Origin of the sequence: Ulvibacter litoralis, assembly GCF_900102055.1 — a bacterium.
Lineage (GTDB): Bacteria > Bacteroidota > Bacteroidia > Flavobacteriales > Flavobacteriaceae > Ulvibacter > Ulvibacter litoralis.
Genome location: NZ_FNBA01000005.1, coordinates 57,672 through 115,342, shown reverse-complemented (window position 1 = coordinate 115,342; position 57,671 = coordinate 57,672). Strand labels below are relative to the sequence as shown.

The 57,671-nt window shown below is 37.2% G+C and carries 47 protein-coding genes (2 of these 47 cut by a window edge); 20 read left to right on the top strand and 27 right to left on the bottom strand.

The features are described from left to right. Together bshB1 and BLQ00_RS14240 are read right to left on the bottom strand one after the other, a co-directional pair. On the bottom strand, positions 1-44 hold the beginning of the coding sequence (bshB1, locus tag BLQ00_RS14245; RefSeq protein WP_093144987.1) for a bacillithiol biosynthesis deacetylase BshB1. It extends 673 nt beyond the left edge of the window; 44 of the gene's 717 nt are visible here — the first part of the coding sequence; the start codon lies at positions 42-44; its stop codon lies beyond the left edge, outside the window. Between the two features lie 32 nt (positions 45-76). After that, complete coding sequence (locus BLQ00_RS14240; RefSeq protein WP_093144986.1) at positions 77-1,243, bottom strand: trans-sulfuration enzyme family protein; 1,167 nt, start codon at positions 1,241-1,243, stop codon at positions 77-79. Between the two features lie 62 nt (positions 1,244-1,305). Here BLQ00_RS14240 and hutI point away from each other — a divergent pair, with 62 nt between their 5' ends. The 5 genes from hutI (at position 1,306) to BLQ00_RS14215 (ending at position 7,295) form a co-directional block, all read left to right on the top strand. Further along, positions 1,306-2,541 (top strand): imidazolonepropionase, encoded by a 1,236-nt coding sequence (hutI, locus tag BLQ00_RS14235; RefSeq protein ID WP_093144985.1) that lies wholly within the window; start codon positions 1,306-1,308, stop codon positions 2,539-2,541. Beyond that, positions 2,538-3,542, top strand: coding sequence for a formimidoylglutamase (locus tag BLQ00_RS14230; protein ID WP_093144984.1), 1,005 nt, complete (start codon positions 2,538-2,540; stop codon positions 3,540-3,542). The genes hutI and BLQ00_RS14230 overlap by 4 nt, the downstream gene beginning before the upstream one ends. Before the next feature lie 241 nt (positions 3,543-3,783). Then, positions 3,784-5,511: a LytTR family transcriptional regulator DNA-binding domain-containing protein gene (locus tag BLQ00_RS14225; RefSeq protein ID WP_093144983.1), complete on the top strand. Its 1,728-nt coding sequence runs from the start codon at positions 3,784-3,786 to the stop codon at positions 5,509-5,511. Positions 5,512-5,664: 153 nt separating this feature from the next. Next, positions 5,665-6,084 carry a helix-turn-helix transcriptional regulator gene (locus tag BLQ00_RS14220; protein ID WP_093144982.1) on the top strand — a complete coding sequence of 140 codons (420 nt, stop codon included), beginning with the start codon at positions 5,665-5,667 and terminating at the stop codon, positions 6,082-6,084. A gap of 125 nt (positions 6,085-6,209) precedes the next feature. Next, positions 6,210-7,295 carry a hypothetical protein gene (locus BLQ00_RS14215; RefSeq protein ID WP_093144981.1) on the top strand — a complete coding sequence of 362 codons (1,086 nt, stop codon included), beginning with the start codon at positions 6,210-6,212 and terminating at the stop codon, positions 7,293-7,295. Between the two features lie 11 nt (positions 7,296-7,306). Here BLQ00_RS14215 and BLQ00_RS14210 read toward each other — a convergent pair whose 3' ends face one another. Continuing rightward, the gene (locus BLQ00_RS14210) at positions 7,307-9,337 is read right to left on the bottom strand and encodes a S9 family peptidase (protein WP_093144980.1); all 2,031 of its coding nucleotides are present in this window, start codon (positions 9,335-9,337) and stop codon (positions 7,307-7,309) included. An 89-nt stretch (positions 9,338-9,426) separates the two neighbouring features. On the opposite strand from BLQ00_RS14210, the gene BLQ00_RS14205 reads away from it, so the two are divergent. Beyond that, on the top strand, positions 9,427-11,973 hold the full coding sequence (locus BLQ00_RS14205) for a T9SS type A sorting domain-containing protein (protein WP_093144979.1): 2,547 nt from the start codon (positions 9,427-9,429) through the stop codon (positions 11,971-11,973). A 178-nt stretch (positions 11,974-12,151) separates the two neighbouring features. On the opposite strand, the gene BLQ00_RS14200 is transcribed toward BLQ00_RS14205, so the two are convergent. The 7 genes from BLQ00_RS14200 to BLQ00_RS14170 all read right to left on the bottom strand — a co-directional run bounded on the left by BLQ00_RS14200 (position 12,152) and on the right by BLQ00_RS14170 (position 16,977). Then, positions 12,152-12,619 (bottom strand): hypothetical protein, encoded by a 468-nt coding sequence (locus BLQ00_RS14200; RefSeq protein ID WP_093144978.1) that lies wholly within the window; start codon positions 12,617-12,619, stop codon positions 12,152-12,154. Positions 12,620-12,624: 5 nt separating this feature from the next. Further along, complete coding sequence (gene ettA / locus BLQ00_RS14195) at positions 12,625-14,316, bottom strand: energy-dependent translational throttle protein EttA (protein WP_093144977.1); 1,692 nt, start codon at positions 14,314-14,316, stop codon at positions 12,625-12,627. Between the two features lie 25 nt (positions 14,317-14,341). Beyond that, positions 14,342-14,524, bottom strand: coding sequence for a CAL67264 family membrane protein (locus BLQ00_RS14190; protein WP_093144976.1), 183 nt, complete (start codon positions 14,522-14,524; stop codon positions 14,342-14,344). A gap of 215 nt (positions 14,525-14,739) precedes the next feature. Beyond that, entirely contained in the window at positions 14,740-15,609 is an 870-nt protein-coding gene (locus BLQ00_RS14185) for a pirin family protein (protein ID WP_093144975.1), read from the bottom strand. Positions 15,610-15,633: 24 nt separating this feature from the next. Next, positions 15,634-16,071: a MarR family winged helix-turn-helix transcriptional regulator gene (locus tag BLQ00_RS14180; protein ID WP_093144974.1), complete on the bottom strand. Its 438-nt coding sequence runs from the start codon at positions 16,069-16,071 to the stop codon at positions 15,634-15,636. Positions 16,072-16,074: 3 nt separating this feature from the next. Then, the gene (locus tag BLQ00_RS14175; RefSeq protein ID WP_093144973.1) at positions 16,075-16,620 is read right to left on the bottom strand and encodes an NADPH-dependent FMN reductase; all 546 of its coding nucleotides are present in this window, start codon (positions 16,618-16,620) and stop codon (positions 16,075-16,077) included. Positions 16,621-16,623: 3 nt separating this feature from the next. Then, a complete protein-coding gene (locus BLQ00_RS14170) occupies positions 16,624-16,977 on the bottom strand; it encodes a DoxX family protein (RefSeq protein ID WP_093144972.1) in 354 nt (117 codons plus the stop codon). A 146-nt stretch (positions 16,978-17,123) separates the two neighbouring features. Between BLQ00_RS14170 and BLQ00_RS14165 the strand changes: the two genes are divergently transcribed. Beyond that, complete coding sequence (locus BLQ00_RS14165) at positions 17,124-18,752, top strand: acyl-CoA carboxylase subunit beta (RefSeq protein ID WP_093144971.1); 1,629 nt, start codon at positions 17,124-17,126, stop codon at positions 18,750-18,752. Between the two features lie 160 nt (positions 18,753-18,912). Here the strand turns inward: BLQ00_RS14165 and BLQ00_RS14160 are convergent, their stop codons facing one another. From BLQ00_RS14160 to BLQ00_RS14120, 9 genes are all read right to left on the bottom strand, one after another. Next, positions 18,913-19,800: a hypothetical protein gene (locus tag BLQ00_RS14160; RefSeq protein WP_093144970.1), complete on the bottom strand. Its 888-nt coding sequence runs from the start codon at positions 19,798-19,800 to the stop codon at positions 18,913-18,915. Positions 19,801-20,231: 431 nt separating this feature from the next. Beyond that, entirely contained in the window at positions 20,232-21,116 is an 885-nt protein-coding gene (locus BLQ00_RS14155; RefSeq protein WP_093144969.1) for a hypothetical protein, read from the bottom strand. A 418-nt stretch (positions 21,117-21,534) separates the two neighbouring features. Beyond that, positions 21,535-23,373: a vWA domain-containing protein gene (locus tag BLQ00_RS14150; RefSeq protein WP_093144968.1), complete on the bottom strand. Its 1,839-nt coding sequence runs from the start codon at positions 23,371-23,373 to the stop codon at positions 21,535-21,537. 123 nt (positions 23,374-23,496) lie between these two features. Next, positions 23,497-24,576 (bottom strand): AMP-binding protein, encoded by a 1,080-nt coding sequence (locus tag BLQ00_RS14145; RefSeq protein WP_093144967.1) that lies wholly within the window; start codon positions 24,574-24,576, stop codon positions 23,497-23,499. 12 nt (positions 24,577-24,588) lie between these two features. After that, positions 24,589-25,539 (bottom strand): CPBP family intramembrane glutamic endopeptidase, encoded by a 951-nt coding sequence (locus tag BLQ00_RS14140; RefSeq protein ID WP_093144966.1) that lies wholly within the window; start codon positions 25,537-25,539, stop codon positions 24,589-24,591. Positions 25,540-25,560: 21 nt separating this feature from the next. Then, a complete protein-coding gene (locus BLQ00_RS14135; protein WP_093144965.1) occupies positions 25,561-26,604 on the bottom strand; it encodes an o-succinylbenzoate synthase in 1,044 nt (347 codons plus the stop codon). Between the two features lie 198 nt (positions 26,605-26,802). Beyond that, entirely contained in the window at positions 26,803-27,483 is a 681-nt protein-coding gene (locus BLQ00_RS14130; protein ID WP_093144964.1) for a metal-dependent hydrolase, read from the bottom strand. A 30-nt stretch (positions 27,484-27,513) separates the two neighbouring features. Continuing rightward, positions 27,514-28,416: a 1,4-dihydroxy-2-naphthoate octaprenyltransferase gene (gene menA / locus BLQ00_RS14125; protein WP_093144963.1), complete on the bottom strand. Its 903-nt coding sequence runs from the start codon at positions 28,414-28,416 to the stop codon at positions 27,514-27,516. Positions 28,417-28,517: 101 nt separating this feature from the next. Further along, positions 28,518-32,969 carry a choice-of-anchor I family protein gene (locus BLQ00_RS14120; protein ID WP_093144962.1) on the bottom strand — a complete coding sequence of 1,484 codons (4,452 nt, stop codon included), beginning with the start codon at positions 32,967-32,969 and terminating at the stop codon, positions 28,518-28,520. Between the two features lie 208 nt (positions 32,970-33,177). Here BLQ00_RS14120 and BLQ00_RS14115 point away from each other — a divergent pair, with 208 nt between their 5' ends. Beyond that, entirely contained in the window at positions 33,178-33,549 is a 372-nt protein-coding gene (locus BLQ00_RS14115) for a DoxX family protein (protein WP_093144961.1), read from the top strand. A gap of 86 nt (positions 33,550-33,635) precedes the next feature. Here the strand turns inward: BLQ00_RS14115 and holA are convergent, their stop codons facing one another. Next, a complete protein-coding gene (gene holA, locus BLQ00_RS14110; RefSeq protein WP_093144960.1) occupies positions 33,636-34,640 on the bottom strand; it encodes a DNA polymerase III subunit delta in 1,005 nt (334 codons plus the stop codon). A 126-nt stretch (positions 34,641-34,766) separates the two neighbouring features. On the opposite strand from holA, the gene BLQ00_RS14105 reads away from it, so the two are divergent. From BLQ00_RS14105 to BLQ00_RS14090, 4 genes are all read left to right on the top strand, one after another. Continuing rightward, complete coding sequence (locus tag BLQ00_RS14105; protein ID WP_093144959.1) at positions 34,767-35,216, top strand: type I restriction enzyme HsdR N-terminal domain-containing protein; 450 nt, start codon at positions 34,767-34,769, stop codon at positions 35,214-35,216. Between the two features lie 19 nt (positions 35,217-35,235). After that, complete coding sequence (locus BLQ00_RS14100; RefSeq protein WP_093144958.1) at positions 35,236-36,228, top strand: glycosyltransferase family 2 protein; 993 nt, start codon at positions 35,236-35,238, stop codon at positions 36,226-36,228. Positions 36,229-36,313: 85 nt separating this feature from the next. Beyond that, positions 36,314-37,174, top strand: coding sequence for an OmpA/MotB family protein (locus BLQ00_RS14095; RefSeq protein WP_093144957.1), 861 nt, complete (start codon positions 36,314-36,316; stop codon positions 37,172-37,174). Positions 37,175-37,346: 172 nt separating this feature from the next. Continuing rightward, complete coding sequence (locus BLQ00_RS14090; RefSeq protein ID WP_093144956.1) at positions 37,347-37,952, top strand: DinB family protein; 606 nt, start codon at positions 37,347-37,349, stop codon at positions 37,950-37,952. Positions 37,953-38,084: 132 nt separating this feature from the next. Here the strand turns inward: BLQ00_RS14090 and BLQ00_RS14085 are convergent, their stop codons facing one another. Continuing rightward, entirely contained in the window at positions 38,085-38,702 is a 618-nt protein-coding gene (locus tag BLQ00_RS14085) for an L-threonylcarbamoyladenylate synthase (RefSeq protein ID WP_093144955.1), read from the bottom strand. A gap of 306 nt (positions 38,703-39,008) precedes the next feature. Between BLQ00_RS14085 and BLQ00_RS14080 the strand changes: the two genes are divergently transcribed. Beyond that, on the top strand, positions 39,009-39,929 hold the full coding sequence (locus BLQ00_RS14080) for an alpha/beta hydrolase family protein (protein WP_093144954.1): 921 nt from the start codon (positions 39,009-39,011) through the stop codon (positions 39,927-39,929). A 134-nt stretch (positions 39,930-40,063) separates the two neighbouring features. Here BLQ00_RS14080 and BLQ00_RS14075 read toward each other — a convergent pair whose 3' ends face one another. Continuing rightward, positions 40,064-42,382 (bottom strand): ATP-dependent helicase, encoded by a 2,319-nt coding sequence (locus BLQ00_RS14075; protein WP_093144953.1) that lies wholly within the window; start codon positions 42,380-42,382, stop codon positions 40,064-40,066. Positions 42,383-42,596: 214 nt separating this feature from the next. Here BLQ00_RS14075 and BLQ00_RS14070 point away from each other — a divergent pair, with 214 nt between their 5' ends. The 3 genes from BLQ00_RS14070 (at position 42,597) to BLQ00_RS14060 (ending at position 46,131) form a co-directional block, all read left to right on the top strand. Further along, a complete protein-coding gene (locus BLQ00_RS14070) occupies positions 42,597-43,880 on the top strand; it encodes an amidohydrolase (RefSeq protein ID WP_093144952.1) in 1,284 nt (427 codons plus the stop codon). A gap of 89 nt (positions 43,881-43,969) precedes the next feature. Next, on the top strand, positions 43,970-45,514 hold the full coding sequence (locus tag BLQ00_RS14065; protein WP_093144951.1) for an FMN-binding glutamate synthase family protein: 1,545 nt from the start codon (positions 43,970-43,972) through the stop codon (positions 45,512-45,514). Positions 45,515-45,606: 92 nt separating this feature from the next. Then, entirely contained in the window at positions 45,607-46,131 is a 525-nt protein-coding gene (locus BLQ00_RS14060; RefSeq protein ID WP_093144950.1) for a DUF7935 family protein, read from the top strand. On the opposite strand, the gene BLQ00_RS14055 is transcribed toward BLQ00_RS14060, so the two are convergent. The 3 genes from BLQ00_RS14055 to BLQ00_RS14045 all read right to left on the bottom strand — a co-directional run bounded on the left by BLQ00_RS14055 (position 46,128) and on the right by BLQ00_RS14045 (position 50,784). Next, entirely contained in the window at positions 46,128-47,042 is a 915-nt protein-coding gene (locus BLQ00_RS14055) for a patatin-like phospholipase family protein (RefSeq protein WP_093144949.1), read from the bottom strand. The genes BLQ00_RS14060 and BLQ00_RS14055 overlap by 4 nt on opposite strands. Beyond that, entirely contained in the window at positions 47,042-49,141 is a 2,100-nt protein-coding gene (locus BLQ00_RS14050) for a M1 family metallopeptidase (protein WP_093144948.1), read from the bottom strand. Before BLQ00_RS14050 ends, BLQ00_RS14055 begins: the two co-directional genes overlap by 1 nt. A 62-nt stretch (positions 49,142-49,203) precedes the next feature. Continuing rightward, entirely contained in the window at positions 49,204-50,784 is a 1,581-nt protein-coding gene (locus BLQ00_RS14045; RefSeq protein WP_093144947.1) for a T9SS type A sorting domain-containing protein, read from the bottom strand. 97 nt (positions 50,785-50,881) lie between these two features. Here BLQ00_RS14045 and recG point away from each other — a divergent pair, with 97 nt between their 5' ends. The 4 genes from recG to BLQ00_RS14025 all read left to right on the top strand — a co-directional run bounded on the left by recG (position 50,882) and on the right by BLQ00_RS14025 (position 56,229). Beyond that, positions 50,882-52,999 carry an ATP-dependent DNA helicase RecG gene (gene recG / locus BLQ00_RS14040; RefSeq protein ID WP_093144946.1) on the top strand — a complete coding sequence of 706 codons (2,118 nt, stop codon included), beginning with the start codon at positions 50,882-50,884 and terminating at the stop codon, positions 52,997-52,999. Positions 53,000-53,064: 65 nt separating this feature from the next. Continuing rightward, positions 53,065-54,228 (top strand): M28 family peptidase, encoded by a 1,164-nt coding sequence (locus BLQ00_RS14035; RefSeq protein ID WP_093144945.1) that lies wholly within the window; start codon positions 53,065-53,067, stop codon positions 54,226-54,228. 208 nt (positions 54,229-54,436) lie between these two features. Next, positions 54,437-55,801, top strand: a complete 1,365-nt coding sequence (locus tag BLQ00_RS14030) for an aldehyde dehydrogenase (RefSeq protein WP_093144944.1) — start codon at positions 54,437-54,439, stop codon at positions 55,799-55,801. Positions 55,802-55,869: 68 nt separating this feature from the next. Next, a complete protein-coding gene (locus tag BLQ00_RS14025; RefSeq protein ID WP_093144943.1) occupies positions 55,870-56,229 on the top strand; it encodes a hypothetical protein in 360 nt (119 codons plus the stop codon). Between the two features lie 13 nt (positions 56,230-56,242). Here the strand turns inward: BLQ00_RS14025 and BLQ00_RS14020 are convergent, their stop codons facing one another. Beyond that, the gene (locus BLQ00_RS14020) at positions 56,243-57,454 is read right to left on the bottom strand and encodes a peroxiredoxin family protein (RefSeq protein ID WP_093145087.1); all 1,212 of its coding nucleotides are present in this window, start codon (positions 57,452-57,454) and stop codon (positions 56,243-56,245) included. Positions 57,455-57,548: 94 nt separating this feature from the next. Further along, a protein-coding gene (locus BLQ00_RS14015) for a hypothetical protein (protein ID WP_093144942.1) crosses the window boundary here: on the bottom strand, positions 57,549-57,671 show its 3' portion. It continues 579 nt past the right edge of the window; 123 of the gene's 702 nt are visible here — the last part of the coding sequence; its start codon lies beyond the right edge, outside the window; its stop codon occupies positions 57,549-57,551.

Below are 57,671 nucleotides of genomic sequence, written 5' to 3'. Positions count from 1 at the left end.
ACATCGTCTGGGTGTGCGCCAATGGCAAGAATATCTAATTTCATATGTTTTTAATTCACTTCAGCGTTTGCTTCAATTATACTACTTGTTTTTTTACGGCAGCTTCAAAAGCTTGTTCAAAATCGGCTATTAAGTCGTTTTTTTCTTCAATCCCTACAGAAAACCGCAACAATCCATCTGCAATTCCTTGGTGCGCTCTTTCTTCAGCAGACAATAAAGCGTGCGATGTTTTGGTGGGTGATAATATGGTAGATTCCACCCCAGCAAGGCTCATGGATTGCTTTACTAGTTGTAATGATTTCATAAATACGTCTGGATCGATATCAGGAAGCAATTCAAAAGACAACATTCCTGAAAATCGTTTCATTTGCTTTTTAGCCAATTCATAATCTGGATGCGATTTCAATCCTGGATAATACACTTTTGCTACTAATGGATGCTTTTCCAACCATTTTGCCATGCGTTTGGCATTTTTACTTTGTGCATTTACGCGCAAGGCCATTGTTTTCATACTACGCTCTAACAGCCAAACGGTGTAATCGCTTAAGCTTCCTCCTAAATTTTTTCCAACATTCCAAATACGCATAATATGTACTTCGGAAGCTGCAACAGCACCTGCACAAATATCACTATGGCCACCCATATATTTGGTCGCGCTATGAATCATGATATCAATACCAAAATCGGCAGGCGTCTGATTAATAGGCGAAGCAAACGTATTATCAATCATCGAAACGAGATTGTGCTTTTTTGCCAAGTTTGCAATCATTTCCAAATCGGTAATCAACATCAACGGATTGGAAGGTGTTTCAAGGTAAATAACTTTGGTGTTTTCTTTTATTTCTGAGGCAAAATCGGCTTCTGAAAATCCGTCGGTAAACGAAAATTCGATACCGTACTTCGGAAACTCTTCTACAATAAAGTTATAAGTACCTCCGTAAATCGTTTTTTGAACTACTACGTGATCGCCTTTCTGTAAAAAAGCCAAAAGTGAGGTGCTTACTGCCGCCATCCCACTTCCGAAGATCATTCCAGCTTCAGAATGCTCTAACATTGCAATCTTTTTACCAAGCGCTTCTTGGTTTGGTGTATTAAAATATCGTGGATATCGTTTTACCGCTACATCTTCATAGGCGTATGAACTAGACATAAATAAAGGAGAAATGGCTCCTTTAAATTGTTCGTCTTTAACTTCGCCTACATGTGCGCAAACGGTATTTATCCCCAGTTTTGAAGTCTTCATTTTATGATAATTTTTGGAGCCCTAAGTTATAAATTCATTTTAAGGTTTGCTATCTTTAGCGTATGAAATTACTCCTTACAAATATTAAAGAATTACTTCAAGTTCGCGATACGGCACCTTCAATGCTTCGTGGTTCAGAAATGAAAGAACTTCCAACCCTTAAAGATGCTTGGTTGTTGGTAGAAGATGACTTGATTGTTGACTTCGGAAAGATGACAGACCTCAACACTACTTCTGTAGACAAGACCATAGATTGTACCGGTAAGATTGTACTTCCCTCTTGGTGCGATTCGCACACACATCTTGTATATGCTGGAAATAGAGAACAAGAGTTTGTAGATAGAATTAACGGATTATCGTATCAAGAAATAGCCGAAAAAGGGGGCGGAATTGTAAATAGTGCTAAGAAACTACAAGAATCCTCTGAAGAAACCTTGTACCAACAATCTGCAAAACGCCTTGAAGAAGTGATGCTTTTAGGGACCGGAGCTATTGAAATAAAAAGTGGGTACGGACTTACCACTGAAGCCGAAATGAAGATGCTTCGTGTGGCAAAAAAACTAGGAGAAAATTATCCTATTCAGATAAAAACGACCTTTTTAGGAGCGCACGCCTTTCCTACAGATTATAAAAACAATAAGGAAGGCTATATGGATTTACTTTGCAACGAAATGCTTCCGAAGATTGCCAAAAATAAACTTGCCGATTATGTAGATATTTTCTGTGAAGAAGGTTATTTTTCGGTAGCCGATACCCATCGATTACTTTCCGAAGCAAAACAGTACAACTTGATTCCGAAAATACATGTGAATCAATTTACGGCATTGGGCGGAATTGCAGCGGGAGTCGAACACAATGCTTTGAGTGTAGATCATCTAGAAGTACTAACCGATGACGATATTGAAGCCTTAAAAGGATCAAATACAATGCCAGTGGCGCTTCCCTCCTGCTCGTACTTTCTAAGTATTCCGTACACACCAGGACGTAAAATTATAGACGCCGGACTTCCATTAGCGTTGGCAACCGACTATAATCCAGGATCTACCCCGAGTGGAAATATGAATTTTGTAGTTGCAACGGCTTGTATTAAAATGCGTCTTACCCCAGAAGAAGCGATTAACGCAGCAACCATTAATGGTGCGTATGCGATGGGATTGAGCGACACGCATGGAAGCATTACCAAAGGAAAAAAAGCAAATGTGATTATTACGAAGGAGATTCCGTCGTATGGGTATTTACCTTATGCCTTTGGAAGTAATTTAATTGACTCAGTACTATTAAACGGACAAGAATTATGAAATTAGTTAGCTTTTATTCCGAAGAAAATATTGAAAACATCCTAAACAAACGTGCTGGAGAGATAAAGTTTGGTGAAGGTATAGAAATTGCCCGTAATTGGGAATCTCTTGAGAACAGCAAGGCTAAATACGTCTTATTAGGTATTCCTGAAGACATTGGCGTACGTGCAAACCACGGAAGAGATGGTTCTAAGACAGCTTGGAAAGAAGCTTTAGCAACCCTATGTAATGTTCAGAAAAACCAATTTACAAAGCCTGAAAACGTACTTATTTTAGGTGAAATAAATTGCGAAGATGAAATGTCGCATGCAGAAATTATTCCGAAGGAAAACCCGAACTACGCTGAAAAATTAGGCAGCTTAGTTTCAGAAATAGATAAAAAGGTTTCAGAAACCATTCAGAAAATTATTGCCTTAGGTAAGTTTCCCATCGTTATTGGTGGCGGACATAACAATAGCTACGGAAACATTAAAGGTGCATCTCAAGCGCTGAAAACACCTATAAACTGTATCAATTTTGATGCTCACACCGATTTTAGAACTTTAGAACATAGACATAGCGGCAATGGATTTTCATATGCGTTTGAAGAAAATGTATTAGACCATTATTTTATCTTCGGATTGCACCGAAACTATACTTCACAAGCAGTATTCGATAGAATGGAAGAACTGAAAGATCGCGTGAAATTTAATTTATTTGAAGCGATTGAAGTACAAGGAACACTTTCGTTTAAAGAAGCCATGCAACAAGCTGAAACTTTTTGCTGTGACACGCATTTTGGATTAGAACTTGACATGGACGCGATTGAAGGCATGGGAAGTAGCGCTATGACGCCGAGCGGATTTACGATGACGCAAGCGAGACAGTTTACGCACCATTTCGCTAAAAACAGCAATTGCGCATATGTTCATATTTGTGAAGGTAATTCGACTTACCAACCTTTTGCACCACAAGTAGCGAAAGCAATTGCATACCTCATTACAGATGTTATTTCTGAATAAGTAGGCGCCTATCTAAATTAGAAGTCCAAAATTTCTACCCAAAAGAAGTATGTTTTTTAACATTCTAGGTTTTCTATTGCCTTTTTTTAAAATTTTAGAGTCTCCTTTAAAATCTAAAAGCACTGGTAACAATATAAACATCAGCACATTAAGTGCTTTACTTAAAGAATTGTTAATTTCTCATAAATTTATATCTTTAAAACACTAAACAACGCAACCATTTTCGCTCCAAATCCCCGATATGATTTTAAAAAAAATCCTTTCTGTAGTTTCTTTGTTTCTTTTTTTATTTTCTACCACTTTAAGCGCTCAATCTAACATAGATACTGAGATTGAATCCCTCATTACGGAAGCCCATAAATACCCTCAATCTCCAGATAGTATTACCAATTTTGGAGATCGTATTTTACTAAAATCAAAACCTACAAGCCATTTACGAGGGATGATTAAAGGGTATCTATTAAAAGGAATGTCAAATTATATGCGAGGCGATATGGAGAAAAGCATCGTCTATAATGATTCTGCGTTACTTTTTAAGGACGAAGGTCTTATTCATGAATACGACAATACCATACAAGTTTATATTAACAAAGCGACTGCCTATGGCCGAAAAGGAACTGGTGATAGCGCTAAGGTTTACTTCGGAATTGTACGCGATTTGGCACTAAAAAACAAGGATTATGTAAATGTTGCCGTTGCCTACAATAGCTTAGGAATTGGAGCAAAAAATAATGCTAACTATTCTGAAGCGATTACCCTTTATGAAAAAGCATTACACATTTGGGATAGTTTACAACAAGAAGACAAAAAACCGAGTGTTCTAATGAATATTGGGATCGCACAATCTAATTTAGAAGATCACACACAAGCAAATAAAAGTTTTCACGAAGCACTCCGAATTGCGAAAGAAACAAAAAACGTCCGTGACGAATACAGAACTTACAACAATCTTTCGGTAAACTTAAATCACTTAAAACAATACGATTCGGCGCGGTTCTATCTCAAAAAGATTATCCCTTACTACAAAGAAAAAAAACATTTAAGAGGCGAATACCTTGCTTATCAAAATATTGGACGTTCTTTTTTAAATGAAAAAAAATCGGATAGCGCCTCCTTATATTTTACCAAAGCGCTACGAGGTTTTAAAAAATTAAAAAATGAAGTCGGAAAATGCGAGGCCTATATGCTATTGGGACAAAATAAAATTAACCAAGGAGCGTATCAAGAGGCAATTACCTATGTGGACAGTAGTATTGTTATAGCTAAGAAGCTAAAACTCGACAATAAATTAAAAGGCAATTACGAAGTTTTAGCAAAAGCTTACGAAAAATTAGAAGATTACAAGTCGTCTAACACCTATTTAAAGTACGCTGAAGAGCTTGAAGATAAAGCCTATAAAACCGAAAATGCTAAAAACCTGAATGACCTATTAACCAAGCATCAAGTAGACCGAAAAGACGATGTCATTGACGACCTTAGTGAAGATAAAACTTTCTATAAGTCTACTTTCTTCATTGTTACTGCAATCACCTTAGGGCTGTGTGTGTTATTGTTTTTCTTCATTAAGAGTAATAACGCTTCAAAAAAGGAACTAACGTTACTTCGAGAGGAACTTGAAGAATATAATAAAGAAGTTCCTGCAGCTCCTTCAACATTACTTCACTTAAAAAGTAAAGCAGTATTAAAAACCGAAGCTTTACTATATATCAAATCAGATGGTCATTATTTGGAATTTTTCAGCAAGGATACAAACAAACCTGAAATAGATCGAGACACTTTAAAAAATTGCATCGAACAATTACAATCGCAAGGATTTGCTCAAATACACAAATCGTATGTTGTAAATCTGCAATACATCCGAATCATTAATTCAACCAAAATCATGCTTGAAAATGGAACTTGGCTGCCACTCTCTAGAACCTACAAACCAAAATTAAAAGAAACCCTCTTATCTAAACCTCCATTATAGGCTGCTAGTGATGATGTCACCAAATACACCCCTATGTTATTCATGACAGGTTATGTGTTACTAGTGACAAACATCCCCTTTATTAGGTAGTTACATAATTGTTTGTGTTAGTTTTATTCAAGTTTCAACAACTAAACTAATATCAACCTAATTATGAAATCTCAACTAATTCGCCCTTATTTGACCGAAGATTTGAATGGATTAACGCCCTTACATTTACATCAAAGAGAAATTATTAATTGTTTAAATCTCTTTTCTGAAAAAAAAGTACGTTACCTTCAAGAGGACACACGAATTACTTCAAAACTTGAAAAAGTAAATAAAACCTTCGTTAAGTTAATAAACGATTTGTCAAACAAAGGAATCACACTAGATGTTTTAGAATCGTTTACTTCACAAGAAAAAAAAGTAATAAAACGCATTGCTGAAGGGTTACAAACCAAAGAAATTGCAACTGATCTTTTTATATCCGATCATACGGTACAAACGCACCGCAAAAACATTTACAAAAAAATGAATTGTAACAATGTGTCTGACGTCGTGAAGATTTCTTTACTCTTAGAGGTTTTATAAATACCGTAAAAGTCTCACTCAAGAACAGACCACCCTGTATTGTGCTGATTTTAAACATTGTAAAGCACATTTATTTTTTTTATCTTGTAATAAACATACTATTCACATTTTTTAAACAAAAAAATATGAAAAAAATTATTACATATCTCTGTATTGTAAGCATATTCTTTTCGTGCGCAAGTAACGACGATTCAATTATCGAACCCTTAGAACAAAACGACCCCATTAATCCACCAGCTCCTATAAGTATTGTTGGTAAATACAAGAATTTATCGTCAAACTACGACCATGATATCAATGCTGAAATTGATGAGGAGAATATCAGTTTATTTGGTACCGTAGGAGATTATGCAACCCGTTCAAGAGGTGATATCCCATATACAAAATTAAACGATAGCACTCTTTTAATTATAAATAAGGAATTTCCTTTTTCTTGGGAAAATGACATTCTTACCATTTATTATGAAGGAATACCTGAATATGTATTTAAAATAGACACCTCAATTCCAGATGCAAATGATTGGGTAACTCTTGTAGTTCCTGAATTTATGGTGCTGCAAGATAGTTTTTCTACGGAAACCATTAAAGATTTAACCTTTTACGAAGGACATGTGTATACAAATGCTCATGAAAATTTAAATGGCGACACTGTAATTACTAAAATTAACGTTGAAAACGGTAGTATTGAGCAACTCCCTATTTCCACTTCTGTTTCAACTATTTTAAGAAGCAAAAATATTACTTACAATAGTAACGATAGATTTTTAGTCTCTCACTCCATCTCTCATAGAAACATCGCTTTGTTCGAATTTGACCCTACATTTAGTACGCCAACAAGCACAACACCAATAGGGAATGGAAATGTAAATACAAATCATATTGGATCTGACGGTATCAATTTGTGGGTTAATCATTACAATAATATTAGTAAATATGACCCTGCAAATCATGAATGGGGAGAAATTATCGATTTAGGAATACGCCCTATTAAAGGAATTGATGTGGATAACAACTACCTGTATCTCGGTATAAGTAATACAATTCAAAGATACACGCAAGATCCACTAAATGCTATAGCTGCCTACGATATATTTGGAGATAATGTGTACGCTCTTTATGGCTTTACTTTTATAAGTGAAAATGAAGTGATTGCATCGGTTTACAACATATCAATTTTTAAATATGAAATCGTAAAAATAAGGTTTCCCTAAACAACATTTTGTTATTTAAACTTCTCAAACCATGCCAAGGTATGTGCTACTTTGGAGATTAAATTACTAGGTCGCGCTGCAATGCCGTGTGACGCACTCGGGATTTCAACCAACACCGTTTCAATTTTCCGAAGTTTTAATGCGTGGTATAATTGTTTTGCTTCACTTGGAGGCGTTCGCAAATCGTCCATTCCAACCATCACCATCGTTGGGGTTTCTACATTTCCAACAAGTGAAATTGGTGAAAATTTCCAGTAGTTTTCAAAGTTCTCCCATGGCTGTCCAGGATAACGAGAGTCTGCATAGCCGTAATAATTATCGGCCGTCAATGTCTTGCTAATCCAATTCATAACGGGTTTTGCTACTACAGCCGCCTTAAAACGATTGTTCTTCCCAATAATCCAAGCCGTCATAATACCTCCAGCACTTCCGCCAGTAACATACAACCTTTTTTCATCGGCTACCCCCAATTTAATCAAATGGTCCACACCGTCCATTACATCGTTATAATCTTCCCCTGGGTAATTGTTAAACAACAAATTCCCGAATTCTTCTCCGTAGCTTGTGCTTCCGCGTGGATTCGGATAAAAAACCGCGTACCCTTCCGCAGCATACAACTGTATTTCAGAAGAAAAATGAGGTCCATAATTTAAAATCGGTCCGCCGTGATTTTCAACCAACAACGGTACTTTTGCTCCTTTTTGATATCCTGGAGGATACACAACCCATCCTTGAACATCCCTTCCATCGACAGACGACTTGTACCAAATCTCCTCAACAGCCCCTAAGGTTTTATAATCCAATAGATCTTTATTCAATGCGGTAAGTGTTGTAGCTTTTTTACTGTTATTTACTATTATAGCTACTTCAGCAGGTCTGTCTGGTTTAGAAACCGTATATACAACATCCCCATTTATGGCTACGGAAAAATTTCCACTTGCATAGGGTCTTCCCAAAGTGGTTCCTCCTACGTTTGAAACGATATCCGTCACCTTTCCGTTTAAATCCATATATCCGATTTTAGTAACTCCTAAATCGTTGTACATAAAATACAATCCTTTACTATCGCTTGCCCAAACAATATTCTCCACATCCCGATCTAAGGATGTAGAAATCGTTTTTTTGCTAGAACCGTCAACATCCATGAGTTGTAACGTCTGTACCTGATAGGCTTGTACTTTATCTTTATAACCTGTATACGCTATATATTTTCCATTTGGCGAAACCATAGGCGAACTATCGGGGCCGTCTTGGTCTGTTAATGAAATAATAGATCTTGTAGTAACATTTACAACGTACACTTCACTATTTCGAAAGTCATATTCCCAATTTGGTTTTCTATTCGCTGAAAAATAAATACGTTCTCCGTTTGGCGCCCAAGAAAGACTCCCACCGTGGTTAAAGTCACCACTAGTAAGCTGACGTGGCGTGCCTCCTTCCGAAGGAATTGTAAAAACATGCGTAAACCCTGGTTTTATATACCCTGAACCATCAGATTCGTGTTTCAATCGATCTGTAATTCTAGCAGCTTCTGCCCACTTTGCATCTTTTGGTTTGGCTGGCATTTTAACAAGTACCGGTGCTTTTGCATTCACCTTCATCGTAAAAGCAATCGATTCTCCATCGGGTGACCAAGTAAGTGACGACGGACTGTTTTCCAATTGCGTCAACTTTGCCATGGCGCCAGAAACCAACCAATACACAAAAATTTCATTTCCATTTTCGCCTTTACTTACAAAAGCGATTCGATCTCCTGAAGGGGACCATCTCCCCTGACTCTCATTTCCTTCTCTCCCCGTTAATTTTTCGTGGGTTTTTCCATCACTACTCAATAGCCATAAATCTCCTTTGGAAGCATCTTTCATAATATCAAATCCTGTTCTTCGGTAGATGATTGAATTCCCATCAGGAGAAATCTGCGGATCGTTCGCGTATTCTAACTGAAAAACATCTAAAGCTTCAAATTTAGACATCACCTGAGCTGAAAGCTGACTAAAGAAAAAAAACATGAAAAAAGGAAGTAATCGGAAAATACGCTGCATATGTAAGATTTTTGAAGCTAAAGATACTCCTTTTAAGAGCTATTTCAAATTAGGATTTGTTATGCTATCTTTGGTAAAAACCTCCTACCATGAAAAAAACCATACGCATACTAGTACCTATCGCACTACTAGTTGGTGTTTTCTTGTTTTATTCCAAGAACAAAACAGAATCTACTCCTGAAGACCAAGCTAGTCTTATTAAAGAATATCCAAGTGAATGGATGTACAATCAGCGCGCTTACCCTGATAACTTTATAAACCGCGACGCCATGCAAAAGGCCGTTGCTACTTCAAAGGCAATTTTAGAGAATAGACCTTCACGGTCTGCTTTGGATTGGGAACTTGTCGGTCCTTTAAATACGGGTGGACGAATCACCGACGTAGCCATTTCACCAGATAACGACAATCATTTATATGTTGCCGCAGCGACAGGTGGAATTTTTAAAACAACAGATAAAGGAGTCAATTGGACGCCTGTTTTTGACGATTTCGCAAAACCATCTATTGGTGATATTGCTATTGCTCCTTCAAACGCACAACGTATCTATGCAGGTACTGGTGAAGCAAATGGAAGTGCTACCGATGGTGCATATTTTGGTGACGGAATCTATCGAAGTGACGATGCTGGAAACTCTTGGACAAACGTCGGACTTCCAGAAAGCTATCATATTGGACGAATTGTGGTAGACCCAACTGATCCTGACAGAGTTTTTACAGCAGTAGCTGGTAAATTATACGGTAAAAACAATGAACGGGGTATCTACAGAACTACCGATGCAGGTGCCAATTGGGAACAAGTACTGTTTGTTACCGATTCTACATCGGCAATCGATGTGGCGATGAACCCTGTAAACACCAATATAATTTATGCTGCCATGTGGGAGCGTACCCGTAAGCCTTGGCAAAGAGATTATGGCGGACTTAGTTCTGTGATTCATCGTTCTACAGATGGAGGAACAACATGGACCGAATTAGGCGCTGCAAATGGATTACCTGTAGCAAACGAGCAAACGGGACGTATTGGGCTTGCGGTTTCAGAATCGAACCCTTCTACAGTCTATGCCCGTTTTACTACCAATGAAATTACTAATGAATTCAACGGTCTTTACAGATCTGACGACAATGGAGATAATTGGAGTCTAGTTACCTTAGGAGATCTTTCGGGTATCGATTCTTCGTTTGGTTGGTACTTCGGAAACCTCCGCGTACATCCTACCAATCCCGATGAAGTTTATGTTCTTGGACAAGGAATAGCAAAAACCACCAACGGAGGTACTTCGTGGCAGGATGTAAACGGAATGCACGTAGATCATCACGCATTGGAGTACTCTCGAAACAATACCGATTTTATATTGGAAGGAAACGATGGAGGTGCTTATATTTCTGAAAATGGAGGCGTTTCTTGGACCAAGTTCACAAACCTTCCTATCACACAATTTTATAATATTGAAGTCGATAATATACAACCAGAACGCTTATATGGTGGGACACAAGACAACAACACCATTCGTACCTTAACAGGTGGCACGAGCGATTGGAATGCGATTATCGGGGGTGATGGATTTCACGTCATCGTAGATCCTAACGACAACAACTACGTGTATGGAGAATCGCAATATGGAAACTTAAGAAGATCTACCGATGGTGGTTTTAATTTTTCAAATGGAACCAACGGAATTAGTAGTTCAGACCGTGTAAACTGGAATACTCCCGTAATTATCTCTCCTTTCAATTCTGAAATAATGTACTACGGAAGTAATCGATTGTACACTTCTAATAGAGCGGTATCTTGGACAGCGATTAGCCCAGACCTTACCGATGGCCAACATCCTAGCGGTGCATTAGCGTACGGTACGATAACTGCCATTGCAGCTTCTTACAACGACACTAATACAATTTACACAGGAAGTGATGATGGAAATGTAAATGTTACGTTCGACGGAGGTACTTCTTGGACCAACGTTAGTGGTAATTTGCCAGACAGATACGTAACGTCACTAGCTACCGTTCCTGGAGATGACAATACAGCTTATGTAACTTTTTCTGGATATGGTTTATTAGACTACGATGCACACGTTTTTAAAACCATCGATGGAGGTCAAAATTGGACTGATATTTCTTCCAATTTACCGAGCATTCCTGTGAATGATATTATTGTTTCAAATGCTAACAGCATCCTTTTTGTAGCCACCGACCTTAATGTTTGGTATTCTATAAATGACGGCGGCAGTTGGGATATCGTTGGAAACGACCTTCCTTTAAACATTATTCGAGATCTTAAAATTCACGAGCCTACCAACACACTTTATGCTGGAACATTTGGTAGATCGATGCACAGTTACGATATGTCGAATATAATTTTGAGTGTAAATTCGAATGATCTTGCTTCGGAAAGTATTAAAATATATCCAATTCCTGCGCAAAACGAAATTACCATCGCGCACGAGTTTACTTCAGAAGGAACGATTACATTGTATGATTTTACTGGAAAAGAACTCAAAACACTCTTTAACGGAAACTTTGGAGCTTCAAAAACGATTTCAGTTTCAACAGAAGGATTTGCAAATGGCATGTACCTACTAAAATTTACAAACGAAGGAAAAACACTTAGTAAGAAAATAACTATTTCAAACTAAAAACAGTTCAGAAAAAATAGAAAAACGCCATAACAAGAATGCTATGGCGCTTTTTTTATATCAAGTTGATTGAAATCGGAAATTTTAAGTCTCTAACTCTTAAGTAGGATTCGACGGCGCTCAACCCTACAAAACCAAGTAAGTATTACTTTTTAAACACTTTTATATACTATAAAAACTACTGTCTTTTTTCACATGAAACACCCCAAATTGAAATAACTTTTTTGGCAGTATTAATTGCTACAGATTGGGTGTCGACTACTTTAAAATCGTCTCCTGTACTGTAATTACTATCAAATAAAGAAGCCACAGAAAAAGAAGGATTCTGAAACGTAATTGTTTTCCAAGATCCTGCTGACGTATAAAATCCCTTTTCTGAAATCTGTACAGGCTTGTCACCACTTTCAGGTTGTGGAATACTTACAAACTCAAACTTAAAGGTATTGTTGTCATAAAACTGAATCGCAATAGAAGCCACTCCATTTCCAAGACTTTTATACCCTACCGTTTCTTTTCCCAACGTAACCTTTTTAGTTGTTTTAGAAACTTTACTAGTCGTTTCTACTCCCGTATCGGTAGCTTTTTTCTTTGCTCCACAAGAAGCAAGTACAACAACACACATCAAGAACACAATTTTTTTAAGCATCGTTATTATCGAATTAATTTTTTATACTTAATACGCTTCGGCATTAAATCACCACCCAAACGTTGTTTTTTATTCTCTTCGTATTCACTAAAACCACCTTCGAAGAAATAAACTTGACTATCACCTTCAAACGCAAGAATGTGCGTACAAATACGGTCTAAAAACCAACGGTCGTGACTAATTACTACAGCACAACCTGCAAAGTTTTCAAGTCCTTCTTCCAACGCTCGTAAGGTATTTACATCCAAATCATTGGTAGGCTCATCCAATAGCAAAACGTTTCCTTCTTCTTTCAGTGTCATGGCCAAGTGCAAGCGATTCCGCTCACCCCCAGAAAGCATTGCTACTTTCTTGTTTTGCTCGCTTCCACTAAAATTAAAACGACTTAAATAGGCTCTAGAATTAACTTGTTTGCCACCCATCATTACCAAGTCTTGCTCGTCACTAAAGTTTTGCCAAATGGTTTTTTCTGGATCTATATTCGAATGTGCCTGATCTACATACGCGATTTTAGCCGTTTCTCCAATGGTAAAGCTTCCTTTGTCTGGTGTTTCTTCACCCATAATCATTCTGAAAATCGTGGTTTTACCAGCCCCGTTCGGACCAATAACACCTACAATTCCAGCCTGTGGAAGGTTAAAATTTAAATCTTCGTATAATAATTTATCGTCATACGCTTTGCTAACGCCCGAAGCTTCAATCACATTAGTTCCCAAACGAGGTCCGTTCGGAATGTAAATCTCCAGCTTCTCGTCCAGTTGCTTTTGATCCTGGCTCATTAACTTATCGTAATTCTTCAAACGTGCTTTTTGTTTGGTCTGACGTCCTTTTGCACCTTGACGTACCCATTCTAGCTCACGCTCCAACGTTTTTTGACGTTTAGAAGCCGTTTTACTCTCCTGCGCCAAACGTTTTGATTTTTGATCCAACCAAGATGAGTAATTCCCTTTCCACGGAATTCCTTCTCCTCGATCCAATTCTAAAATCCAACCCGCTACGTTATCTAAGAAATACCTATCGTGCGTTACAGCGATTACTGTTCCTTTGTATTGCGCTAAATGATGCTCTAACCAATGTACACTTTCAGCATCCAAGTGGTTGGTAGGCTCATCCAACAATAACACATCTGGTTCTTGCAATAACAATCTACACAACGCAACACGACGACGCTCTCCACCAGAAAGCACGCCTATTTTTTTATCACCATCTGGCGTGCGTAATGCATCCATGGCAATTTCAAGTTTGGTATCCAACTCCCAAGCATTGGCAGCATCAATTTCGTCTTGAAGCACTGCTTGACGGTCCATAAGCTTTTGCATTTTATCTGCATCGCTATACACCTCTTCCAAACCAAACATATCGTTAATCTTATTGTATTCGTCAAGGATTGCTACTGTTTCAGCAGCACCTTCACGCACAACTTCCATCACCGTTTTATCTTCATCTAGTTTCGGTTCTTGCTCTAAATACCCTACAGAATATCCAGGGGCAAATACCACATCACCTTGGTAGTTTTTTTCAACTCCCGCAATAATTTTCAACAAGGTAGATTTACCACTACCATTCAATCCTAAAATTCCAATTTTAGCACCGTAAAAAAAGCTTAAATAAATATTTTTCAGAACTGGTGTTTGAGCGTTTGGAAACGTCTTCGTTAACCCAGACATTGAAAAAATTACTTTCTTATCATCAGACATATATAAAAAAAATTAAGTGTTAATACTAAACGCGTCCTTTCAACGCATTAAAAACCCAAGCAATAGCGAAAAAACCAATTCCAACAGATGCAAATCCCCATCCTGCAACATCATCATATCTAAAAGCGCCTAATGCAATTAAAGCAACTCCCACTAATATCATTATAAATGTGGCCCAAGCCAGTACTGTATTTTTATTCATTCCCATAGTTTATTTTTTTGGGCGTTCTCGCCGATGGCGAACCGGGCTTTCGGCTATATCCCCAATACGTATTGGGGGATGCCGCCTCTATCCCTAACGCGGTTATTCACTTCAATTTTGAGGTTAGAAGTGGTAAAAGTTCTTTTAAATTCTCATTCGTAGAACAAAAGCAAATATCGTGATTTTTAACTAAAAAAAGCATCCCTAAAGATGCTTTATTACTATGCGGGAAGAAAACCCATTTTACCTTGCTGATAATCACGCAACGCTTCCATTATTTCGGTTTGTGTATTCATTACATAAGGTCCCCAAGAAGTTACTTTTTCTTTGATAGGCTCGCCCGATAAAAACAACAACGTACTTTTTGCGTTCCCTTCAAAGGTTATTCCCTCACCATCTTGATGAAACCAAAGCAACTGATTTTCATTCTTTTTCAACACTTCAGAAGCATTGATTTTCACTTCTCCATCTAACAAATACAACAAGGATTGATGGCTTTCCGGAATTCTCAACTCGTACTTCCCCCCTGCTTCCACCGAAATCATATAGGCATTTACAGCCGTCTGCGTAGCAAATCGTCCGTAGGTGCCTTCCAATTCCCCTGCAATCACTTTTAAGATAACCTTCCCGTCTTCCGAAGTAACCGTCAAAAAATGATCACTTTCAACATGTTGGTAATTGGACGGAATCATTTTCTTTTCCGAAGGTAAATTCAGCCATAATTGTATGCCTTCCAACGTGCCTCCTTTTTTTACAAATTCTTTGGTCGGTGCTTCTGCATGAATTACACCTCGACCGGCAGTCGTCCATTGTACATCGCCTCCCTTTACCACACTTTCGTTTCCTAACGAATCGCGATGCAACTGCTCTCCGCTAATTAAAAATGTAATGGGTTCGAAACCACGATGCGGATGTGGCCCTAAATCCATCGGATTGTTGTATTCGTTTATTTCATAAGGTCCGTAATGATGTAGCAATAAAAACGGATCTATTGCTTCAATCGCTTCGGTTGGAAACGGCTGACGTAAACGCACTCCTCCCATACTTACAAAATCACTTCGCCCTATTTCTTTACTACTATTTGTTTTCATTTCAAACCCCTTATTACATTTATTTTATCGTATTTTATCAAGCAAATCACTTAAAAGTGCTGCTTCTTTATCCGACAAGTTTTTCAACCAGTCTAAGGGCTTATTGTCGTCAATTTTTTGCAACAACGAAAGTCCTTTTTGAGTAATCTCAATATGAACCACACGGCGATCACTTTCGCAAGCTATTCGTTCAATTAGGTTTTTTGCACACATCTTATCCATTAACCGCGTGGTATTTGGATTCCGATCTATCATTCGTTCCTTAATCGACTGAACTGCCATTGGTTTTCCGGCGCCTCTTAAAATTCGCAACACATTAAATTGTTGGGGAGAGATTCCGAAGGGTTTAAAAAATGCATTTTCACGACTACTAATCCAACTTGCAGTGTACATAATATTTAACAACGCTTTCATTTTGTTGTTAGAAAATTGCATCTGTATGTCTTTAGAAATATCGCCCATGTTTTATTTTTCAAACGTTTCTACAGCATTTTTAAAAGTATCTATAGCGACGTCTAAATCTTTACGAAGTTCCATATCTGTAATCCCTTCCGAAGAAAAATTCTGACTAAAACTTGGCAAAGAGAAATCTGCTACCACATTACCTCCATTGTAAGGAAATCGTGCTTTGGCAATTTCCAATACCGAAGCGCCACCACGTGCACCTGGGGACGTTGCCAATAACAACATAGGCACTCCTCCAAATACTTTACCATCAATTCGCGACATCCAATCGAAACTATTTTTAAACACAGCCGAATACGCGCCATTGTGTTCGGCTAATGATAGTACAAGTCCATCCGCTCCTTGTAATATCTCTAACAACTTTGTTGCGTTTTCGGGAATTCCTTTCTCTGTTTCTAAGTCGATCCCAAAAAGGGGCATCTCAAAATCGTTTAAATCTATCGTAGTAACTGCCACTTCTTCTAACTGATTGGCTACATAATGTGCTAGTTCTTTATTGATAGATTGTTTGCTATTACTTCCTGCAAGTGCTATTATATTTTTCATGGATTATTTTATTTTTTTTGAATAAAAGTAAGAAACTAGTAATAAAATTAATGCAATTAAAGCTCCCATTTGTTCACCATCGCCTATCATAACGTGTGCAAAAAAGGCCAAAATGAAGGCGAAGAAAAAACCTGCATACGCCCATTCTTTCAACACTTTAAAGGTCGGTACCCATAAAGCCACCAATCCTAATAATTTTGCAATTGCATACGGATACACGATATATCCTGGATATCCGAAGGTTTCAAACATCTGGACAACCATGTCATGACTAAAAAGGTACATACTTACCGAGTACAGCATTAAGACGGTTAACAATCCAGTAGCTACATAAAAAATAATTTTATTTGTTTTCATTCTTTTTGTTTTTAAAGTTTTGACAAATGTATTAATTATTTATTTAATTACCTAGGAAACTATTTCCAAGGTAAATAATTGAAAAGCGACGGCTTCTTATTATAAATGTTTCGATATTTTGTATTTTAGCCGGAAATAGGAAACCCGTGGATATCAACTTCAACAAAAACGAAGATCATAATAAATTATTAGCTTCAGAATTACGCCAGAAACTAACTAAAGTAAAGCTTGGTGGTGGCGAAAAACGTATTGAAAAGCATCATGCAAAAGGTAAGATGACCGCCAGAGAGCGTATTGCGTATCTTTTGGACGAAAAAAAACCTAGCATCGAAATTGCTGCCTTTGCAGGAGATGATATGTATGCCGAACACGGCGGTTGCCCTAGTGGTGGCGTGGTGATTAAAATGGGATACGTAAAAGGAAAACAATGCCTCGTGGTTGCCAACGACGCAACCGTAAAAGCAGGTGCCTGGTTTCCAATTACGGGAAAGAAAAACTTACGCGCGCAAGAAATTGCCATTGAAAATAAACTTCCTATTATTTATTTGGTAGATAGCGCGGGGGTCTATTTACCCTTGCAAGATGAAATTTTTCCAGATAAGGAACACTTCGGGCGAATTTTTAGAAACAACGCCATCATGAGCAGTATGGGAATTACTCAAATTGCCGCTGTTATGGGGAGTTGTGTTGCTGGAGGAGCTTATTTACCTATTATGAGCGATGAAGCGTTAATTGTAGATAAAACTGGAAGTATCTTTTTAGCAGGGAGTTATTTAGTGAAAGCTGCTATTGGTGAAACCATCGACAATGAAACTTTAGGAGGCGCTACCACACATTGTGAAATAAGTGGCGTAACCGATTACAAAGCCAAAGACGATAAAGACGCTTTAGATACCATTAAAAATATTGTATCTAAAATTGGTGATTATGACAAAGCGGGTTTTAATAGAGAAGCACCTAAGAAGCCTACCTTAAAACCAGATGACATTTTCGGAATTCTGCCTAAATCGAGAGCTGAACAATACGATATGCGCGAAATTATTAAGCGTATAGTAGATGAAAGTGAATTTGAAGAGTATAAAAAAGGCTACGGACAAACAATCCTTACTGGATATGCGCGCATTGATGGCTGGGCAGTTGGTATTGTTGCCAACCAACGTAAATTGGTAAAAACCAAACAAGGAGAAATGCAATTTGGCGGTGTAATTTATAGCGATAGTGCCGACAAAGCCACTCGTTTTATTGCCAATTGCAATCAGAAAAAAATCCCTTTGGTCTTTTTACAGGATGTGACTGGCTTTATGGTAGGAAGTAAAAGTGAACACGGAGGAATTATAAAAGACGGTGCCAAAATGGTAAACGCTGTGAGTAACAGTGTGGTTCCAAAATTCACAATTGTAATAGGAAACTCTTACGGAGCAGGAAATTACGCCATGTGCGGAAAAGCTTACGATCCTCGACTTATTGTTGCTTGGCCTAGTGCCGAACTAGCGGTAATGAGTGGAAATAGTGCTGCCAAAGTATTGCTTCAAATTGAAACAGCTTCTCTAAAGAAGAAAGGCGAAACCATTACTCCAGAAGTTGAAAAAGAATTATACGATCGCATTAAAGCGAGATACGACAAACAAATATCACCGTATTATGCAGCCTCTAGAATTTGGACCGATGCCGTTATTAATCCGTTAGATACCCGAACGTGGATTTCTATGGGAATTGAAGCAGCTAACCACGCTCCTATCGAAAAACCATTTAATTTAGGGGTTATTCAGGTATAGTTTTTTTCTTCGGAAAGAATACACTTTCAGAAGAATCTACCATAATTAAAGACATACTATACAGTAAGCCAGCGTCTGGTTTACAAAAAAAAAGGTTTCTGAAACGATAGCTATTTCAGAAACCTTTTAAATGTATTTAAACACTAATTAATAATTCACCTTAGGGTAAGCTAGAGCTTGAAGCACAACGTTGTAAATAGTAGTTTTGTCTTCCATCAATATGTCCTGCACGTCTCCAAGCGGTTGCTAATGCTTTAACACAAGCCACAAATTCTGCGTGGTTTGCTGCATTGGCAGCACAGTCGGCAATTAAGTCAGACATGGTGCTACAAGGCTCCACATATATATTTGGTGCTCCAGAGTCGCAACCATCAATGGTTACCGTAGCTTCTACATTTGAGTTTGGATGCGGATCTACAGCATCGTCACAACCATCGCCATCGGTATCTGTAATACAGCTAATCCCAGTGGTATGGATTTCATAGTTTTTTGGAAAACCACAACCTGAATTGTCATTTACCGCAAAAGTATAGGTTCCTGTATATGGTAATATAAAACCAAATGTTCCTGCATCTCCAAAACAACTAGGATTCGGTATATTATCATCCCAAAACCCTAAATACGTCATATCAGGATTGGTGCTAGGACTAAAAGGGTGAAGACCATCACTAGTTGTAGTGGTTCCGAAAAACAGGATGCTCATCACATCCATTCCTGGAGTAGTCCGTAATAATGAAATATCTACCACATCTCCAGCAGTACCTTCAAAAGAATAATAGTCCCATAATGCGGCATTATTCCAAGTATTTTCATATGCGTACGTTCCTGATACAACATCTTCGCACAACTCTGAAATGTACGTTATGGCCGCTTTACTTTGTACCATAGGCGTAGTTCGCATCATTTCCATTTTTTTGGCAGCATCTTCAATAGAGATATCTGTTGTTGTTTCCACCGTTAGATCGGTAGATTGGTCTTGCGTACAAGACACGAAAATACTTAGTGCAAAACATGCAAAAAGCATCGAAATTTTGGTTCTTAGTTTCATAATTTAAAATGTATTGGTTAATGATTTTAAGATATAAAATACTACAAAACAATCACATACGTATAAACACTTAATCATCTGTACTATTTATCTTACAAACTCTTGCTCTATTACAAATAATTCTGATAAACTGTAAACTTTCAGAAATACTTAAAAATTTTAAAAGCGAGTTTCCATAATGTATCATAACAAAGTATGTCAACCTGAACTTGTTTTAGCTTCTCATTGCAAGTTTTTTGAATATCAATTTGATGTGATTCCGAACTAAATTCGGAATGAAGTAAGAATAATAGTAGCTGACATACAATGGATATAGTAATAAAAGTAAAGCAAAAGGTTTTTTTACATTTTCAAGCAAAAAAAAGGCTCCTGAAACAACTGCAGTTTCAGAAACCTTTTTAATTCATTTAATCACTAATTAATAATTCACCTTATGGCAAGCTAGAACTTGAAGCACAACGTTGTAAATAATAGTTTTGTCTTCCATCAATATGTCCTGCACGTCTCCAAGCGGTTGCTAATGCTTTTACACAAGCCACAAATTCTGCGTGGTTTGCTGCATTAGCGGCACAGTCAGCAATTAAGTCAGACATTGTGCTACAAGGCTCTACATACATATTAGGAGCTCCAGAATCACAACCATCAATAGTTACGGTAGCTTCTTCATTTGAATTTGGATGTGGATCTACTTCATCCTCACAACCATCACCATCAGTATCTATAAAACAGCTAATCCCTGATGTATGAATTTCATAGGTATATGGATCACCACAACCTAAAACATCATACACCACTAAGGTATAGACTCCTGTATTTGGCAATACGTATCCACTTACACCTGGGTCGCTAAAACAGCTTGGATTCGGTATATTATCATCCCAATTGTTCAAATAAGTCATGTCAGGATTGGTGCTTGGACCAAAAGCATCAAGACCATCACTCGTTGTTGTGGTCCCGAAATATAAAGTCATCCCTACATCCATTCCTGGATTAGTTCGTAACACTGAAATATCTACCGCATCACCTGCTGTTCCTTCAAAAGAATAAAACCCCCATAAAGAGGCATCATCATATGAATTTAAACTTGAAGTTCCTGATACAACATCTCCACATAATTCTGAGAGGTACGTAATGGCTGCTTTACTCTGTACCGTAGGTCTAGCTCGTAGCATATCCAGCTTTTTGGCTGCATCTTCAATAGAGATGTCTGTTGTTGTTTCTACCGTTAGATCGGCAGCTTGGTCTTGCGTACAAGACACAAATATACTTAGTGCGAAACACGCAAAAAGCAACGTAATTTTGGTTTTTAGTTTCATAATTTTAAATGTATTGGTTAATAAGATTTAAGATATAAAATACTGCAAAACAACCACATACGTGTAAACACTTAATTATTTGTACTACTTATCTTACAAATTATTGCTCTTTTACAAAAAAATCGGTTAAACTGTAAGTTTCCAGAAAAAGTGAAATTTAAAATAGGTCAACCTGAACTTGTTTCAGGTTCTCATTGCAAGTATTTTTGGTCTCAATTTGATATGATTCTGAACTTAATTCGGAATGACGAAAGAATAATAGTAGCTGACATACTATGCATATAGTAACAAAAAGAGAACAAAAGATATTCCTACATTTTAAGCCTAAAAAAGGTTTCTGAAACAGCTATCGTTTCAAAAACCTTTTTAATTCACAGTGAATCGTCGCTATTTTAATACAATAGTGTAAACAACTTCACTAATTATAGCTTTTTACCAACCGAATGAATTCTGCTCGGTATCCCTCTGTATCTACTCCTTTTCCTGCTTCAGCTAATGCGATAACATCGTTCTTTTTTTGCGTATTGATAAAAACAGAGTTGCGTAATTGCATTCCGAAGAGCGCTACGGAAGCTGCGTATTTAAAATCTTCGGAAGCTTTTTCAAACGAAGTAGAAGTATCTTTTACCGTTTGTTCTATCAGCTTACTTTTCGAGCCTTCAGGATCTTTATATCTAAATTTAACCGTCAGCATTTCATCTGAAGCATTCCCAGTCGTATTTTTAGTGTATTTCAAGTTTGGAATGTCTTTTACATACTCACTTTTTACCCCTACCGGAATAACTTCATACAAAGCCGTAACCGTATGTCCGCTTCCCAATTCGCCAGCATCTTTAGTATCGTCTTTAAAATCTTCGTCATTTAGCAATCTATTTTCATAACCTATTAAACGATACGCTTGTACTCTGGTTGGATTAAATTCTACTTGAATTTTTACATCTTTTGCTATCGTATAAAGCGTACCGAAAAACTCTGTTCCTAACACCTTACGTGCTTCCTGCATGGTATCGATATAGGCATAATTTCCATTTCCCTTATCGGCTAAGGTTTCCATCTTCGAATCTTTATAATTTCCCATTCCGAAGCCCAAACAGGTTAAAAACACCCCGCTTTTGCGTTTTTCAATAATCAAGTCTTCCATAGCTCTATCGCTTGAAGCGCCTACATTAAAATCGCCATCGGTTGCCAAAATGATTCTGTTGTTCCCTCCTTTTATAAAGTTTTCTTGTGCAATTTTATACGCTAATTGAATCCCTTCGCCTCCAGACGTAGAACCTCCAGCACTAAGTTTGTTTACAGCACTTAAAATAGCCTCTTTATTACTTCCTGAAGTAGGTGGCAATACCAATCCGGCAGCACCTGCATACACCACTATAGACACTTTATCTGTTTCGCGCAATTGATCTACCAATACGTGGAGTGCCGATTTTAAAAGTGGTAATTTATTTGGGTTGTTCATCGATCCTGAAACATCTAATAAAAACACTAAGTTTGAAGAAGGTACCTTTTCTGTATTAATAGCTCTCCCTTTCAATCCAATTCGGACGAGTTTCGCTGAATCATTCCAAGGGGATGAAGCTATTTCTGCAGCAATAGAAAATGGATCGTCACCTTTTGGTTGTGGGTAATTGTACGAAAAGTAGTTGATCATTTCTTCAATCTTAACGGCGTCTTTTGGCACTTTCTGACCATTATTTATGAAACGTCTCACATTGCTATATCCTGCCTTATCAACATCGATCGAAAAAGTGGATAGTGGCGCTGTTTCTACGCGCTTGAAAATATTTTCATGAATGCGTCCGTACGATTCATTGTTGGTAGCAACACGATTGGCATTGTTGGAGCTGCTTATATGTACTCCTGAAACACTCCCTTGTAACGCACGAACACTTGCATTGCCTCGAATACGCACACTCTTTTTTCGGTTGTTCTTGCTATATCCTGTAACAACAACCTCCTCTAAAGCTGCTCCTGATTGCATTTCAATGTTCAAAACAGGTTGATTCTTTTTTACTTTTTCCTCGACAGTTTCAAAACCGACATAAGAGAATACCAAAACGTTCCCGAAGGTTGTTTCAATAGCATATCGACCTTCAAAGTCGGTTTGTGTTCCGTTTAGAGTTTCTTTTACAATTACACTAACTCCAGGCAATGGCAGTCCGCTATCATCGGTTACTATTCCTGAAACTCTGACTTGTTGTGCCTGTAATTGCACTGTGAAAAATGTGAAAATAATGAGGTGTAGAACTGTTTTCATAACGTTGTGGTTTTTCTGATTATGATATAAATCTACAATCACTAAACCTGTTATAAAATAGCTTTTGAGGGAACGCATCCTTTTAGTGAGGTAACACGCTTTTAGAAGAAGGAAGGCTTCTTTTTATTTATACTTCTTTAGCACTTCAAGTATATCACCCCTTTTTATTTTCTCTGTTTTTGTGTATGGAAACTTGGAAAGAGTATATATTTTTTTTGGACGTTCGTAGTTTTCTAAAAAGGTAAAAGCTTCAGAATAATTAGGCAATGTTTTCTTTTGGTCTGTTTCTATAATTAAGATAACACGTTGCCCCAATTGTTCGTCTTCTTCCGAAGCAATTATAAACGGTAAGCTTATAAAAGTGTTTAATTTCGCTTCTACTTTTTCAGGGTGTATTTTTACCCCGCCACTATTAATTACATTATCGTAGCGTCCTAACCAAACAAATTCGGTATCCGACTTTAAATCAACAAGATCGTTGGTAATGACAATATCATCAATAATATCTGGCGCATAAATGGCCAAGCATTCACGTCCGTCGGTAGTGAAATTTACATTTGGAAGCGCTGTATAACGATCTGATTTATTAGGTCCATTCAGTCTTTTTACAGCGATATGGCTAATGGTTTCTGTCATTCCATAGGTAGCAAACACCTCTGTTGGAACATCTTTAATCTGTTCTATTAATTCTTCGGAAACTGCGCCGCCACCCACAATCATCTTTTTTACTTTTTTTAAGTCGTCTAACGAATGGTACAATTGATACGGCACCATTGCAACAAAGTCGTAATCATTGTCGTATTGCGTTAACGCATCTTTTACAGGAGCGACTACGTGTAAATTCCAACCTAATGTCATGGCGCGAACCAACATCATTTTACCGCCAATATATTCTGCCGAAAGACATAACAAAGCTGATGTTTTTTCTCCTAAATCAAAATAAGCGCCCGTTGCTTTAGCGCTATTGATCATATTCTTTTTTAGAATTTTTATTTTTTTAGGCTTCCCTGTAGAACCAGAGGTTTTAACCTTTATGCTGTCTTTATTATTTAGCCATTTTTGAATAAACTGTCCGATGCTTACTTCAAAATCTTCCCCTTCCTCCTGAAGCTCCTCAGCAATACGCAACAAGTCTTCTACGGTATCGTACTGAAGCCCATTAAGCGTAAAAGAGGGATGGAGAAATTGTGGGGATGTTTCCAAAATATCTATGTATTAAATCGTTTCTTGAATTGTTTCTACTGGAGGCGTTACCTTTCCGAAGAGCTTATTGCCCCAACCATTCCATTTGTATTTAAATGCCATAATAGCAATAAATATAGGATATAAAATCAACACCGGCCCTAAAACATCAAAACCTGCCGAAGGTTCCGATATATCTTTAAAGATTGAATTGGTCTGAAATACCGTCCAATCTGCAGTTACCAATAAGGCTCCGACCAAATTATTCCCTGCATGAAAACCTAAAGCAAGCTCCATTCCTTCATCCATAAGGGTGATAATTCCTAAAAACAAACCTGTTCCTATGTAATATACCATAATGATATTACCCATTTTTTCTACTTCTGGATTGAAAAAATGCAAGCCTCCAAACACCAGTGATGTTACCAATAAGGGCAACCATTTATTGCGCACCATTACCCCCAAACCTTGCATGATATAGCCTCTAAAAAGGTACTCTTCAAAACTCGTTTGCAACGGAATCATTACAATTGCAATTACAGCCAATATCAAGAACGGAACTTCTTCAAATTGTAATTCATAATCTTGCGGATTGCTATAATAATCTAGCAAAGTAAAAAAGGTTGTGGTGATAGCAATCAATCCGAAGCCAAAAAAGAAACGGTTCCAGTCTATTTTTTTACGTGTGGTAGTCGCAGCAACAATGGTCTGATTGTGAAGGTATTTTACACAGAAAAAAACACCCGCTAAACCAATTGCAAAACTCAATAACATTAAAAACAAGGTTAGATTTGAATCTAAAACCGTCATTAATGCGTTGGTATCTGCCAAAGATTCTAAACTTCCTCCTTCATTAATAATTTTCATTGCGGCAGCTCCAATAAAGGGTAAAGACCCAAATTGTGAGGCTGTAAAAATGATTAATACTCCAACTAAATAACGCCACCAATCGTGCTTATACTTAAATGCTTGTGCTATAAACATAGAATTCTGTCTCTTTTAATTTTATAATTTTAATGTAGAAAGTTCCCACATTTTGTCTGTATTATAGAGTATTGCGCCTTGCGATACTTCTAATGGAGAAGGAATATTGTTGGTGTACAAACTCCCTGTTCCTAAACCTTGTGGCAATTTACTGTTTTTTGTGAATGTATATTGCGAAATCGCATTTAATCCTATATTACTTTCTAGAGCCGAAGTAATCCACCATCCAATATTTTTTTGAGCTGCCAAATCAATCCAAGAGTCACTTCCCTGAATACCACCGATTAAGCTAGGTTTTAAAATAATGTATTGTGGTTGTATCGTTTTGAGTAATTTTTCTTTTTCTTCGGAAGAAAAGACACCAATAAGTTCTTCGTCTAAGGCAATTGGCAACGGAGTTTTATCACACAGTCGCGCCATTTCTTGCCATTGTCCTTGTTTAATGGGTTGCTCTATGGAATGTAATTCTAATTCTGAAAGTATTTTGAGTTTATCGAGTGCTTCGGAAGGTGAAAAAGCTCCGTTAGCATCGACGCGGAGTTCTATTTCTGAAGCTGAGAACTCTTTCCGAATGTTTTGTAATAATTGTATTTCTGAAGCAAAATCGATCGCGCCAATTTTCAGTTTAATACAACTGAAGCCTTGCGCTAGTTTTTCAGTGATTTGTTGCTTCATAAAAGTCGTATCGCCCATCCAAACCAAGCCGTTAATTGGGATTTGTTTCGCTCCTGTAGTAAATTCCGAAGGGAATAATACAAAAGGATTGCTAGCTTCAAACGATGCGAACGCCATTTCGACCCCAAACTGTATGGAAGGAAACTCAGTTAACTGTGCATACAGTGCGTGTTTTCCCAACTCAATATTCGCACACACCCATTGCAATTTCGCTTCAAAGTCGGGACGATCGTCAATGCTCAATCCGCGTAATATTCCACACTCCCCAATACCCCATGTTTCACCTTCTTGAAGTTTCAGAAACCAAGTCTCTTTGGTTTTTAAAACCCCGCGTGAAGTTCCGCTAGGTCTTTTAAAATTGAGGATGTATTTGTGGTAGGTTGCTTTCAAATTGGATTGTTGGATTATTCGAATGATCGATTGTTCGATTCTTAGATTTTTGGATTATTTTAGGGTTGATTTAAATTTGGACGTCATTTTTACTATTGTGTCTAACGATGTTAGACTTTGTTTTAAAACTTTTTTATTTGTTATTGATATCTAACAGTCTAAAATTCTAATTGTCTAACAATCCAACAGTCTAATAGTCTATAATTCTACACTTCCGCCAATATCAAGCAACATTAGGTCTTTACCTGCATCGTAGAATTTTTTCTTGGCTTCGTCGTGGTCTATTTCAATATATCCAAATGTATCGTAATGCACACCTAATACTTTTTCGCATTCCACAAAATTGCTTGCCAAAATAGCATCATCAACACCCATAGTAAAGTTGTCTCCAATAGGTAAAATGGCCAAATCTAATTTTGTAAACAACGGAATCAGTTTCATATCCATTGTTAGAGCTGTATCCCCAGCAATGTAGATGTTTTTGTGTTCTCCTTCAATCACGAAACCTCCTGGTTGTCCGCCATAGCTCCCATCGGGAAATGAGCTGGTATGAATCGCATTTACATATTTCACCTTTCCAAAGTCGAATTGCCAGCTTCCACCATGATTCATAGGATGTACTGTACATCCCTTTGCTTCGTAATGATTTGTAATCTCAAAATTACTTACAATCGTTGCGCCTGTATTTTTAGCAATTGCCTCCACATCTAAGGTATGATCTTGGTGTGCGTGGGTCACTAAAATGTAATCGGCTTTTAGATCGTTGATATTAATTAAATCTTTCGATAAAGGATTCCCCGAAATAAAAGGATCTACTAAAATGTGTTTTCCTGCAATTTTAAGAGAAAGACTGTTCTGACCGTAAAATGTAATTTTCATAAGACGTCTAATTTTTTAAAAGGATTCAACTTAAATCAAAGTGGTTCCAAAAAACAATACTGCATACAAAAAGGTGCTTAGCGCAACTTTCTTCAGTTCTGGATCCAGCTCTTTTGGAACTTCATTTTTATACACTTTCAATATATTCAAAAATAACGGAATAAAAGCCACTAAAGGCGCGTACTGAATTGCGGTACTTTCCGTAGCATAAAAATAAAAGAGGGCGGCTACAAAAGCCCCTAGAATTAAAAAGGTATGATAGTGTTTTACGTTCGGTACACCTAATACAACTGCCAATGTGTTTTTATTCACCTTTGCATCTGCCAACCGATCTCGCATGTTGTTTAAATTAAGAACTGCAGCGCTTAAAAAACCAATGGTAATTGCCGGAAGCAGAATAAAATGATTGAGCTGCTGTGTAAACAAAAAGTAACTTCCCATAACACCAACCAGACCAAAAAACAGAAATACAAATACGTCGCCAAGTGCTTTGTAGCCATAGGCCGATTCGCCAACGGTATATTTAACCGCTGCAATTACGGCTGCGATCCCGAGGTTAAAAAACAATACTGAAAGAAGCATGTTATTACTTCCAAAGGCTGTAAACACCAATAGACTTACTAATAAGAGTGTAATGGCTGCGGTAATAATCATTCCGCGTTTTAGTTGCTTTGCGGTTAACAAACCACTTTGAAAGGCACGTGCGGGTCCTACTCTATCGTTATTATCGGTTCCTTTCATACCATCGCCATAATCATTCGCGAAGTTTGACAAAATTTGAAAACCCAACGTCGTTGCCAATGCAAGGAAGAAAATGGCTTTTGAAAATTGTCCCACTTGCATCGCTGCGGCGGCACCGGTAACAATTCCTGAAATAGATAAGGGAAGGGTTCTAAGACGTGCTGCAGACACCCAAACTTTAATTTTTGACATTCAATTGTATTTGAAGTCGCAAAAATACACCTAAAATAAAAAACCGTATTGTTTCCAATACGGTTTTTCGAATTAACTTAAATAAAACAATCTGAACAAATCTATTTTACAATCAATTTTTGTGAAACTCCTTGGTCATTTTGTACGATATAAGTTCCTGCTACCAACCCTGAAAGGTTCATAGAAGCAACGTTTGTTTCCGTTTTAATGGTTCTTCCTAAAATATCAAACAATGTGTAGTTTCCTGGTTTACTGAAGAACACGGTCGTTTCAGCAGGATTTGGATACACATTGAATTCAGTTTCCGAAGTTGTAGAAAATTCATCTACAGACAATACATTATCTAATGTGTAAATACTTAATGTCGCACTTACTTCATTTGAAAGAATGACCATCGCTTTTCCTGTCGGACTTTCATCTACAGATACATATGCTACACCTTCTGGTCCTAAATCACCACCTTCTGATCCACCAGGAATTGCATCACGACTGTTTACATATTGCAAGAATACTGGGTTTGCAGGATCTGTAACATTGTAAATCATCATTCCACCAACACGCTCTAACAAGATAAACGCATACGATTGGTCACCGATTTGCTGTACCATTACCCCTTCTGGTTCTGGACCTTTATTATCACTTCTATTCTTTGGATTGTTGTTACTGTTACTTGCGTTAAAAATTCCGCCAAACTCAGCATCTGCAGCAGTAATCACTTCAAAATCGTTTCCACTATCATAAACCAATGCACCTGAAACTGCTTCAAAAATACTGAAAGAGCGTCCTCCAAATACATGAATTTCTTCGTATAAGCCATCTCCATCAGCATCACCAGATGCAGCTGTTATGTTTATAGCTCCCAAGTTATTCCCTAACGATAAAATATCGATCTCTGAAAATACTGCTGGATCTAAAACATAATCAGCATCACCCAAGTTGCGTTCTTCTGCATATCCATTGTAATCTCTTGCGTCTCCTTCGTTTGCTGTAACTAAATAAGAAACGCCGCCCACAGAATAATGTGCAATTGCATCTGGCATATATACTCCTTTTATTGGCCAAGAAGCATTGAAAATGAAGTCTGTTTCGTCTGATGTATCTAAAGAGTTCTGCGGAAGACTATGATCTTTCAAACCAAATGATTTGATTTCAGTAATGGTTAACGATGTTAAATCTACTGTAGCATAGGCATTATTTTCTTGAAGTGAAACATACGCAAACATAGAATCGTCTGAAACTGCAACATATTCAGGTTCCATATCCTGAGAAACCGAAGCTCCTGGTCCAAATACACGAACTCCTGCAGCTACTAATGCCGCTTGTTGTGCATCAAAAGCATTAAAGTTTAAAGTTGTTACACTTGCCTGTGAAATACTAGACAATCCGCCAGAAACATCAATTACAGAAATTGTTCCTTCAGGATCGATGGTATAATCATTGCTTGGCTGACCTTCATTTGCAACCACTACTTTAGTACCATCGGGTGTAAATGTAAGCATGTCAGGTAGTGATCCAACCTCAACAGCTAAGGCATTGTTTCCATCAGTGTCTGCAAACAGTACAAAACCATTGTCTAGTGCGTTTGGTGCTGCTACTGCAACTGCTACAATCCCGTCTTTTACAGCAACACTTTGTACGCCACTTCCGTAGGCAGTAATATCTACTGTAGCTAACGATGTAATATTATTAGGGTCTGAAAAATCTAATACTTCAATAGACGTTGCATTGGTAACATATAAACGTTGTGTAGCCGAATCGTACGCAGTAATTTCTGCAGTTCCTGAAGGATCTACTAAATAACTTGTAAGATAATTAGCATCTAAAACTGAAGCATCACCTGCTGGAACAACAGTATCATCATCTAAAATATAAACAGAGAACATGTCTTTTCCACCTATTTCGATGTCTGTTCCGTTTCCTAATCCTAACACAAAGAACAAATCACTTTCATCGTCTGTATTATTTATAATCGGAATATTGATTGTTTGACTTGTAGCACTTCCTGCTGAAAATGTAAGTGTTTCAGTGGCTGCAAGTGTAAAGTGTGTACCTTCAACAGCAGTTCCGCCAGAAAGAATACTTACCTCCACGGTACCTTCTACTAATGGAGCTTCAGAAACTTCTACTGTCACAACAAGACTTCCACCATCTTCAGAAACAGAAACATACGTACTTTCAAATTCAACATACACAGGAACAGCAACAGTTGCACCATTTCCTGGAGAAGCAATATTTGGAACATCAGAAGCATCGCCTCCTAAAGCAAGTGTTTCAACCGCTCCATTGGTATTTCCAACCACACTAAATGCCGCTAATTCTACATCGTATGATTGTCCGTCATTTGCAGCAGTATCTGGATACGAAGCAGAATCGATTGGTGACGTTGCTAATGGATCTCCTAACCAAAGTGTTACTACATCACCTCCAGCACCTAAACCAGCACCATCAGCATATCCTATATTTATTCCTGTAAGGTCGATAACTGGATTCCATACATCTGTAAACGTTGTAACATCTGCAACATCTCCTGAAATCAATACAATTGCAGTAGCACCTGGCTGAATTTCAGTAAGTCCTTGTACAAGTACTGCATCTGCGCCAGAAGCCGACTCATCGTCATAATAAAAATCTGCATCTACACCTGAAACCCAAGCAGTAGTACCGTTGTTTTTAATTTCAAACCAATCTACTGTTAGATCTGTTCCTGCTTGTCCTGAAAAAATTTCAGAAATCATCAACCCTGTAGAAGGTGCAATTGCCAATCCATTTCCTGGAGAACCAATATTTGGAACATCTGCTCCTGCGCCACCCATAGCTAATGTAGCAACAGCTCCATTTGCATTACCAACTACACTAAAAGCAACTAAGTCGTTGTCGTATGATTGTCCGTCGTTTGCAGCTGTATCTGGATATGAAACAGAATCGATTGGAGAAGTTGTTGTTGGATCTCCCATCCATAACACAACAGTATCACCTCCAGCACCTAAACCAGCACCGTCGGTATATCCAATTTGCACTCCTGTAAGATCAATTACTGGACTCCAAACAGTAGTAAACGTTGTAATATCTGCAACATCTCCTGTAATCAACACAATTGCAGTAGCACCTGGTTGAATATCCGTAAGTCCTAAAATAAGGTCTGCAGCAGCAGGATCTGCTGATTCGTCATCATAATATAAATCGGCATCTACACCAGACACCCATGCAACAGTTCCATTGTTTTTAATTTCGAACCAATCTGCTGTTAAATCTGCTCCTTCTTGTCCTGAAAAAATTTCAGTAATCGTTAAATCAGATTCTAAAGGAGCTGGAGTTCCATTTCCTGGAGAAGCTATATTAGGAACATCTGCTCCTGCGCCACCCATAGCAACTGTAGCTACTGCATTATTTGCATTTCCTACAACACTAAAGGCACTTAAGTCATTATCATATGATTGTCCGTCGTTTGCAGCTGTATCTGGATACGAAGCAGAATCGATTGGTGAAGTTGTTAAAGGATCTCCCATCCATAATGTAACTGTATCTCCTCCAGCTCCTAAACCAGCACCATCACTATAACCAACTTCCACACCTGTTAAGTCAATTACAGGACTCCAAACATCCATAAAAGTTGTAATATCGTTTGTATTTCCAGTAACCAATACAATGGCAGTAGCACCTGGAAGAATTTGAGTGATTCCTTGAATAAGGTCTGCCGCAGTGGGATCTGCAGAATCATCATCGTAGTACAAATCAGCATCTACTCCAGAGGTCCAAGCAGCAGTTCCGTTGTTTTTAATTTCGAACCAATCTGCTGTTAAATCTGCTCCTTCTTGCCCTGAAAAGATTTCAGTAATTACCAAATCAGAAGTACCTGCAACTGCTGGTTCTCCTTCAAAAAGAATATTGTCTAAGTACATGGTCTCAGAGCTTGAATTTGTTCTTGCTTCTACTACAAGTTGTGCCATAATTCCGCCAGGAACAATAACATTTCCTGTAATCCATGCACCTTCAATAGAAAGATCATTAATATCAGAACCCTCTGTATTCAAAATATCAATTTCAATTCCGTTTGTTATATCACGAACATAAATACGAAATCTATCAGAGTTACTTTCATTAACAGTACCATCTCCTTCATATCCTGTCGTATTAATAAAATAATCTACTGAAACAGTTGTGTTGGTATAATTTGTAAAATCTACAACATCAAATTCAACAATCATATTACCATCTACATCCGATAATTGATATCCTTGTAATCCGTCTGAATATGCTGTTACATCTCCTGTAAAATCTGAAACACCTACAAAATCCCCATCTGTAAGACCTACATCAGGTGTTGTATAAGGTACATAAGAAGCATCAAATCCAATTTCGCCTCCTGTTGAAGTAAAATCTACTGGAGATTCTGTTGCATTATTAAGTAAATCATGCGCAATAGCAGCATCTCCTGTATCAACATATTGACCTCCTGGAGCTGGCTCCTCAAAGCTTGTTGAAGCTACAGTCTCAACTTGTGAAAACGCAGCGGCACTGAAAAGTAAGGCTGCAAAAAAAGTAATTTTCCTCATGGGTAGTTATATTATTTTTTAAAATTTAGGCTAAATTAGAGTCAAGATGAACCCTTAACCTTACCTGTATATTAATTTTGCATAAACTATCCCTTTAGTTTTACAGTAAAAAGTGGCTTATTATTAAATTTCCGTAAACTAAAAGTTAAAAATTATCGACATACTACATTCTTTCTATATTTTAGTCCCATAAACCAAAACTAAATCTATGACCTCAACCTATCACATCGGAATCCTACTCCTACGTTTATGCTTTAGCGGTATGATGCTAACACACGGAATTCCGAAACTTATGAACCTTGTACAAGGGAATTTAGGCTTTCCAGATCCTTTTGGAATTGGAAGTACAACCACTTTGATTTTAACTGTAATTTGTGAAGTAATTTGCCCGTTACTAATTATTATTGGCTACAGAACACGACTGTCTGCCATTCCAACCATTATTACGATGGGAGTTGCTGCATTTGTAATTCACGGAGGAGATCCACTTGCCAAGAAAGAACTAGCCTTGTTGTATTTGTTTGCTTTTGTTACAATCGCATTAACAGGTGCTGGGAAACATTCAGTAGACAGAAGATAAGTACACACCTTATTATACTATAAAAAAACGCTTTTGTTATTTCCACTACGGAAAAACAAAAGCGTTTTTTTTTTAAACTATTTACCTTAGTTAAAAATCGCGACCAGTAGCTCTTTTAGAAGATCACCTTGCGAAATGTTTGCGACGCCCACTCCTTTACTTTTCATGTCAATATCTCGTATGGAAGCAATGACCGCACTAACCTTTTTCATAGGATAATTCCTTGCAGCTACTTGGTAATCTTTAATAAAATATGGACTTACGCCTAATGCTCTTGCAGCTTCGCCTTTATTTGATAAGGCGTGGTATTTTAAAAGTTTTGAAAAGAAACTATACAACAGCGCCACTGTCATAACCATTGGATTACTCTTAGGGTTTTGCGCAAAATACTGCACAATGGCAAACGCTTTCTTTATGTTTTTTTCTCCAATAGCATTCTGAAGCTCAAAATTGTTGAAGTCTTTACTGATTCCTATATTTTCTTCAATTATATGCGGTGTAATTTGTTCACCTGGTTTTAAAATGAGTTGTAATTTTTCTAACTCATTGTTTATTTTTCCGAGGTCATTCCCTAAAAACTCCACTAACATTTGAGCTGCTTTTGGAGTAATAGTATATCCTCGACCTGCTAATACACGACGAATCCAATCGGGCACCTGATTTTCATACAGCTTCTTACTTTCAAAAAGAACGCCTTTTTTGGCGATTGTTTTTGACAATTTTTTACGCTTATCGAGTGTTTTGTATTTATAACAAAAAACCAACACTGTAGTAGGCTGCGGATTGTCAACATACGGCACTAAGTTTTCAATGGTTCGAGAAAGGTCTTGTGCTTCTTTTACTATAATAACTTGTCGTTCGGCCATCATGGGATAGCGTTTTGCATGACTCATAATATCGTCTATGCTTACATCACGACCGTACAACACCATTTGATTAAATCCTTTTTCTTCTTCGGAAAGGACCGATTTCTCGATAAAGTCTGAAATAGCATCAATATAATACGCCTCTTCGCCCATTAAAAAGTACACAGGCTGAATGTTGCCTTGCTTAATACTCGTTACTATTTCTTTGGCTTTGTCTAAAGGCATGTTAGGTGATTATGTCTGTTCGCGCGCAGTTGAGAACTCCTTTTTGACCTCTCGACTGCGCTCGAGGGGACATTTTAAAATGGTCGTTTCTTTTTAAAATTCCTTCGGAAACTGTTTCTTTGTGCTATGCTGAAACTAAATTTTCCAAACTATCAATTTCGTTTCAAAAGTAACGAAAACAAACCATTGATTTTTGATGAAATCCGAAAAAAGTTTGTGGTACTTACTCCTGAAGAATGGGTTCGGCAACATGTCATTCAGTTTTTACGCATTGAAAAAAAATACCCTAGCTCGCATATCAATGTAGAAAAACAACTGAAGCTTCACGATACCATAAAACGATACGATATTGTAGTCTATACTAAAGATGGAGACATCGCTATTATTGTAGAGTGTAAAGCGCCTAAAATTAAGATTGACCAACAGGTTTTTGATCAAATCGCGCGGTATAACTTTGTACTAAACGCTTCCTATTTAATGATTACCAATGGCTTGGAACATTATTATTGCGAAATGGATTTTGAGAACGAACAGTACAACTTTTTAGAAGCGCTTCCCGAGTACAATACAAAATAAACTCGTTACTTTGCATCCAATGAATGTAGCCGTTGTTATACTTAATTGGAATGGTAAAAAATTGTTATCGCAGTTTTTGCCTTCCGTGGTGCGTTACTCTCCTGAAGCCACCATCTATGTAGCCGATAATGCTTCTACAGATGACTCGGTAGCTTTTCTTTCTGAAAACTTTCCGCAAGTAAAAATAATTCAGAATACAATAAATGGCGGATATGCGAAAGGCTATAATGATGCCCTTAAAGAGCTTTCTGAAGATGTATTTATTCTTTTAAATAGCGATGTTGAAGTGACTGAAAATTGGATACCTCCTCTCCTTTCAGAATTCAAAAAAGACACAACCCTTGTTGCTGCACAACCTAAAATTTTAGATTATAAAAATAAAGCCTATTTTGAATATGCGGGAGCTGCAGGTGGTTTCGTAGATATGTTTGGCTATCCTTTTTGCCGCGGACGTATTTTTGAAACGGTGGAAAAAGATGAAGGTCAGTACAATGATACCGTAAACATACTTTGGGCAACGGGCGCTTGTTTATTTGTTCGAAGAGACGCTTTTACTGAAGTCAATGGATTTGATGAAGATTTTTTTGCACATCAAGAAGAAATTGATCTGTGTTGGCGTATGCAAGCAAAAGGCGGTATAATAAAATATGTAGGCGCCTCAACAGTGTATCACGTGGGCGGAGCAACATTAAAGACTATAAATCCTAAAAAGACGTTTTACAACTTTAGAAATACCTTGCTGTTACTTGTTAAAAATGTAAAAGGTTTACAGGTTTGGGGTATTGTATGTATTCGGTTGGTACTAGATGCATTTGCTGCCATCCAATTTTTAGTACAAGGAAAACCTGCCCATGTACTTGCTATTTTGAAAGCGCATTTTAGTTTTTACAGATTGCTTCCTAAATTTGTAAAAAAAAGGAAATACGAGGCTTCTTCATTTAAGTATTATCGTGTAAAGTCAATTGTTTGGCGCTATTTTGTAAGTAAAACCCACCTTTTTAAAAATCTTTAATATTTTTTACTTAAAGTATTGTTAATCGTACATTAGACTCCCTTTCTTTTAATAATTTTGAACAACCTAAAACTAATTTTTTATTATGAAAAAACTTTTGATTCTTGCAGTATCTTCTAGTCTTTTACTTGCTTCTTGCGTTTCTAAAAAGGAGTATGCAAATCTAGAAGCTCAATACAAAAACACGAAAGATTTGTTGAATACAGCCACTGTAAAGCTTAACAGCTGTTTAACAGACAGAGCTGCTGCAGAAGCTAGAGCTACTTCGCTACAAGAGCGATTGGCTGATATGAAGCAAACAAATCAAGACCTAATACAAAGCTCTAAAGATTTAACAATGCTTACTTCTAAAGGAGCAACGAATCTTGAAAAATCATTAGAAAGCTTAAAAGAGAAAGATTTAAAAATTTCTAGACTACAAGATGCATTAACGAAGAAGGACAGTGTAACACTTGCATTGGTTACTAGCTTTAAGCGTGAAGTAGGTATTAACGATCCAGACATTGAAATCAATGTTGAGAAAAGCGTAGTATTTATCTCTATTGCTGACAAATTATTATTTAAAAGCGGAAGTTACAACGTAACAACACGCGCAAGAGAAGTACTTGCTAAAGTTGCTAAAGTTGTGAACGGTAAACCAGACTTCGAATGTATGGTTGAAGGACATACAGATAATGTACCTTACAACAAAGGTGGTGTATTAGAAGACAACTGGGATTTAAGTGTTAAACGTTCTACTTCTATTATTAGAGTATTGCAAGACCTTGGAGTTAACCCAAGTCAGTTAATTGCAGCTGGACGTGCAGATTATGTGCCTTTAGTAGCAAACGACTCCCCTGAAAACAGATCAAAAAACAGACGTACACGTATCGTTGTATTGCCTAAAATCGATCAGTTTTACGACATGATTGAAAAAGAAATGAAAAACCTTTCAGAAGGAAACTAAGTTTTTAAAAATATAAAAGTGATTTCACTTTTAAAAAACCGGCTTACAAGCCGGTTTTTTTTATGCAGAATAATCTCACACTTTATTTTTTCACAATTCAATACTTTTGTAACAACAAAACACTTATATTAAGACTGTTACAAACAAAACCTGAAATTAAACATACATTATTATGAAAAAACTCATTTTACCTTTTGTAGCTCTTGCGTTGGTAAGTTTTACTGTAATGGAAACCAGACTAACAGATGCAGAACGATTGGTCGCTATGACAGAAATGACTGCGACACACGACCATTTAGAAGAAGTATTGGATGGATTATCCGAGGAGCAACTTAATTATAAATCCGATCCAAATTCTTGGTCAATTGCTGAATGTACCGAGCACATTGCTATTAGTGAAACAAACATCTTTAACATGTTAACTGAAGCTTTGAAATCGCCCGCAGACCCTTCGAAAAAAGCAGCTGTAAAATTAACAGACGAGCAAATTTTAGAAATGGTTGTAGATCGATCTAAAAAAATGAAAACATCTGAAGCTTTCGAACCTTCAGGAAAATTTGGAAGCCATGACGCTGCTGTGGCCGAATTTAAAGCGAAAAGAATAGATCACATAAAATATGTTGCCACTACTGAAGACAACCTTAGAGATCATTTTGCAGAAACGCCGTTAGGTACTGTAGATGCTTATCAAATCCTTCTTTTTATGTCGGCACATACCGAACGCCATGTTTTACAAATGGAAGAAATACTAGCAAACGAGGACTTTCCCGAAGAATAATCTTAATTATTAGGAATACAATTTATTGTCAAACTGAACTGCTTTCAGGCTATTATTAGTCTTTTAGTTCGTTCAGTTTGGCATTTATAACAACCTATCGGTTACAGAGAACCTATTTAATAGTTTCAAGAGTTATATCTCTAAACTTCCTTTTCCTTCCCGAATAACGATGGGTTCATCGCCTGTTAAATCGATAATAGTAGAAGCTACATTATCACCATAACCGCCATCTACAACGACATCAACTAAATGTCCCCATTTTTCGAAGATTAATTCGGGATCTGTAGTATATTCAATTACCTCATCTTCATCATGAATAGAAGTCGAAACAATCGGATTTCCTAACTCGTGTACAATTGCTTGAACAATGGAATTATCGGGCACTCGAATTCCAACTTCTTTTTTCTTTTTAAACACACTAGGTAAATTATTATTCCCTGGAAGAATAAACGTATAAGGACCTGGCAACGCCCTTTTTAACAACTTAAACGTAGCAGAGTCTATTTGCTTAACATAGTCTGAAAGGTTGCTTAAATCTTCACAGACAAACGAAAAATTTGCCTTTTCTAATTTTACGCCTTTTAATTGAGCTACGCGCTCTAAAGCTCTGTTGTTTTTAATGTCGCATCCCAATGCATAAACAGTATCACTTGGGTATATTACCAAACCTCCTTTTCGAATGATATCCACCACTTTACGAACCTCCTTCGGATTTGGGTTCTCTTCATAAATCTTAATAAATTCTGCCATACTATAAGCTTTTAGGATTTTAAATTTAAATGAATCTAAATTAAAAATAAACAGCTAATAAAATACTTAAAAAAATAGCAAAATCACATATTCTCACTATATATTTCAAAAATTATTATTCCTACAAAATAATAACAAAAAATAAGCGAATATTATTGTCTTTTTGGGGTTTTACAATGTATTTAAAATTTCAAAAAAGGCTTATTTACACGATTAAACACATTTTTTATCGATTAAATACGTAAAACGCTTGTTTTAACCAGATTAAAGTTTATCTTTGTACTCAAGCCCCTAAATACCTACATTATGAAACTTACCTACAAAAAAATAGCAATTTTGCTATGCGCGACATTCGTTTTAAACTCTTGTGCTAAAGATGAAGAGTTTGTTGAAGAAACTGCAATTACAGCTTCTGCAAGACCTGCTACTGCTGCTACTTTTGCTCCATTAGAAGCTACTTCGTTTGCAGATGTACCTTATGGTATTGATCCCAAACAAACGTACGACATCTATTTACCTAGTAACAGATCTGTTGCGAAAACGAAAGTATTAATTATTATTCATGGAGGTAGTTGGATGAATGGTGATAAAGCCACTATGGAACACTACATCCCTTATTTACAAGAAAAGCATCCCGATCACGCCATTGTTAACATGAATTATGTAACAGCTCAATACGGTGTTAGTCATGCATTTCCTAACCAATTCTTAGACATTAGAGATGTTATCAACTCACTAAAATACAATAGTTTTGATTTTAATATTTCTACAGAATTCGGACTTATCGGCGGAAGCGCAGGTGGATACCTTGCCTTAATGTACGATTCCGTTTTTGACACTGAAGACGAAGTGAAATTTGTATGTAGCATTGTTGGTCCAACAAACTTTGACCACCCAGTATATACTGAAAGACCCGATTTTCAATTGTTAATGCAAATTCTTGTAGATCAAGATGTGTACCCTAACATTGAAGACAACCTAGGCTTATTAAGCCCTGTTAGCCAAGTTTCAGAAAACAACAGCCCAACGATTATGTTCTACAATAGAGCTGATTCTAAAGTTCCGTTATCAACTGCTAAAGACTTAAAAAATACATTTAACGAATTAGGCGTTCCTGTTAGTTTTACAGTATTTAAAGGAGACCATGGAGCTATACAAGACAACGAACGTGTAGAGTTAGAAACAAAATTAAGTGGTTTTATAAACGACTTCCTGCCAATTCAGTAATAAGGCACAAACGTATATTTTAAGAAATAGGGTTTTGATAGCAATATCAGACCCTATTTCTTTTTTATATAGTTCTAAAACAGTTCCAATACTAAAAGATGTTGATTATAAAGATTACTAATACATGTAAGAAACTATTCCAACACATTTAACTTCGCAAAGCGAAGCAGTAGTTTTTTAAGTCCGCCGTTTTCAAAATCAATTTCTGCTTTGGTGTCGGCACCTACGCCTTCAATTTTAGCAATTCTTCCTTTTCCAAAACGAACGTGCTCTACCAAGGTTCCCACATTCAAATTAGCATCGGCTGCATTAAAGTTCTTATCGGTATCGCTCGTTACTGGTTTTAATCTACGTAGTTTACGAAGTTGCTCTTGCGAAGGTCCTTTAGGAGCAGATCCTGAAACAGGCTTTCGTAAACGTAGTTTACTTTTATCTACATCGTCAAAAATATCTACATCCAACAAAGGCTTGTACCTGTGTTCGGTAATTGGCGTGAGGTATTCTAAATATTTAGGTTCTATTTCTTCGATAAATCGGCTAGGCTCTGCATCAATTAATTTTCCCCAACGGTATCTTGATTGCGTATAGGTTAAATATGCTTGCTTTTCGGCACGCGTTAACGCCACATAAAACAAACGCCGTTCTTCTTCCAGTTCGCTTCGGGTACTCATACTCATTCCGCTAGGAAATAAGTCTTCTTCCATCCCTACAACAAACACATACGGAAACTCCAACCCTTTTGCCAAATGGACGGTCATCAATGCTACCTTATCATCATCTCCCTTTTCATTATCTAAATCGGTTGCTAACGCCACATCTTCCATAAACTCGGCCAACGATCCATTCGCATCTGCTAGTTCTTTTTGCTCTTCCACAAAATCGCGCATACCGTTAAGCAACTCTTCTATGTTTTCAATACGAGCGAGACCTTCAGGAGTTCCATCTTTTTTTAATTCCTGAAAAATTCCCGTTTTCTTAGTAACATGCTCCGTAATACTAAACGCATCTTGATTGGCATTTACAATTTGAAAACTCTGAATCATGGTGACAAAATTTTTCAACTTTGTTTTGGTACCACTGTTAATCTTCAAGTCAATTTTATCGATGTTTTGAATTACTTCAAACATGGAACGACCGTAATGATTTGCCGCTACTACAATTTTATCAATGGTTGTACTCCCTATTCCTCTGGCGGGGTAATTAATTACTCGTTTTAAGGCTTCTTCATCTTTCGGATTCAGAACTAAACGCAAATAATAGAGGACATCTTTTATTTCTTTCCGTTGGTAAAAACTAAGTCCACCGTAAATTCGATACGGAATGTCTTTTTTCCGAAGCGCATCCTCCATCGCACGTGATTGTGCATTGGTACGATATAGAATGGCAAACTCACCATTATGTGCTTGCTCGTTCATTTTAGTTTCAAAAATGGTACTTGCCACAAAACGACCTTCATCACCGTCGGTCATCGTTCTGTTTACTTTTATTTTTGCACCTTCATCATTTGCAGTCCAAACAACTTTATCTAAACGAGTTTTATTTTTTTCAATAATGCTATTTGCAGCATTTACAATGTTTTTAGTAGAACGATAGTTTTGCTCCAATCGGAACGTTTTTACATCGTCATAATCTTTCTGGAAGTTGAAAATATTATTAATATTCGCCCCTCGAAAAGCATAAATACTCTGCGCATCATCTCCTACCACACAAATATTCTGAAATTTATCACTTAACGCACGTACAATAAGGTACTGACTGTGATTTGTATCTTGGTACTCATCTACCAAAATATATCTAAATCTGTTTTGGTATTTTGCCAATACTTCTGGAAAGCGTGTTAAAAGTTCGTTGGTTTTCAGCAATAAATCATCAAAATCCATCGCACCAGCTTTAAAACAACGATCTACATAGGCTTTGTATATTTCACCCAACCTCGGAATTTTAGCCATAGCATCGGCTTCCATCAACTCAGGGTTACTATTGTAGGCTTTTACCGTAATAAGACTGTTTTTGTAAGAAGAAATCCGCGAATACACCTTTTTATACTTGTAAATATCTTTATCAAGTTGCATATCCTTAATAATGGAACGAATCACACTTTGTGAATCTTGTGTATCGTATATCGTGAAATTATTAGGATAACCTAGCTTATCGGCTTCAAAACGAAGAATTTTTGCAAAGACACTGTGAAACGTTCCCATCCATAGGTTTTTGGCCTCACTACTCCCTACAATTTCCGAAATACGCTTTTTCATCTCGCGCGCGGCCTTGTTGGTAAATGTTAACGACAAAATAGAAAAAGGATCTACCCCTTGCGACATTAAGTATGCAATACGATACGTAAGTACACGCGTTTTTCCAGATCCCGCGCCCGCAATCACAATCATTGCGCCATCTTTTTGCAGCACTGGTGCGAGTTGCGCTTCGTTTAGTTGTTTTAAATATTCTTGCAAATTCTTTCTTTTTACTTCGGAAACTAAAGTGTGAAAATACGCAAAATAGCAAGAATGGTACAGTAGAACTTTCAGAATTTATAAACAGCTTCTCTTCCTTAATTCTTCTGAAAATTAATATCTTTAGCATATACTAACTAGAAAAATTTCTTTTGTCTGAAGCTATAGCGTCTCAATGATGAAGCTTCAGAAAAAAGAACTTTAAGCCAACCCTATGAAGATACCCTTTTTCACTTCCGCTCTACTCTTTTTATCAATTTCAGCATTTGCACAGTTAGACAGCAGTCTTCTAAAAGATATTGAAAACATCGAACCCAAAATCATCGAATGGCGTCACGATTTCCATGAATATCCCGAACTTTCTAACCGAGAGTTTAAAACTGCCAAAAAAATTGAAAAACACTTAAAATCGTTAGGATTAGAAGTTCAAACAGGTGTTGCTGTTACTGGTGTTGTCGGAATCTTAAAAGGTGATTTACCCGGAAAAGTAGTCGCGCTTCGTGCCGATATAGACGCATTACCCGTTACTGAGCGAAATGACTTACCCTATAAAAGCAACGTAAAAACAACCTTTCTAGGTACTGAAACTGGCGTGATGCATGCTTGTGGTCACGACACACACACTGCCATCCTTATGGGTGTTGCCGAAGTACTTTCAAAACACAAAAACTTAATTAAAGGAACCATCAAATTCATCTTTCAACCTGCGGAAGAAGGGGCTCCTCCAGGAGAAGAAGGAGGCGCAAAATTAATGGTAAAAGAAGGTGTTTTAAAAAATCCAGACGTCGATGTTATTTTCGGATTGCACATTAATTCTGGAACTTCTGTAGGAACTATTAAATACAAATCGGGAGGAATCATGGCTGCCGTGGAGCGTTTTGTGGTAAACGTAAAAGGAAAAGGAACACATGGTTCGGCACCTTGGACAGGCGTTGATCCTATTTTAATTTCAGCAAAAATAATTGACGGTTTCCAAACCATTATAAGTCGGGAGTCTAACTTAGTAAAAGAACCTGCTGTAATCACTGTAGGGAAGATTACAAGTGGTGTCCGATTTAATATTATTCCTGAAAACGCCGAGTTAATAGGAACCGTACGAACTTTAGACCCAGAAATGAGGACTCTTATTATTCGAAGAATGACCGAAATGGCTTCCGATATCGCGAAAGCGTACGGTGGAAGTGCTACCATAGAATGGCAAAACAACACAGTAGTAACTTACAACGACCCAGAACTTACCAAAACAATGATTCCAACCCTTGAAGCGATTGCGGGTAAAGAAAATGTTTCAACCATGAAAGCTACTACGGGCGGTGAAGATTTTTCTTTCTTCCAAGAAGAAGTGCCAGGCTTATTTTACTTCTTAGGTGGAATGACCCCCGGAAATACAACTCCCTATCCACACCATACCGCAGATTTCAAAATAGATGATGCAGGAATGTTGCTAGGTGTGAAAACATTGAGCCAGTTATCTATCGATTATTTAAACAAACAATAACTGCTTCCATCTGTTTTTTCATTGTGAACTGCTTTTTTTTGAGACTAAGACTCTTTAAATTTGAATACTAAAATTAAACGATTTCGATTATGGATTTTTTACGAGCAATTCCTTGGTGGGCTTGGATTCTTATAGTACTTGCCCTCGTTGCTATTAGAGATATATTTTTCAACAAAAAACACACCATAAGCCATAACTTTCCGTTGGTAGGACACATTCGCTATATGCTTGAAAGTATTGGTCCTGAAATGCGTCAGTATTTTGTAGCGAATAACAGAGAAGAGCTTCCGTTTAATCGTATTGAACGTGGTTGGATTTATGCTTCAGCAAAAAAAGAAAACAACTACGAAGGTTTTGGTACCGATAGAGATATCTACGCACACCAACATATCTTTATTAATAACGCGATGCTTCCGTATGAAATTGACAAGAATCATCCCAACAGCCTAGACAAAACTTTTTTACCATGTGCTAAGGTGATGGGCGAATACAATAAAAGACGGAAACCCTATCGTCCAGGATCTATCATTAATGTATCGGCCATGAGTTTTGGTTCGTTATCTGCGAAGGCAGTAGAATCGTTGAATAAAGGTGTTAAAATAGCCGGAGCATATCACAATACAGGTGAAGGTGGATTATCGCCTTACCACAGTCATGGGGGTGATGTGATTTTTCACTTCGGAACAGGATATTTTGGTGTTCGAGATGGTGATGGTGGTTTTTCAATGGATAAACTAGTACAACTTGTTGAAGAAAATCCTTTTGTAAAAGCCATTGAAGTAAAATTATCGCAAGGAGCAAAACCAGGAAAAGGTGGTGTTTTGCCAGGCGCTAAAATTACTGCGGAAATAGCGCGAGTTAGACACGTTGAAATTGGTAAAGATGTCCTTTCTCCACCAAATCACAAAGCATTCTCGAACATCCCAGAACTTATCGATTTTATTGAAGACATTGCTGAGAAAACTGGATTGCCCGTAGGTATTAAAGCGGCTATCGGAAAATTAGAACAATGGGAAGAATTGGCAGATATTATGATTGCCACAGGGAAAGGTCCCGATTTTATCACTGTTGATGGCGGTGAAGGAGGAACAGGAGCTGCTCCACCGAGTTTTGCAGATCACGTATCGTTGCCTTGGGTATATGGTTTTAGTGACCTGTACCGAATGTTTAAAAAGAAAGGACTTACAGAACGTATTGTCTTTATAGGAAGCGGTAAGCTAGGTTTCCCTGCAAAAGCGGCAATGGCATTTGCAATGGGTGCCGATTGTATCAATGTTGCAAGAGAAGCAATGATGAGTATTGGTTGTATTCAAGCACAAATTTGCCATACCAATCGATGTCCTAGTGGGATTGCCACACAAAGTAAATGGCTTCAAAATGGAATCGATATTCCTTTAAAAAGTGATCGTTTGGCGCAGTATTTTAAAACCTTCAGAAAAGAACTTATAGAAATTACACATGCGGCAGGATACGAGCATCCTTGTCAATTTAAAATGTCGGATGTAGATATTAATGTAGACGACCAAAATCTTTCAAAAGAATTAGACAAAACCTATATGTATCATAAAACGGAGGTTCCTTTTAACGGGATGAAATCGTTACAGGAATGTCCGTATTTAGGAGGAAAAAACTAAAAAAACAAGTTTAAAATACTAGTTCGATAAAGTGAACGTTTGTTTGTAAACACCCTAAATTTTGGTACGTTTGTGACCCAATATTATTTTCTATGGAAGAAACAACTCAAATCATTAGCTATTTTGCTTACCTATTACCTGCCATTGTTGTTGGTTTGGTTTCCTATTTCTTTTTTAAAGGACACACTGCAAATGAAGAAGGAAGAAGACGCTACTTAATTCAAAAAGAAGCACAAAACAAGCTAATGCCGATGCGCCTACAAGCGTACGAACGCATTACCTTGTTTTTGGAACGCATGGATCCGAATAAATTATTGATTCGTGTAAAGCCTTTCTCAGATGAAGTTTCAAAATATGAAGAATTATTAATTCGGAATATAGAACAAGAATTTGACCATAACCTTTCACAACAAATCTATGTATCACAAGAGTGTTGGAATCTTGTAAATGCTGCTAAAAATGCAACTATCCATATCATTAGACAAGGTGCCATGCACGAAAAAGAGCAAGATGCCGATGCCATGCGCGAATGGTTATTGCGTAATTTTATGGAAGAAGTAACACCCTCTCAAAAAGCATTGGTATACGTTCGAAAAGAAGTAAGTGAGATGTTTTAAGTCGTTTCGCCCTTTATCTCATTGACCTCCATATTTTTCTCTTTAGCATAGTTAAAACCACTTTCCCACCACTTCAACATTAATTTTTTATCAAAAACTAATGAATTTGTTGTGAGTACCGTTGGTGTGTAGTATAGGTTTATAATTGCATCGTTATTTACAGCAACAAACTTCCCTATTCGAATGTTATGTTTTTCAACTCGATCCAACATAAATTCATGCAAATTGGTCAATAAAGAAAATACATTGCGCGAAGGCAATTTATTATAATACGCTACTTCAGTTTCTAATACAATTACATCTACCGTGGTAGCCCCTCTCTTTATAGCTTCTTCAATAGGTACCATGCTTCCAAAACCACCATCTGCATACTCGCAATTATTTTTGGTTACCAAACTCATAAAAGGAACATAATTACACGAAATCCAAATCCAATCGCAGAAATCATCATAGCTAAAATCATTGATACTCTTATACTCTACCTGATTTAAAGACAGGTTAGACACCGTAACCACCACCTCTTTTTCCGAAGCTTTTAATTGATTAAATTCAAGTTCTGTAAATACATTCTTTATAAGCTTTCGCAAATTATGACTCTCACCAAAGGTTTTACTTCCGCGTAAAAAATTACGAAGTACCGCCATATGGTCAATTCCAATCTCTTTTCCCCCGTATTTTGTTTTCTTAACGCGAAACGGACGAATACTAAAAATACTATTTTGATTTACGGAAGTATAGATTTCCTTAATTTTTTCAACCTTGTTCAGTGCCAAATGTGAAATCAACAAACTCCCTGTCGATGTCCCCACAAATAGGTCGTATGTATGGTTCTGCTCATCCATTAAATACTGCGCCACACCCCCTGCGAAGGCTCCTTTACTCCCACCACCTGAAATCACTAATGCTCTCATTACTCTTTCAATTTTGTTTGAATATAGTTCTTTTCCTTTTCTGAAAACGAGTCGATTTGTTTCAAAATAAGAGATTGATATGTTTCATTTTCTACTACCGAATCAAACACACTTCTTGCGAATTTTCTGAAACGCCACGAATGATGTGTTGCTGCGTTTACAAGAGTATGCAATGTAGCCTCATCCCACAAACGAAGCTCTTGAATGTAGCCAAATGCGACTTCACGCACCTCAAAACTATAGTCATCAGAGGTATAATTTTTTAATTCAGTTAAAAATTCGTTAGACTGTTCTGGCTTGTAATTAGCATCCACCAAGGCAAGCACCAACCACAACTGTCGTATGTTTTTATTTTGAAAACCAATAACCCCTTCCGTAGCGTCTAAATATTCTTTTCTGTTCTCTGGAAAATTAGTCCAAAGTCCGTATAAAGCCGCTTCTTTCGTCACGTATGAGTCATCTTTCAGTAACGATTCGTATTCTTTTTGCAATTGCTTCGGAAAGTTCTCAGAGGTCAACGCTATGGTTTGACGCACATACACATTGTTACTCTCGAAGCCTTTTTTGTAATACGGAAGGGTTTCAGAAATAGGTTCATCTATCAATTGATAAATGGCTTCTTGCCCTATATAATCATTCGGAAACGTAAGCGCCTCATCCAACTGAAGGAGTTTATCTTCAAAAGGAGTTCCTTTTAAGGCGGCAAGTTTAAAATAGTTCGTAATAAATAGAGACTTCCGAAGTGATTGATAGGCTTGTTCAGCTTTAAACGCTGTTTGTTGCAGCCAGTCAATTTCAAATTGTTCTATATTTTGTCTCGACACTGCTTTCACTTCTGCTAAAAAATTTGGAGTGGTCACATTTTTAAAACGATATTTTTCCAAGTAATTTTTAATCGCCTTATTGAAAGCCTCCTCTCCTATTTGTTCCTTTAAAATATGCAATGCCCAAGCTCCTTTTTCATAAAAGGTTAATGAACTTGCTTTCGGATTTAACAGTGATTCTCCTTTCCCTTCATCACTAAGTGCTTTTAGTTGCTCTGCCGATTGGTATAGTTTCCAGTAATAATAATCGTCTCCGAATACTTCTCTTTCAGCCAACAACGCATAATACGTTGCAAAGCCTTCTTGTAACCAATGGTGCATACTTTCAGTTTCAGTAACTAAGTTTCCAAACCATTGATGCGCCAACTCATGCGCATTTACATTTACATAGTTACGATCTGTAAATCCAATAGAATCATTTACAAACGCTTCAGAAAAAAAAGTAGCGGTCGTATTTTCCATTCCCGCGTATAAAAAATCACGCACAGGTACTTGTTTGTAATTTTGCCACGGATACGGAACACCTATTTCAGCTTCTAAAAAGTCGAAAATCTGTTTTGTATAACGATAGGTAGGCTCTACTTTCAAGGAATCTTTAGGCTCGTAATACAACTCTATCGGAATTCCGGAATTTGACGTTATTTCTTGCTTTTCAAAATCGCCAATGGCAAATGCCACTAAGTAACTCGCCATCGGACGCTCCATATCCCAATGCCATTGATTGCTAGTTTCTTTTTTCGTCACAAAAAGCAATTTACCGTTAGCAATTACTGTTTTGGATGGAGCTGCAACAATGGTGATGTCAAATTCCATTTTATCATTTACATCATCAATACTCGGCAACCAATGTGAAGTGTATTTCCCTTGTCCTTGAGTCCAAATTTGATTTCCGGTAAAATAAAGTGTTTGTTTGGGGGTGGCTTCAAAAGAAAAAAGTGTGGTGTATTCTTTACCCGCTTTAAACGGATGCTTCAACCATATTTTATCGTCGGTCACTTTTAGTTTTATACCATCTAATGCGACGTTAGTTACTTTCATTTTTACAGCATCTAGGTAAATTGAATCTGTATCCTGAAGGATTCTAAATGTGTACGAAGCTGATCCCTTTACGGAACTTTCCGAAGCATTTGGTGTTATTTGAGTATTGACCTTCAAAAAATCTACTAGCGCTGTCTGTTGGGCATTTCCAAGATGTATCACGCTTAAAAAGACAAGAAGAAACAATGAAAGTTTAGAAGTACGAGCGATCACGATGTGGTTTTTCAGAATTAGCATTAAAAAAAGGTTATTCTTGGTATCCCAAAAATAACCTTTTTAAAAGTATTACCGAATGCTATTTACTCTAAGATAAATCTTTTAACACCTGTTCCGTAAGCGTTTTCAAGATTGATAAAATACATCCCTTTTGAAAGACTAGAAAAATCGAAGGTATAGCTATTTAACTCGGAAGCCGAATTGAAATAAAAAGCTTTTACCAATTTCCCGTCAATGGTATTCACGGTTAAACGCGTACTCGCTTCAGGATATTTTGATTGAATATGCACCAACCCATTTGAAGGATTAGGAAAAACCGCTACGTCGTAAATTTGTGTATTATCCACACTAGGAAGGCTTAAAACACCTCCATATATCATCGGATTGTTACTTTTATTGATAATATGAGTATCCACATAATACACTGGATTATACCCATCGTTACAATCTGCACAAGTTGTTCCTGTAATACAACTTGGATTATTAGGATGACAATTGTCTATATATCCAGGGTGAAAACGGTAATCTAAATCGACACTTGTTCCAATGTAGGGTGTAAGATCGTAAGTATTAGGTGGCGCAATAGCTCCGGGGCACCATCCTGCTCTATTGTATGCCCAAGTTCCTTGTTGTCCTGTACATCCATCTGGATTAGGATTACAGTCATTCCACAAATGTTGTGAAAAAGTTTCTTCGGTATCCACATCGATAAAATGCGTTGCGTTAAAAAATTCGGCCGCATTTGACGTATTGTTAGCTCCCCAACCATGTCCAGTAGTAGAAATTCTTAAATGTGATTCAGAAACAAGATCAGAAATGTTTGCGTTGTACGTTGGTACAGGCTGTAAATTGGATAAGTCTCCAAAATTATAACTATCATCCCAAAGCTCCACAACATCGCTATACGCATATTCTGGCGCTCCTTGGGTATAATCAAAATCAAGTGTTAATTGCCATCCACCGGTTCCCCAAGTATCGATAAACACTCTTAACTCAACTTCTCCTTGTAACAATGACATATAATCGGTTACGTTTAATTCGTGATTACATCCTACTCCGTAAGGTGTGATATAGCGAATTAACTGAACCCAATTCCCGTCGGGTGCCTTAATATCGATATGCGCCCAACGATCCCAATCGTCGCAACCTCCAGTTACACTTGGGCATTCAACTTCTAGAGAAGCATTAATATCGTTGTAGGCACCCACAAACTGTGGGAACGTATAGGTTCCATAGAACCAACGGCTATTCTCTCCATTAAATTCTATAACAACATCTTGCAAGCTAGTTACGGTTTGCGAAACTGCTGCATCTACCACAGAGACCGTTCTATTTATAACCGTTTCTTCACCACTCAGTGCTATTGCTTTAATTTCAACATCGTGACTTCCATACGATGAGGGTGTCCATAAATAATAGTAAAATCCGTCTTGTGCTTCAGCAGTGTACACAGTACCATCAATATCGATAGTCACTTCCTGCATTTCATCTGGAGCCTCTACGGTAGCATTCACATAAATTGGATAGGCTCTTAATTCTGGCATCTCTAACGAAAAATCGTCAGTGAGTCGTGTGGTTACTTCAGGAAGAGCCATACAGTCTATCTCAGAAGCAAAAATTGGTAAGCATAGCAATAATGCTATTAAAAAGTAAGGTTTTTTCATTCTAAATATGTTTAAATTAGCAGTTGATTACAATCAAATATATTAATTAAAATACATCTTACTCTAAAATAGTTCTTTTAAAGCAAACTACCCTTTTATGAATTCTTCTTTTTTACAAACTCCAATAGATTATTTAAAAGGTGTTGGGCCAAATAGAGCCACACTTCTTAAAAAGGAGCTTGGAATTCATACCTATCAAGATTTACTGAATCTATTTCCGAATCGATATTTAGACCGAACTCAATACTATAAAATTGGACGGCTACAACGAACAAGTTCGGAAGTTCAAATAGTAGGGAAAATTATAAATATTAAAACTGTTGAACAGAAAAGAGGCAAGCGATTGGTCGCTACTTTTATCGATGAAACAGGCAAAATGGAATTGGTTTGGTTTCGAGGTCATAAATGGATTCGAGAAAATTTAAAGCTAAATACGCCTTATGTTATCTTCGGAAAAACAAACTGGTTTAATGGAACTTTTTCGATGCCACATCCAGAAATGGAGCTGTTAGAAACACACGAAAAAAGTATCCGATCTGCGATGCAACCTGTATATCCATCAACCGAAAAATTAACCAATAGTGGCATCACAAATCGAGTGGTAAACGGGCTCATGCAACAGCTCTTTTCAGAGACCAAAAACGGCTTCACGGAGAGCCTTTCAAAACCGCTTTTAGAACAGTTAAAATTGCTCTCAAAAAGTGAGGCTCTTTTCAATGTTCATTTTCCAAAAAACCAAGAACTTTTAGCACGTGCTCAGTACCGTTTAAAGTTTGAAGAATTGTTCTATATTCAGTTGCAATTAATTCGCAAAAACCTTGTTCACAAATCTAAAATTAAAGGCTACCCCTTTACTCAAATAGGGGATAACTTTAGCACGTTCTACAAAGAGCATTTACCGTTCGAATTAACCAACGCTCAAAAACGTGTTGTTAAAGAAATTCGCAATGATTTAGGCAGTAATGCACAAATGAATCGTTTATTACAAGGAGATGTGGGAAGTGGAAAGACAATTGTAGCGCTATTAGCAATGTTAATAGCCCTTGACAACGGTTTTCAAGCCTGTTTAATGGCTCCGACTGAAATTTTGTCAGTACAACACTATAATGGGTTATTAGAATTATGCAAAGAACTGAACACCAGTATTTCACTTTTAACAGGTTCAACCAAAGCTTCAAAGAGAAGAGAAATCCATAAAAACCTTGAAAATGGCTCTTTAAACATCTTAATAGGCACACATGCGCTGCTCGAAGATAAGGTAAAATTTTCAAACTTAGGACTCGCAATTATTGATGAGCAACATCGTTTTGGCGTGGCGCAACGAAGCAAGCTTTGGCATAAAAACGAATATCCTCCGCACGTACTTGTAATGACCGCAACTCCCATTCCAAGAACACTTGCCATGAGCGTTTATGGCGACTTAGATATTAGCGTAATTGATGAGCTTCCGCCTGGCAGAAAAGACATCAAAACAGTACACAGATTTGACTCAAATAGACTCAAGGTTTTTAGGTTTATTAGAGACGAAATTGCGAAGGGCAGACAGATCTATATTGTCTACCCTTTAATACAAGAAAGTGAAGCTTTAGATTACAAAGATTTAATGGATGGATACGAAAGTATTGTTCGCGAATTTCCACCACACGGACCTGGTCCAAATTATCAAATTTCTATTGTCCACGGACAAATGAAACCCGCCGATAAAGAATATGAAATGAATCGCTTTATTAAAGGCGAAACACAAATTATGGTCGCTACAACTGTGATCGAAGTTGGGGTAAATGTTCCCAATGCCAGTGTGATGATTATTGAAAGTGCCGAACGTTTTGGTCTGTCTCAATTACACCAATTAAGAGGACGTGTTGGTCGCGGTGCCGAACAGAGTTATTGTATTTTAATGACGAGTCACAAACTTTCTCAAGACGCAAAAACAAGATTAGAAACAATGGTTCGTACTAGTGACGGTTTCGAAATTGCCGAAGTTGATTTAAAACTACGAGGACCTGGAGATTTAATGGGAACCCAACAAAGCGGCGTACTAAATTTACGCATTGCCGACATTATCAAAGATTCAGAAATACTTAAAATCGCTCGAAGCTACGCCATGCAAACCTTAAAAGCCGACCCTAATTTGGCTTCCGAAGAAAACATACCCATAAAAAAAACATTTGCACAATTGGTAAAATATAGAAACATTTGGAATTACATTTCATAAACTGAATTCATTACGACACCTTTTCAGAAGAAAAAAAACAGTAATTTCGCAAAAAATATTCCCACATGACCTATCTAGCTCGCATTACATCCCTCATCTTATTTTTAGGCACTTTTTCTTTAAGCGCCCAAGTTTTCACTCCTTTTTATGACGGGATTGTTACAAATGTTTCTGTTTCAAATATAGAAGATGATCTTATCAGTTTTGTAGACTTCGGAGTTAAAGAGCCTGGCACTGCCGCTATAGACAACGCGAAAGACTGGATTATTTCTCGCTATCAAAGTTTAGGATATACAGATATTGTGGAACAACCTTTCACTGTTTCCGGTCAAATCACAGAAAATATTATCGTTACCAAAACAGGATCTGTTTACCCAGACACATTCTTAATTATAGACGGACATTACGATACCATAAACGGAGTTGGCGCAAACGATAACGGAAGCGGAACCGTACTTCTTCTCGAATTAGCCAGACTTTTAAAAGACGTTAACACAGAGTATTCTATCAAATTTATTCACTTTAGCGGTGAAGAAGAAGGCTTAGTAGGAAGCGAATTTTATGTTGCAAATACAGTGATTCCAGAAAACTTAGACATTAAATTGGTTTTCAATATTGATGAAGTAGGCGGCGTAAACGGAATGACAAATAATACGATTGTGTGCGAAAGAGACGAAACCAGTCCTAACAGCAATAATACCGCTTCTGCACAAGCTACGACAGTATTAGCAAATTGTTTTGGCTTATACTCTAACCTACTTACCGAAATCTCAAATGCATACGGATCAGATTACGTTCCTTTTGAGAATAATGGCGAAATCATAACAGGCTTGTATGAAAAAAATGAATCTCCATATCCACACACACCTCAAGACATCATAGCGAATATGGACATCGATTATGTTGCCGAAGTTACCAAAGGAGCTTTAGGTGCCGCCTTGCATTTTGCGGTCGGTATCGAGCCGCTAAGCGTTTCGGACGTAGCGTTGGAAGAAGCTCTTCTAGTGTATCCTAATCCGACCAACGGAATTTTACACATTGAAGTAAAAAATGGACTTTCAGAAAATACGGAAGTAACCTTTTTTGATACCTTAGGAAACAAAGTTTACGACACTTCTTTTACTGCCGAAACGAAGACTATTGATTTAAAGTTTTTAGCCAAAGGAATCTACTTAGCGCGTTTTAAACACAACGGTCAAATACTAACGAAAAAGGTTGTTTTAAAGTAATTTTTTCTCTTCGGAAAGTGACACAAGAACACTGAAGTTTTTGAGGGTTAAAACATATTTGAAAGTGCTCCACAAACCTTAGGCATCTAGGTTCTGGAGCACTTTTCGTTTCATCTTATAACCGGTGCTATTTTTAGAATGTTTCCGCTGAAAGACTAATTTCATTGCAGTATTTTTTATAACTTCGGAAAAACACAACATTTCACTAATGGTAGATTTAATAGCAAATCAGCGTGCCTTCTTCAACACAAATGAAACAAAAGAAACTGACTTCAGAATAAAGCAATTAAAGAAGCTCAAAACGATTCTGAAACAAAACGAAGACAAGCTTAATACTGCTATTTATGAAGATTTCGGAAAATCTGAATACGAAACTTATCTTTCTGAACTACTCCTAACCTACCAAGAATTAAATGATTTTATAAAGAAAATTAAATCGTGGAGTAAGAAAAAACGCGTTCGAACCAATTTAGCTAATTTTCCTGCTAAAAGTTATATCATTCCAGAACCCTTGGGTGTTACGCTTGTAATTGGCGCATGGAATTACCCTATTCAATTATCGCTTGTTCCTGCCATTACAGCATTAGCAGCAGGAAATACTGTTGTTTTAAAGCCAAGTGAACTTCCAAACAAAACAGCTGCTGTACTTGCCGAAATTATTAACTCTAATTTTTCAAAAGAATACTTCTGTGTTGTTGAAGGAGGCATTCCAGAAACAACCGCTTTATTAAAACAAAAATTCGATAAGATTTTTTTCACAGGAAGCTCAACAGTTGGTAAAATAGTGTACAAAGCTGCCGCAGAACACCTCACTCCTGTCACCTTAGAACTTGGAGGAAAAAATCCAACGTTTGTATTTGCAGATTGCAACCTGAAGGTAACAGCACAACGAATTGTTTGGGCAAAGTATTTAAATGCAGGACAAACTTGTGTGGCTCCCGACTATATTTTAGTTGAAAAATCTATTGAAGACGCGTTTCTTTCCGAAGTAAAAAAAGAAATTGACACGAGATACAAATTGACAGACGACATAAAAGACAATTACCTACGCATTATAAACGAGAAAAATTTCGATCGTCTCACAGCATTCATTCAGCCAGAAAAAGTGTATTGCGGCGGAATTACAAATAAAAAAAACAGGTTTATAAGTCCGACGGTACTAACGAACGTTTCATTCGATGATGAAATTATGAAAGATGAAATTTTCGGCCCCATTCTTCCTGTTATTCCTTTTGAGAATCTCGACGCAATGATTCAAAAAGTAAAAGAAAATCCAAAACCACTTTCGTGCTATGTGTATACTAAAAACAGAAAAGTGGTTTCAAAACTATTAAATGAAATTTCTTTTGGTGGAGGCGCTATTAATGAATCTATCATGCACTTAACAAACAGCAAACTTCCATTTGGAGGTGTTGGTTTTAGTGGCATAGGAAGTTATCACGGTGAAGCTGGTTTTAGAACCTTTTCACATTACAAGAGTATTTTAGACAAACCTTTTTGGCTTGAACCATCGTTAAAATACACACCATATACATTAAAAAAACTAAACCTTTTTAAGTTCTTATTTGAATAAAATTAGCGTAAGACACTCTGAAATTTTCATTTAAAAAAGTACTTTTACGTTATTCAATCATTTCGAAAATGGCCTATTTTAAAGAAATCGTTAATAGCTCGAAGTACAACACTGCTTTTTTATACACAGAAACCACTCAAACAGACATTGTTGCAGCAGTGGACAACCTTATGTTTAATGAGGGCTATAAAATAGACAGTGGCGCTTGTGGCGATGCCATATACGTAACTGGCGATAAAACCATGCGGCTTCTTTTTGGAGGGTTTGTTAAGTATCACAAACTACGAATTGTAACTACTGTAAAATCTGAAAATGAATTTATCGTTGACATTCGTGACGCAACACCCGAATTATCTGGCGGAATGATTGGTATAAAAAAATCGAAAAAAGAACTTGCTAGACTTACAGCTCTTTTCCAAACATTATAGCTCGTTTCCTAGACTATTCGTATAATAGTCTGTTTACAAAATCATCAAACTCAGCCACATATTCGTCGTACTTTTCTCCAGTTGCAGGACCGTTAAAACCTGTATGAATCTTACGTACTTTCCCTGTTTTATCAATAAAAATAGATGTTGGGTACGACAATACATGCGTTAACATTGGAAGTTTCTCATTCGCCTTAGTTTTACTACTTGTTCCATACTGTGCTAGCAATATTGGATAAGGAACATTTGCGCCTTCCTGAAGTCTTTCTATAGAAGCAATTGCTCTTTCCTCGGTAGGTGCATATTCAAATGCCAAAGCCACAAATGCAAGATCTTCGTTTTTGTTAGAATTGTAATATTTGGTGTAGAATTTAGTTTCATCCAAGCAATTAGGGCACCATGTCCCCATGATCTGAACAATGGTTACTTTATCTTTAAATGCATCATCCTCCAGCGAAACCATATCACCATTTACATCTGGAAAAGAAAAAGCCAATCGATCGTAGCCTTCTTTCAAAAATGTTAGCGAATCGGCTGCTGGTAATTCAAAAGTGTCATTACGTTTTGCTGTAAATGGTTCTTTCCAATGATTCCCACTGTAAAACACACCGTTCATTATGCTATCGGTCACTTTGGCTTCAAACAAAAAAGCATGAGCTCCGTCAAATGCAGAAAGTTTCACAGAATCATTTTGTACAGCACCTTCTAAAAAACGGTAATCGCCAGTAGTAGTTCTAAAAGTTCCTGTGATTTTATTTCCAACTTGTTTAAAAATTCCTTTCGCATCGTAGCGATCTGCTTCCGAATTAGGACTAAAAACAGTTTCCCAGTTTCCTGTAACTTCAACCGAAGGTGGTTTTGAAAAACGAAAACGCGTATTATTACCATGCTTCATTTTAAAGGGAAGCTTGCGTTTTAAACTAGGCGTGTAATACATTCCGTAGATACTATCTTCGGCAAAAATTCCTTTAAAAACACCTTCAAAAATGGGCATTTCAATAGTTATGGAATCTCCCGCTAGCGTAACATCTGTAACCTCTATTTCTTCTTCACCATTTGAAATCACCAACGTATTATCGGAATTATACACAAATAAAAACGGAATTTGGCGTCCTTCATCTAATTCCAACGCAGCTCTCCAAGGCCCGTTTTTTGGTGCAAAAGTTTCTTTTTTGCAGGAAATTAAAAGTACTAAGATTAGAAAGATTCCAATAAGCTTGGTCATAAAATTTTGTTTGTGAGTTAATCGTAAAAAGAAAGAAATCATTACAAAAAAGAACCGTTTTTGCAACAAGCTCTTTTTGAGAATTGTAGAATTATTATTGCTCTTCGTACAGATTTATAATTTTATTCTTTTGTGATCTTAATGCTAGCTTGCTATTTTTTACGTTTGCTTCGTAGTTTGCCAAACGCGCTTTTGCTTTTTCTACAATGGCTTTTTT

Bases quoted from the DNA above. Each gene is read 5' to 3' on its own strand.
- BLQ00_RS14240 (WP_093144986.1), bottom strand. From the start codon at position 1,243: ATGAAGACTTCAAAACTGGGGATAAATACCGTTTGCGCACATGTAGGC.
- hutI (WP_093144985.1), top strand. From the start codon at position 1,306: ATGAAATTACTCCTTACAAATATTAAAGAATTACTTCAAGTTCGCGAT.
- BLQ00_RS14230 (WP_093144984.1), top strand. From the start codon at position 2,538: ATGAAATTAGTTAGCTTTTATTCCGAAGAAAATATTGAAAACATCCTA.
- BLQ00_RS14225 (WP_093144983.1), top strand. From the start codon at position 3,784: ATGATTTTAAAAAAAATCCTTTCTGTAGTTTCTTTGTTTCTTTTTTTA.
- BLQ00_RS14220 (WP_093144982.1), top strand. From the start codon at position 5,665: ATGAAATCTCAACTAATTCGCCCTTATTTGACCGAAGATTTGAATGGA.
- BLQ00_RS14215 (WP_093144981.1), top strand. From the start codon at position 6,210: ATGAAAAAAATTATTACATATCTCTGTATTGTAAGCATATTCTTTTCG.
- BLQ00_RS14210 (WP_093144980.1), bottom strand. From the start codon at position 9,337: ATGCAGCGTATTTTCCGATTACTTCCTTTTTTCATGTTTTTTTTCTTT.
- BLQ00_RS14205 (WP_093144979.1), top strand. From the start codon at position 9,427: ATGAAAAAAACCATACGCATACTAGTACCTATCGCACTACTAGTTGGT.
- BLQ00_RS14200 (WP_093144978.1), bottom strand. From the start codon at position 12,619: ATGCTTAAAAAAATTGTGTTCTTGATGTGTGTTGTTGTACTTGCTTCT.
- ettA (WP_093144977.1), bottom strand. From the start codon at position 14,316: ATGTCTGATGATAAGAAAGTAATTTTTTCAATGTCTGGGTTAACGAAG.
- BLQ00_RS14190 (WP_093144976.1), bottom strand. From the start codon at position 14,524: ATGGGAATGAATAAAAATACAGTACTGGCTTGGGCCACATTTATAATG.
- BLQ00_RS14185 (WP_093144975.1), bottom strand. From the start codon at position 15,609: ATGAAAACAAATAGTAGTAAAGAAATAGGGCGAAGTGATTTTGTAAGT.
- BLQ00_RS14180 (WP_093144974.1), bottom strand. From the start codon at position 16,071: ATGGGCGATATTTCTAAAGACATACAGATGCAATTTTCTAACAACAAA.
- BLQ00_RS14175 (WP_093144973.1), bottom strand. From the start codon at position 16,620: ATGAAAAATATAATAGCACTTGCAGGAAGTAATAGCAAACAATCTATC.
- BLQ00_RS14170 (WP_093144972.1), bottom strand. From the start codon at position 16,977: ATGAAAACAAATAAAATTATTTTTTATGTAGCTACTGGATTGTTAACC.
- BLQ00_RS14160 (WP_093144970.1), bottom strand. From the start codon at position 19,800: ATGAAACTAAGAACCAAAATTTCGATGCTTTTTGCATGTTTTGCACTA.
- BLQ00_RS14155 (WP_093144969.1), bottom strand. From the start codon at position 21,116: ATGAAACTAAAAACCAAAATTACGTTGCTTTTTGCGTGTTTCGCACTA.
- BLQ00_RS14150 (WP_093144968.1), bottom strand. From the start codon at position 23,373: ATGAAAACAGTTCTACACCTCATTATTTTCACATTTTTCACAGTGCAA.
- BLQ00_RS14140 (WP_093144966.1), bottom strand. From the start codon at position 25,539: ATGTTTATAGCACAAGCATTTAAGTATAAGCACGATTGGTGGCGTTAT.
- BLQ00_RS14130 (WP_093144964.1), bottom strand. From the start codon at position 27,483: ATGAAAATTACATTTTACGGTCAGAACAGTCTTTCTCTTAAAATTGCA.
- menA (WP_093144963.1), bottom strand. From the start codon at position 28,416: ATGTCAAAAATTAAAGTTTGGGTGTCTGCAGCACGTCTTAGAACCCTT.
- BLQ00_RS14120 (WP_093144962.1), bottom strand. From the start codon at position 32,969: ATGAGGAAAATTACTTTTTTTGCAGCCTTACTTTTCAGTGCCGCTGCG.
- BLQ00_RS14115 (WP_093144961.1), top strand. From the start codon at position 33,178: ATGACCTCAACCTATCACATCGGAATCCTACTCCTACGTTTATGCTTT.
- holA (WP_093144960.1), bottom strand. From the start codon at position 34,640: ATGCCTTTAGACAAAGCCAAAGAAATAGTAACGAGTATTAAGCAAGGC.
- BLQ00_RS14105 (WP_093144959.1), top strand. From the start codon at position 34,767: ATGCTGAAACTAAATTTTCCAAACTATCAATTTCGTTTCAAAAGTAAC.
- BLQ00_RS14100 (WP_093144958.1), top strand. From the start codon at position 35,236: ATGAATGTAGCCGTTGTTATACTTAATTGGAATGGTAAAAAATTGTTA.
- BLQ00_RS14095 (WP_093144957.1), top strand. From the start codon at position 36,314: ATGAAAAAACTTTTGATTCTTGCAGTATCTTCTAGTCTTTTACTTGCT.
- BLQ00_RS14090 (WP_093144956.1), top strand. From the start codon at position 37,347: ATGAAAAAACTCATTTTACCTTTTGTAGCTCTTGCGTTGGTAAGTTTT.
- BLQ00_RS14085 (WP_093144955.1), bottom strand. From the start codon at position 38,702: ATGGCAGAATTTATTAAGATTTATGAAGAGAACCCAAATCCGAAGGAG.
- BLQ00_RS14080 (WP_093144954.1), top strand. From the start codon at position 39,009: ATGAAACTTACCTACAAAAAAATAGCAATTTTGCTATGCGCGACATTC.
- BLQ00_RS14070 (WP_093144952.1), top strand. From the start codon at position 42,597: ATGAAGATACCCTTTTTCACTTCCGCTCTACTCTTTTTATCAATTTCA.
- BLQ00_RS14065 (WP_093144951.1), top strand. From the start codon at position 43,970: ATGGATTTTTTACGAGCAATTCCTTGGTGGGCTTGGATTCTTATAGTA.
- BLQ00_RS14060 (WP_093144950.1), top strand. From the start codon at position 45,607: ATGGAAGAAACAACTCAAATCATTAGCTATTTTGCTTACCTATTACCT.
- BLQ00_RS14055 (WP_093144949.1), bottom strand. From the start codon at position 47,042: ATGAGAGCATTAGTGATTTCAGGTGGTGGGAGTAAAGGAGCCTTCGCA.
- BLQ00_RS14050 (WP_093144948.1), bottom strand. From the start codon at position 49,141: ATGCTAATTCTGAAAAACCACATCGTGATCGCTCGTACTTCTAAACTT.
- BLQ00_RS14045 (WP_093144947.1), bottom strand. From the start codon at position 50,784: ATGAAAAAACCTTACTTTTTAATAGCATTATTGCTATGCTTACCAATT.
- recG (WP_093144946.1), top strand. From the start codon at position 50,882: ATGAATTCTTCTTTTTTACAAACTCCAATAGATTATTTAAAAGGTGTT.
- BLQ00_RS14035 (WP_093144945.1), top strand. From the start codon at position 53,065: ATGACCTATCTAGCTCGCATTACATCCCTCATCTTATTTTTAGGCACT.
- BLQ00_RS14030 (WP_093144944.1), top strand. From the start codon at position 54,437: ATGGTAGATTTAATAGCAAATCAGCGTGCCTTCTTCAACACAAATGAA.
- BLQ00_RS14025 (WP_093144943.1), top strand. From the start codon at position 55,870: ATGGCCTATTTTAAAGAAATCGTTAATAGCTCGAAGTACAACACTGCT.
- BLQ00_RS14020 (WP_093145087.1), bottom strand. From the start codon at position 57,454: ATGACCAAGCTTATTGGAATCTTTCTAATCTTAGTACTTTTAATTTCC.